Below are 57,671 nucleotides of genomic sequence, written 5' to 3'. Positions count from 1 at the left end.
AAACTAGCTTTATTATCTATAAAAATATATGAATTATTTTCTAAAGTTGATTTAAATGATAAATTATTTCCAGATATAAGCCCATCAGTATCATTTAAAACATCTCCATTAAAAGTATTGTTATCTCCAAAAATCCAGCCTTCTTGAAAGTTAATAAAATCATAAAAAATATTATCATCTCCATAAATTAAGCCATAATTTTGCATATTAAAAAAATTATTGTGATTAGCTTCTATCATTCCATCATATAGATTAAAAAACTCTTGATTTGTAGTAGTATTGGTGCTTAAGAAATATCCATTATTAACAAACATTTGAATATTATGAAATGAGCCTTCAAAAAATCCACCATTATACACCTCGTTAAAAGTAGAAAAATTACCACTTAAAGTAGCACCAAAATTATTATTAAAAACACCAGAAAATTGATTTTTATCACTATTTATGACGCCTTCATTATCTATATCTTCATTTGTAATTATCTGATTTGAAATCACTTCATTTTCATTGATAATTAAAGCATTTAAAAAAGTTAAACTAAATAAAAATAACAAATATTTTTTAAACAATATAAACCTTTATATAAAAATAATTTTTAATTATATTTAAAAATTAGCTAATATTAAAATATCAAAATAATATTTTAAATTCTAATTTAATTTTTTATATAATATTTATAATTATTTTCAATTATTCTTAAGAAATGATTTTTATAATTAATATTTTTTAAGGAGAATGTATGAAAAAATTATTATTTGTGTCAATTTTATCAAGTTTAGCTTTTGCTGATGTAAGTTATTTATTAAATGTAAAAAATATGGGTTGCAATGGTTGTGCTAAAAAAATAATAGAAGCGTCTAAAAGTATTGCTGAAGTTAAAGATTATAAGGCTGATTTTAATTCTAAAGATTTAGTTATTACTTTTGCTAAAGATGTAGATATTAAAGCAATAGTAGAAAAAATCAACGAAATCGGCTATAAAGCAGTGCAACAATGAAAGCATTTTTTATAATGCTTTTAGCACTTAATCTTAATGCAAATGTTTATTTTATAAAAGATATGGCTTGTGAAGTTTGTGTTGATTTTATTAGTTTTTGTGCTAGTAAAGTTAGCAAAAATTATAAAGTAGATTTAAATTCTAAAACTCTAAAAATAAGTGATAAAACTTATGATGAAAAATCACTTTTAAAATGTTTAGCAAAAGATGGCTATGAAGCAATTTTGCAAAAATAAAATTAGGCTAAGCATATTTTTAGCTACATATATTTATGCAAATACCTTAGATGAAATCAATATTAATGCAGTGCAAAATATTGATTATTTAGAATTTTCTAACACTATTTACAATAAAGCCTATCTTAATACTCAAATAAAACAAAATCACACTTTAGATGAACTTATCAAAAATCATACAAATATAAGAATTACTACTAAAGATAGCGATAATTCAAATTCTTTAAAGCCAGATGATTTTTCAATCAATGGTGCTAAAACCTATCAAAATCAAATGTTTATAGATGGAATAAACATAACAAGCACCATTCAACCAGCTATGTCAAAAACGCTATATAAAAATGTCTGGTATAACCCATCTCTTGGTTCATATTCGCTTAATATAGATAGCGAAATTATAGATAATTTAAGCATTTATGATAGTTTTGTAAGTGCTAGTTATGGTGGATTTTTAGGTGGAGTAATTGATGCAAAAATCAAAAGCCCATCAAAAAATCCAAGTGGTGGATTTAGTCTTGGATATAGCTTTCAAGATAATATTTTTATAGATGATAAAATAAGGCAAAAATATTCTAGTGGATATGGTTATCAAGATTTTAGTAATTATTATAAAAGATATTTCAGTGCTAATTTTAGCTCATATTTAAATGATACTTTTGGAATTTTATTTTTTGTAAGTAGTAATTATTCAAATACAAAAATAAAGCAAAAAGATATATACACAATAAATAAAATCAGCGATACAAATAACTTAATTTTGCTAAAAACTCAAAAAGATTATGATAACCATATTCTTAGCTCAACTTTTATTTATAATCCTTATTTAATAAATCAATTTCAAGAAGGCGTAATTGATTCTAATATGAAAGTAAATTATGGTGGATTTAGCCTAGCTTTTAATCTTGAAAGTGAATTAAAAAATATAAATCTTAATCAGCATTTATCATTTTTAAAATCAAATTCTTCAAGAATTTATGATAAAAAAGTTCAGTATCAATTCATCTTACCTTCAGGTATAAAGCAAAGTTATGGTGGGCTAGGAGATACCTTACAAACTGAAAAATCATATCAATATAAATTAGATGCTAAAACTAATGAATTTAAAAATAATGATTTAGAATATAGCTTTAATTTTGGTTTTGAACTTAGTAAAAATCAAGGCAAAATAAATAGAATTAATCCTTATACAAGATATGAAAAACCAATTGATATTCTAGCTTGTAAAGAAAATGATATTAGTTGCATAAATAATCAATATTTTTCATATTATGAAACACATTTTGCAAAAGCTAAAAAATCAATAAATAACTACGCTCAATTTATACAAAGCGATATTAAATATCATAATTTTAGATTTAGATTAGGTCTTAGAAATGATTATGTTAGCCTTAGCAAAAGATTTAATATAGCCCCTAGAACAGGACTTGAGTATTATTTAAATGATAATCAATTTTTAGGATTTGGATTTAATAAATATTATGATAAAGGGCTTTTAGCTTATATTTTATATGATGATTATTTTAGTGGATATGAAGAGTATTCAAGAATTGATTATAATAGCCCTTGGATACAAGATACAAAATGGCAAAAAGATAGAGTTTTTATGGGATTAAAAAGCCCTTATGCTAATGAGTTTAGCCTATATTACAACGCAGAATTTAAATATTTTAAAATGTTATTAAAATACATTAAACGCAAAACTTATAATGAAATTTATTCAGCAAATCAAGAAGAATTAGGCTTAGAAAGTATAAACGATACTGATAATAATTATAAAGTTTATTATAATGGCAAAAAAACAGCTAATGATATTGTAAGTCTTAATTTATCTAGCAATGAAATTAGTATATTTAATACTAAAAATTATTTTGATTTAAATCTTAGCTATCTACATAAAAAAGGTAGTGCGACTAATTATTTAAGCACAACTGGTAAAAACATAATCTATAATGGTAAAACTATAAAATCAAGCGAATTGCCATTTGTTTATGAGCCTTTTATAGCTAATTTTACTCATAATTTATTTTATGATAATTTTAACTTGATTAATGAAATCACTTATCATTCAGCGAAAAATGATTTATACTCACAATACGATAAGAATTTAAATATGCAAATATTTAGCGATACTAAACTTAAGTCATATTTGAATTGGAATTTAGGATTTGGCTATACTAAAAATATTAAAAATACTAAATTAAAAATAAGTTTTAATATCTTAAATATTTTAAATAGCAAAAATAAAATCAACGTATTTAATTGTAATAACGAATTATGTTATAAATACGCTAATTCAAGGCTATATACTTTTAATCTAAATTATAATTTTTAAATTAGTGCAATTAAGCACTAATTTTTAATGTAAGCTAAACTTAAGCGGCACACTAATATCTAAAACTCTTTCATAACGCTTAAATTTCGCTATCTCAACGCTTTTAATCCCTGCTTTATTTAGATTTTCATATTTTGATGGCTTAAGTATTTTTATATTTTTTGCCTTACCATAATCATAGGTAAATCCTACAACCACTACTCCTTGCTCACGCCTTTTTCTTGAACTCATAGGATAATTGCTCTTAGCAGTTTTATTTAAAACTGATTGAATATGAGAGATTAATTCATCTTGATTATTCCCACCTGCAGGAGTATTATTACTAATTGTAGTAGTTGGTTTAGCTTCATTTATCTTGCTTGCTAAAGGTTCGTTTTTAGGTGTGATTGGCTCATCTTGAGTTTTTTTAATTTCTTTTACTTCTTGCTTTGGTTTTGGTTTTTTATGGTGCTTTTTTTTAGGTTTTAAAGCAAATTTTTCTTCTTTTATCTCTTCTTTGATTATTTCTTCTTTTATTTCTTTGATTTCTTCAATTATTTCTTCTTTAACAGCATTTTGAGGTATGCTAGGAGCATAAAAAAGCACCGCTAAAGCTTTATCATTTTTAATCTCACTTGTCTTTACATCAATTCTAAAAAAACACGCCAACAAAACCGCATGAACTAAAAAGGAGATGAAAAATGCGATTTTATTTTTCTGTTGCAATAGCAAAATTTTCATGCTTTAACTCTTTTAAAATATCCACTATTTTTACAAAATGTTTATAACTAGCGTTCTCATCAGAGCGTAAAATTACAATTTCATCTTTACTAATGCTTGATAATTTTGTCTTTAATTCATCTACGCTAAGCAAACTTTCATTATAAAATATCTCGCCAGTTTCATTAATACTTATAAATACTTTTTGCTTATCATCAATGCTTACGCTATTTTCTGATTTTGGTAAGTTTATAGCGATTTTTTCTTCTGCTATAAAGGTGCTAACACTTAAAACAATGCAAAGTAAAACTAGCATAATATCAATAAATGGAACTAGATTTAAGCCTTCTTTATTTACTCTCATTATTTTCCTTAAATCTTGATAATACAATATCAACTTTTCTAATAAATGCGTTGTATATCATAAGAGTTGGGATTGCCACAACAAGTCCAAGTGCTGTTGCTTTAAGAGCAAGTGATAGCCCTAGCATAATACTTTTTGCGTCCATAGTAGCTGCATTTGCCATATCATAAAATGTAATCATTATGCCTATTACCGTGCCAAGCAAACCTATATAAGGAGCGTTTTGATAAACGATGTAAAGACAGGTGAGATTTTTACTAAGTGCTATTTCTAATTCATCTTTACATTTATAATTTTTAATATCAATATTTTTAAAAAATATTAGCCTTTCAATACTAAATGCCAAAACTAAAAAGCTCATAAAAAATAATATCGCAAACACAAAATAATCTAAATATTCTTTTAAAAATTCCACATTTTCTCCTAATAATTGATATTCTAAAAAAGGCTAAAAAGCCTTTTTTAGTTTAGAATTTGTAACTAAAGCCTAGTTTTATATTTCTTCCTGCTTCATAGTCGTTTGCAGTTTCAACACCAAATCTTCTTTGAGAATGTGAAACATAAGTTTTATCAAATAGATTGCCAACGCTTAAGTTTATTTCAAGATTTTGAGTAGGCATATAACTTGCATATATTTCACTTACACCATAACCTGCTTTTTTAGTTCCATCTTCTAAAGTCTTACCAGCAAAAGCTATTAGGTTATAACCAAATAATGTATCAATTGGACTAGCAAAATATTCAGCATTAAATGTATATTTATCCCCACTATCACTATATGCCATTACGCCACCAACTTTACTTTTGTCTTTATGTTTTGTTGTTTGATGAGTATAACTTGCACTAAATTTTAAATTCTCATAAGCATAAGAAGCATATAATTCAACCCCACGAACATTAGATTTACCCATATTCATACGATTGTAATTATTCTTAATTGTTTGTCCGTTTTGAGTAGTTGTTACGCTTACATTTTCTTTAATTAAATTCTTATAATCAGTATAAAAATACTTAGCCACAAAATTAACATTATGTTCATTAAAGTTATTTTTATACCCAAATCCAGCTTCATAAGCATCACCTGTTTCAGGCTCTAAATTCTCATCAATATAATTTGTATTAAATGTATTTTCGCTAAGTCTTAAAGCTTCAATCGGATCAGGTCCTCTAAATACTTTTGAATACCCAGCAAATAAATTAATGCCGTTTTCTGCCTTATAATCAAGTGCTAATGCAGGGCTAAAATTATTAAATCCTTGAGTTTTCTTGCCAAAATTATCTATAGTAAATCTATCAAATCTAACTCCAGGAATTATGCTAAATCCACCAATTTGAATAGTATCTTGTAAAAATACTGATAGGTTGTTTGCTACTTCTTTAGGATGATTGTTTGTAGGAGTTACAGAAATTGCTCCATTTGTTGCATCTTTTAAACTTGAATGATTTTTTCTAAAGCTTGTAGTTTGATACCACTCAAGTCCATAAAATACTTCTTGATTAAAGCTAGTATTTTCAAATCTTGATTTATTGTTTAAATAAGCACCTGTGGTTTTTACCCCATCATTTGATAAAAATGCTTTACCACCTGATTTTTTAAACTCTGCATAATTTGGAACTTCATCTTTTATAAGCCTATGCTCTGTATGATAAACTCTAAATTCGCTATCAATTAATTCATTTGGATTGTAATTGTAATTAAATGTATAGGTATCTCTTTGCATTTTTTGAGGCAAAATAGGTTGAGCTCTTTCTCCTGCTTTTAGTGTGCCTGTATCAAATGCCACCGAGCCACCAAACTCACCTCTAAATGGAAAATCACCATCATATTCAGTATGCTCATAGCTAAGACCTGCTTTATGCTCATCTTTTTCATAATTTACTTTAAATAAATAGCTTAAATCATGACCCTTACCACCAATATCATTGCCATTTCCATCTTTTCCGAAGCCATAATTTTTATGATTAATATATGCTAAAAGACCAAAATTATTATCAGTTTTACCATAAGCCATTATGCTTTTTTGCCATTCTTTATTATTAGTTGAATAGCCTGTCTTAAACTTACCACCAAAACTCTCATCACCTTCTAATAAATCAAATGCACTTGCAGTCTTAAACGCAACCGAACCACCTAAAGCACCTGAGTTATTAGCAACACTTAAAACACCCACGCCAACATCAATAGCTTTTAATAAATCAACATCTAAAACTAAATCAGCCGAGTGATGAAAAATATTTCCACGTTGTCTTGCACCATCAATAGTAATATTAATACCCCTATCATTTACGCCACGCATATAAAGTTTTTGATTAAACTGATTTGTCCCTGCCACATAAACACCTGGAATATCACGCATAACATCTCTTATTGCACCTGCGTTTTTGTTTGAGATTTTTAGCGAATCAACATTAGAATATCCAATTGAACTAGCATTTACTTCAATAGTATCAAGATTAGCATTCTCATTAGCCAATAAGCCAACACCACCAAATAAGCATAAAGCCAAAGAAAGTTTTAAAGATTTTCTCAAAATATCTCCTTAATTGATAATAAAAATGATATTCTATAATATTTTTAGTTAATAACAAAAATAATTATCATAATATTTATAAGTTTTAAATAAATGATAGTTATATTGATAATAAATTTTATTTAAAATTCAAATTCATTGTAATATTGTTTAAGATTTTTAAAATAAAGAATTTAATTTAGCTTTTGTAGTTTTATAATTTTTTAGAAAATACTTCGTATAATAAATCTATTTCACTATCTTCAAATATAGCTGAATTTTTATTTTTTAGATAATCTTTCATCTTAATTTTATTGATACTTACACTCACTTTACAACTCCTACAATACATTAAAAATCCTTCTCCTAAAGAAAAAAAATCATTTAATTCTTTATTGCATTCCGTGCAAGTTTCACTAAAATAAAGCCTACCTTCATACTCAATCATCAAAGCATAAGCATCTAAAAATACTCTTTTATAATGTTGAGTTTTTAATCTATTAATTATTCTTAAACTTAAATCATAATAAAAACTTCCACACTCTTGATTATCTTTTAAATGCTCATATAAAAGCACACAAAAACTCTGCCAAGCCTTAATAATCTCATAATCATTCCAAGGTAAGGCTAATTGCATTGTTGAATGTAATTTTGGCAAAAATAAAGGCTGAATACTTAGCTCATAATCAATAATATTTCCGACTATTAAATGCGAGTGTCTAACTCCGTAAAATCTATAGCATTTTACTAATTCTTCGCTGCTTAGGATAAAGACTATTAAATCTTTATCCCTAACGCTAAAGGTATTTAAGATTATTCCTTGCAATAATTAGCACCTTCGTTTGCAAAAAAAGTATCGTAATGAATGTTAAAAAAGGCATTTTCAAGGCTTTTAAATAATTTTGGATTTTGTGCTTCAAGACTTGCTAAAAGCTCTTTTGTTTCTGCTCTTGCGTGTGGCATTTTTACATCAAATCTCATAGCAGGACAAGCTTCATCACCTATTGTTTTAAGACCATTTTTAATAGCATTTTCTCTTAACATTCTTTCACGAACAAATATCAAAGGACGAATTACGGTAATTCCTTGTGCTGAAGTGAATTTTGCAGCAAGTGTTCTTAAAGCTCCATTATAAGTAAAGTTCATAAAAAAGCTCTCAATAGCATCATCTAAATGATGTCCTAAAGCTAATTTATTAAAGCCATTTTCCTTAGCATAAGTATATAAATATCCCCTTCTCATACGAGAGAAAAACGAGCAAAAGCTTGAATTTTGACGGATTTTTTCACTAGAAATCTCATAAATGTTACTTTCAATTATTGTATGCTTTATGCCTAAAATCTTGCAATAATTACTTAGATATTTATAATCTTCACCCATTCCATAACTAAGCGTTACTGCTTCAAATTCAAACTTAAACGGGACTGCTCTTTGCATATGTTTAAGTAGCATTAGTAAGCTTAAGCTATCTTTTCCACCGCTAAGTCCTACTAAAACCTTATCGCCTTCTTCAATCAAATTAAACTTATCACAAGCTCTTGCCACTTCTTTAATAAGTCTTTTACTAAGCTCATTTTTAAACAAATGTTCGCACATTTTTAAGACAAATCTAGCACTATTTTTAGCAGCTAGTTCTAAAAACTCATCAAAACTAACATCAGCATTTCCTCCTGCATCATCGCTAATTGCTCTTAGTATAAAACAAGGCACATTAAGACTTTCGCAAACTAAAGCAACGCTTGCTCCTTCCATCTCAACCGCATCAGCATTAAAAGTATCTTTAATCCAATTTTTCTTAGTTTCATCGCAAATAAATTGATCAGATGTCGCAATAATGCCGCTAACTACATTTAAATCAAGCTCTTTTGCTACTTTTTTAGCAATATTATTTAATTTTTCACTTGTTTTTATAAAAACGCTAGTTTCAGGGACATAGCCAGGTTTGTGTCCGAATGCTGTTATATCTATATCATGCTGCACTAATTCTTCTGCAATTAATAAATCCCCTATTTTTAAATTAGGATTAAGCGACCCTGCAACGCCTGTAAAAAGCAAACAATCAGCCTTATATTTTTCTATCATTACACTTGCACTTAGAGCTGAATTTACTTTGCCTATTTTTGAATAAGCAATAATTAGTTCATGACCTGCGTAATCAATGAAATAATAAGTATTATTTGCATATTTACTTTCTTTATAAGAATACTCATTTAAAATTGGCTCAATTTCTTCACGCATAGCACCTAAAATTGCTATTTTCATAGGTTTTCCTTAAATATTTTTATAAAATTTTCAATATCTTCTAGGCTTTTTATACTAATACTTGGTTTGTTTGTTATTTTTTTATTAAGTCCGCATAAAACACTGCTTCCAAATTCTATAAAACCATCAACGCTATTTTCTATACTTTTTATGCTTTGTTTATATAAAACAGGCTTAATAAGTTGCTCTTTTATAGCTAAAATGGCTTCATTTTTAGTGCTATAAGGCTTTGTAAAAGCATTTGAGATTACTGGTATGAAATCATCATTAAACAACAATTCTTTTTCTAATTTATTAGCTGCACTTTGCATTAAAGGACAATGACTTGCTACGCTCATATTAAGTAGCATTGCTCTTTTTGCTCCAGCATTTTTAAAATCATCTATGCTATTTTCTAAATCTTTTTTAAGCCCAGCTACAACTATTTGACCATCGCAATTGTAATTTGCTGCATAGATTTGCTTATTTTCCTTATTTGCTTTAGCACAAATTTCTTCTACTAAATTATCATCTAAACCTAAAATAACCATCATAGAAGCAGGATTTTCGCTACTTGCACATTCTTGCATATATTTTCCACGCATATTTACTAGCTTTAAAGCATTTTTTAATTCAAGTGCATTATTTGCACATAAAGCCGAAAATTCTCCTAAAGAATGTCCTAAAGATGGAGTGTCTTCATAACTAATAAAAGGCTTTATATCATCTTTTTTTCTTAAAGAAATTCCATTTTCTTCTAGTAATTTTTCAAATACTTTATAATACATAATGCTATTTAGTAATATTGCAGGTTGGGTAAATTCACTTATATCTAATCTATCATTTTTACTAAAAATTAATTCTTGAAAATCAATACCACAAAAACTACTAACTTCATCATAAGTTTTTCTTACAAACTCAAAATTATCAAATAATTCTTGACCCATAAAAGCACTTTGAGAACCTTGACCTGGGTATAAAAATGCGTAATTCATATTTTTCCTTTTTAATTTATTTTATTATCAAATCTTATAATACAAGTATTAAAATCTTTTAATTACAGCTATTATAAATCTTTTTTACATTTTGTATAATATTATAAAAATATAAATTCCATTATTAAAATAATAAACGAAGTTTAACTTGTAATACTAATACAATCTATATTTTTAATATCATAATTTTAGCACTTTTTTATGATTAAATTAAAAATCAAGTTAAAAATAATAAGTTTTGTATATTTATAACTTACGATTATATATTAAAGATTGCTTGTAATTTATGAATTTGATAGCAATAAATGTATTTTAAAGATTTGACATAAAAAATAAAATTATAAAAATGATTAATTTTAAAAAACTGAATACTCTGAGTATATAATAAATATTAGTATAAGGCGAAATAAATCGCCTTAACAATTTTAGCTAAACCTTAGCTCTTAACCTCTGCAACAACCGCCGCCGTGGTGATGATGGTGATGATCATCTTCATCATCATGATGATGACCGCAACTTCCATCGCCTTTGCAACCACTATGTCCGTGATTTCCACATCCACATCCACCAGCTTGTGCTACTGCACCACTTTCTAATTCTTCAGGAGTAGCATCTCTTACTTCTTTAATATTTACGGTAAATAATAAATCTCTTCCTGCATAAGGATGATTATAATCAATTACTACGCTACTATCTTTGATTTCTTTAACAACAACTCTAACTGTTGAGCCATCTTCGTTTTCTCCGAATAATTCTAAGCCAACATTTAAATCAATGCCTGCGAATTGTTCTTTTGGTAATTCTTGAACCAAATTCTCATCATATTCTTGCCAAGCTTTATCTTTAGTGATTAAAATATCACTTTCATCACCCTCATTTAGTTTAGCAATTTCATCTTCTAAAGCCTCTAATACTTGATTTCTACCTAATAAAAATGAAATAGGATGAAAATCAGTATTATTTTCTAACACTTCATTAGTTTTTGCATCACGCAATATAAAATTAAGTGATACTACGCTGTCTTTTTTTATAGCCATTTTTAATCCTTTCTATTAATTTATACTTTTAGCTTCACTTGAATCTGGAAATTGTTTTTTAAGTGCTGCATAAAAATTATTTGCTTTTTCTGTTTCATTAATTGCCTTCAACGAATTTGCGGTATTTAATAAAATTAAAGGCATATTAGGAGCTTTTACCCCTTGATTATTATATAAATCTGAACTTGTTTTGTAATAATATATAGCATTTTTATAGTCTTTTTGTGCGTATGCAATTTGTCCTAAATAAAAATTACATTGTGCAGGTTTATGTTTTGCATTTACTAATTCTTCAAAAATTTTTGCGGAATTTTCATAATCTTTACTATTATATAAACTTATAGCATTTGCCATTTTTTGAGCTGGAGTTTCATTTTTAGCTGCAACCTCATTTGCTACTACTTGCTGAGTTGTAGATTTTACAGCTTTATTCTCGCCCAAGCTACTAACTAAATTTGTTAATTCACTTAAAGCCTTTTTTAACTGATTAATGCTGTTTTTTTGATTTTTTAATTCTTGTTTTATTTCAGAAATATCTTTATCATAAATATCAAGTTTTTCTTTTGAAAACTTTTCTACTTCTAATAATTTACCTTCAAAATTATAAGTTTTGTTATTCAAATCATCAACTACACTTTGAATACCTTCAATTCTTTCTAAAGCCTTATTTGTTTTAAAATCAACACCAGTATAATCTTTACTAAGAGTTTCAACCTTTTTTTTGTTCTCTAATAAAACTTTTTCATTTTCTGTTAGCCCATAAGGCTCTTTAATATTTATATTACCTGCATTAAAGGCTGAAGTTTCTGCGTAAATAATAGGGGCTAAAGCCCCTATAAAAAGTATTTGTTTTAGCATAAATTAAAACTGAACTTTTGTTTCTGCTCTACGATTTTGAGCATCGCATTCTTTTGTTTTATCATTACATACTGGGTTGTTTTCGCCATAGCTTTTAATTGTAATTCTTGAGCTGCTAACTCCTTGAGATTCTAAACCATCTTTAACAGCTTTAGCTCTTTTTAAACCTAAAGCTTGATTATATTCTTCACTACCCCACTCGTCGCAGTTACCTTCAACAACAATATTTAAATCTTTACCATCTTGATTTAATAAACTTGCGTTATTTGATACTACGCCATACATATCTGAACGAATATCATATTTGTCAAAGTCAAAATATACTTTACCTAAAGAATTATTAATTCTTTCTAGTTTAGTATTAATATCTTCCTTAACATCTACATTCATATCTGGAGCAACCTCCACTTTTTTTGGAGCCTCAACTGTAGCCTTTTGACTACAACCAACAACTAAAGCTGCTAAAGCAACTGCATAAGCTAATTTTTTCATTTTTTTCCTTTCATAAAAAGTAATTGAAATTATAATTTCCAAAACTAAAAATTTATTTAATTACCAATCCAAAGTTGAAATTTTACCAACTTTTAGTGGGAAATGATACACTTTATTCTCATCAAGTCTTAAAATTCCTAAAGAACTTTGCATTCCTAATAATTTTATAAACATAATTGTCTTACCATCGCTACTAAAATTAGGGAAAATATTTCTACCATTTAATGTTAATTGTCTTACATATTGCGAATCAGTTGCCATAACATATAAGTTAAAATCTCCTGATTTTTCACGACTTGAATAAACTATATAATTATTATAAACACTAAAGGCAGAATTGTTTTTACCATGATAAACTAATTGAGTTGCGTTAGTTTTATCAAGACCTTGTAAATATAAATTAGGATAAGAACTTCTATCGCTAACAAAAGCAAAACTATCACTACCTACAAATCTTGCACTAACATCTATTCCTTTATACATAGTAAGTCTTTTTGTATTTTTAGTATTTAAATCTAATAAAAATATTTCTGGTTGATCTTCTGTTGTTTTAGTAATTAATGCTTTAGTTCCATCTTTGCTAATATCACTAAGTGCTAACATACCAGAACCTTGAGTAATTAAAGTTTTTTGATTATTCAATAAATTATATTTATATATACTCAAAATATCTTTATTATAATCTGTATAATAAAATTCATTTTGATTGCTATTTGCCCATTTTGCAAATAAATTTAATCCACCTTGCATAATAATTTTTTGATAATTTAAAGTGTAATCTGCAATAAGAATTTGACTTTGCTTAGCAGCTATTTTTCTAGTAATTAAAATCTTTTTATTCATCCAGTCTAAATCTGCTAATTTTAAGTCCTTAAACATTTGTGAAATTGCTTTGTGAGATAAAAACACATAAGCACTTTTTGGATAAGTAAAAGTATTGTTATACTTAATTTCATTATTCATACCCTTAAGAGTTATGCTTAACTCATAATTATTTCCTACAGGATTTAAATTATAATTTAATTCATAATTTGCATTATTTTCATTAGTAATTTCAAATTTAGAACTTACTAAAACATCATTTTTAATTACCTTATCAAAATCAAAATTAACCAAACTACTTGTAGTTATTCTAATCTTAGGCAACACCTCTTGCTCGCTAACCACATCCATAATAATATCAGCAGTTAAGCATACTAAACTAAAACATAATAAAAATATCTTTTTCATTTTATCTCCTTGATACTTAATATAACCGAAAGCCTTAAACTACCACTATAATCTTGTTGATTTGGTGGAATTCCTAAATTTTTGTTTTGTTGATTAATAGTTTGTATAAAAATTCTTGCCTTTTGTCTTAAAGCAGAACTTTCATTAAAACCATTATCTTTGATTTTTATTATACCATTTTTTGATATTGTAAAAGCTACTTCAAAAATTTCCTTATCATTAATATCTGAACTATTAGCAGTTACTAAACTCCAAACATTTTTCAAATACGCATTCACTCTACCAAAATATTCATCATAAATTCCAGAAACCTTAGCAGATGTTTGTGTAGTCTCTGAATTATTATTTGACTTAATTGTTGTATTAGCTAATTGTGATTGTATTTTTTTTAAAGCATCTAATTGTGATTGATTTAATTTATTTTCTTCTTGCTTAGTTTCCTTTTTTGGATTTTTTCTTTCACTTTTGCTAACTTTTAAATCCCCAAACAAATTACTTAAATCACTATCACTATCTTTACTATCAGTTTGTTGTTCTACTTTTTCATTTTGTTCAATTACTTTATTTTGATTATCTTTTGTAGCATTATCATTGCTTGTATTTTCTGTACTTTTATTTATTTTTTTTGCTACTTCTTTAGTATAGTCTTGTTTAACCTCGGCTGGAGTTTCAACATTATCTTCTACGAACAATATATCCACTTCACTATTACCATATTTAATAACTTCTTCATTTTTAGCAAAAATATTTATTAGCAAAATAAATATTAATATAGTAAGCACATATATTAAACAAGATAATAAAAAAGCTTTTGATTTACTCATTTTGTTTGAAGTGAAATTTTTACAAATCCTGCTTTTGAAAAAGTTGATAATACTTGCATTAGCTTATCGTAACTTATATCTTTATCTCCAGATATATAAACTATTTTATCTTTATCAAATTGATTTTTAATTAAACTAAAATTATCAAAAAAAGCAATATAAGGATATTTTTTCTTATTTAAAACTACTTCATCTTTTGTAATGCTTACGAAAATATCATCTTTTTTTGCTTTGCTAACACTTGATTTTGAGCCATTTGGTAAATTAATATTTTCATCATATTTTAAATTAGGAATTACTAGCATTAAAATTACCAATAACACTAACATAACATCAACTAAAGGAGTTATGTTTAACTCTGGGTCTTCGTGTAAAAAATCATTTTTCATCGCTAATAATCTTTATTTGACTCTCTAAAATATTTAAACATTCAAATACTTTTCGTTTCACAATTAAATGAAATGTATAAGCTAAAATAGCAGAAATAATCCCACTAGCAGTAGCTATTAAAGCATGACCAATTGGAGAAGCGATTTGAGTAATATCACCATTTCCATTTAAAGATATTAAAGTAAAGTATATTGAAACAACGGTTCCAAACAATCCTATAAAAGGCGAAGTAGTAGCAATAATACTAAGCCAAGTAAGGCCTTCACTAAGATTTTTAGAAGCCTCATTATAATAAATCTCTAATTTTTTCATAGAACCTTCACAAGGTTTAAAATAAGCCTCAAAAGATAAATCTTGATTTTTTAATAACCTATCTAAAGTTCTTAACTCTTCTTGATAAAATTTAGAAATATTGCTTAAGCGATATAAAAAAATCGCTAAAGCAATAATAGAATAAAAACCTAAAATCCCAACTGCTAATAAAGTAGCTAAGTCAAAATCTGAAATCAAATTCATTTAGAATCCAGTCTTCCTAAAGTTGCGGCAAGGGTTGCTGAATTTGCACCTGCTGATTTTAATAATTCTTTAGCTTCTTCTAACTTTTTTTTGCTTATTGAATTATCATTACCACCTAGATAAACAGCACCTTGAGCCAAAATAACAACACTATTTTCATCAACTTTTACATGGCCTGAATCAATAGCTATAAGCTCCTTTGAACCATCATAATTTTCCACACTAATTACACCAGCTTGAAGCAAAGAAATTACAGAAGCGTGGTTTGGCAAAACACCAAACTCACCTTCACTTCCTGGCACCAACACTGATTTAACTTCTGAATTAAAGATTTCTCCGTGTGGAGTAACTATTTCTAAAGTTAATTTATCCATATTAAGCCTTTAATTTTTCTGCTTTCTTAATAGCCTCTTCAATATTTCCTACCATATAAAATGCGTTTTCAGGTAAGTCATCATATTTACCTTCTAATATACCTTTAAATCCAGCTATGGTTTCTTCAAGGCTTATATATTTTCCAGGACTACCTGTGAAAACTTCAGCTACGAAGAATGGTTGTGATAGGAATTTCTCAATTTTTCTAGCTCTTTCAACAACTAATTTATCTTCTTCGCTAAGTTCATCCATACCTAAAATAGCTATGATATCTTGTAAATCTTTATATTTTTGAAGCACACTTTGAACTCCACGAGCTACCTTATAATGCTCTTCACCAATAATTTGTGGGTCAAGCATTCTTGAAGTTGAATCAAGTGGATCAACCGCAGGATAAATTCCTTTTTCAGCAATACTTCTATTTAAAACCGTTGTAGCATCTAGGTGAGCAAAAACAGTTGCAGGCGCTGGGTCTGTTAAGTCATCAGCAGGAACATAAACAGCTTGAACTGAAGTAATTGAACCTTTTTTAGTTGATGTAATTCTTTCTTGGAATTTACCCATTTCACTTGCTAAAGTTGGCTGATAACCAACAGCTGAAGGAATACGACCAAGTAAAGCCGACATTTCTGAACCTGATTGAGAAAATCTAAAGATATTATCAATAAACATTAAAACATCAAGTCCCATTTCATCTCTAAAATATTCAGCCATTGTAAGACCTGTTAAAGCAATACGATTTCTTGCCCCTGGTGGTTCATTCATTTGACCATAGCATAAAGCAACTTTATCTAAAACATTACTTTCTTTCATTTCATTATAAAGGTCATTTCCTTCACGAGTTCTCTCACCAACACCAGCAAATACTGAATAACCACTATGTTTAAATGCAACATTGTGAATTAATTCCATAATAATAACTGTTTTACCAACACCAGCACCACCAAATAATCCTACTTTACCACCTTTTGCATAAGGAGCAAGTAAATCAACTACTTTAATACCAGTTTCAAATATTTCACTTTTTGTGCTTTGGTCTTCAAATTTAGGTGGTTCTCTATGAATAGCCCATTTTGTTTCATAATTTTCTGGAGCACCTTCATCAATTAAATCTCCAACCACATTGAAAATTCTTCCTAAAACTTTTTCCCCAACAGGAACACTAATTGGAGCACCTAAGCTAACAGCTTTAGTTCCTCTTACTAAACCATCAGTCATATCCATAGCAATAGTTCTTACACGGCCATCACCTAAATGTGCTGCTACTTCTAATATTAAACGAATTTGCTTACCTTCAACCTCATAATTTACTTCAATAGCTTCATTGATTTGTGGTAAATAATCGCTAAATTCAACATCTACAACAGGTCCTAATACCTGAGATATAAATCCTTGCATATATTCTCCTATTCTTTCATTGATTCAACACCACTGATAATTTCAATTAATTCAGTAGTTATGCTTTCTTGTCTTGCTTTATTATAAGCTAAATTAAGTTCTTTAACCCTTGCTTTAGCATTATTAGTTGCGTTATCCATTGCTTGCATTCTAGCACTATGTTCAGCTGCTAAACTATCTATCAATGAATAAAACATACTATATTCTATATATCTTTTTAATAATTCTTCTAAAACTTCCTTTTCTTCAGGTTCAATTTCTAATAAAGAATTTGAATTAGTAATTTCAGAATTACTTGAATCTACAGGTAATAAATTACACACTGATAATTCTTGAGAAATCATATTTTTATAGCCATTATGAACTAATATTATCTTATCAGTTAATGCTTTTTCATAATCACTAATAGCTAAATTAATAATTTCTCTAGCTTTTTCATAATCAGGTGAAGAACTAACGCCTGTATATTTATCTAGTATTTCAATTTTTTGAAAATTAAAAAACTCAATACCAACTTTTCCTATAGCTCTTAATCTAGTTTTAATACCTTTTTCTTTATTTTCTTTAATAATTTTACTAACTTCTTTTAAAGTTTTGATATTAAAACCACCGCACAAACCTTTGTCCGAAGTAATAAATACAACATCCACAATCTTAATCTCATGCTTACCAAAAAATCTACTATCTTTAGCCATATCAAATTGATTTAGCTTAAATGAAATTTCTTGCATAACCTCTTGCAATTTACTTGCATATACTTTAGACTTCTTAGCAAGCTCTTCTGCTTTTTTTAATTTAGCAGTAGAAACTAATTTCATAGCATTAGTAGTCTTTTGAGTATTATGAACGCTCTTTATTTTTCTTTTTATCTCTTTTAAATTCGCCATTACAAAACCTACGCTTGTGTTGCTTTAAACTCATTTAATAAATTTTTAATTTTATCTTCTAAATCACTATCTAAAGCTTTTTTAACTCTAATTTGCTCAAAAATCTCAGGAGACTTTGTTTCAATATAAGCATATAAATCATTTTCAAATTTAGTAATCTTATCTACAGCAATATCATCTAAAAATCCTCTAGTACCTGCATAAATTAGAACTATTTGCTTTTCAATAGCTAATGGGCTATATGGAGGTTGTTTTAATACTTCAACCATTCTTTGACCACGCTCTAATTGTTTTCTTGAACTCTCATCTAAATCACTTGCAAATTGTGCAAATGCTTGTAATTCACGATATTGCGCAAGGTCTAATCTTAATGTTCCTGATACTTGTTTTGTAGCTTTAATTTGAGCAGAACCACCTACCCTAGATACTGATAAACCTACGTTAATAGCAGGACGAATACCTGAGTTAAATAAATCTGTTTCTAAGAATATTTGTCCATCTGTAATTGAAATAACATTAGTTGGAATATATGCTGAAACATCTCCTGCTTGAGTTTCAATAATAGGTAAAGCTGTTAACGAACCTGCACCTAAAGCATCACTTAATTTTGAAGCTCTTTCTAATAATCTTGAATGTAGATAGAATACATCGCCTGGATAAGCTTCACGACCTGGAGGACGGCGTAAAATCAAGCTCATTTCACGATAAGCTACTGCGTGCTTACTTAAATCATCATATACTATTAAAGCATGTTTGCTATTGTCTCTAAAATACTCACCCATTGTAACGCCTGTATAAGGAGCAAGGTATTGAAGAGCCGCTGAATCACTCGCAGTTGCACTTACTACTATTGTATAATCCATAGCCCCATGTTCTTCAAGTTTTTTAACAACTTGCGCAACAGTGCTTTGTTTTTGTCCAATAGCTACATAAATACATACAACATTTTGACCTTTTTGATTAATTATAGTATCTACTGCTACGGTTGTTTTACCTGTTTGTCTATCTCCAATAATCAACTCTCTTTGACCGCGACCAATTGGAACAAGGGCATCAATTGCTTTAATACCTGTTTGTAATGGTTCATGAACGCTTTTTCTAGCCATAATACCTTTAGCTTTTTCTTCAACAAATGCAGTTTTTGTAGTATTTATAACACCTTTTGCGTCGATTGGCTCTCCTAAAGCATTAACAACACGACCAATTAATTCTTCACCAACTGGAACTTTTAATAATTGTTTTAATCTTTTAACAGAGCTACCTTCTTTAATATTTGAAAAACTTCCTAAAACTACAACACCAACACTATTTTCTTCAAGGTTTAATGCCATACCTTTTTCGCCATTTTCAAATTCAACCATTTCTCCTGCCATAACATTTTTTAATCCAAAAACATTAGCAACACCATCAGCTATTGAAATAACTTTACCAGTTTCTTCAATTTCTAAATTTAAATTAAAATTCTCAATTCTTTCTTTAATAATTGAGCTAATTTCATTTGCGTTAAAACTCACTGTTACTCCTCTTAAATTGCTTTCATTATATGCTGTTTGATTTTATCTTTTAATGAAGTTTCTGATACTATTATTTCATATCCTAAGTCTTCAATATAAATCTTTATTTCATTTTTATCATGAATTATATTTTTTAGTTTTATTTCTTTTTTAAAATAATTTGATAATTCTTTTTCGTGCTTTAATATATCATTATCACTAATTTTTTCTTTAGAATAAATATCAGCATAATAAATATTATTTTCTAAAGCTAATTTTTTAACTAATCCATCATAAACAACTGGAACTTTATCAAGTTTATTATTTACTCCTAATACCTTTAAAAAATTAATAATTTCTTTTTTGTTTGTATTAGATAAACTCACTAAAAACTCTATCTTTTTATCTAAGCTAATGCCAACTGCATTTATTATCACTAATGTTTTTTTATCTTTAAAGGCTTCTTTTAAAATCTCAAAACAAGATATAAATTCTTCCCTATCTTTTCTTTGCATTATTATATTTACATACTTTTCCATTAGCTAACTTTCCTTGAAACAATATCTAACAAATCAGATTGTTTTAAATTAACATTAGTATTTAAAAGCTCTTCTATAAGTTCATTGACAACTTCTTCTTTAGCCTTTTTCTCTTCAAATATTTTTTGCTCTTCATAAGATTTTTTCATATTTTCTATCTCATTATTAGCATCTTTTAAAATATTTTCATTTAATTTTATAGCTTGTTCTTTAGCTAATTCTATTAGCTTATCAGCCTCGTTATTAGCTATCTCTATTTTTTTAATTGCTTCTTCTTTATTTTTTTTAGCCTCATCTAAGCTTTTTTCTATTGATACTAATCTATTTTTAATATTATCAATTCTATCACAATATATCTTTTTAATTGTTTTAGCAAGTAATAAATACATCATAACAGCAAAAATTACAAAATTTATAGTTCTATAGAAAATATCTGTATCACTAGCTAACAAATAAGTAGGTAATAAAATCCATATTAATCTGTTCATAAAGCAACCTTAAATTTTTTCTATACTTGCTCTTAAAGCATTTTCACACTGAAACAAATCAGCTTTCAACTCATTTTTAAACTGAATTTTTTTTGCTTCAAGTTCAGTTAAAAATTTCTGATAGTCTAAATCAAGACTAGCCTTTTTTTCTGCTATAGCTTTGCTTGCTTGCTCTTTTGCTACGGCAACTTGCTCGCTTTTGATGGCTTGAGCTTTAGCTCTTGCATCAGCATAAATCTTAGCAATTAATGTTTCATTATTACTAGCGTCTGTGTTATTTTGCTGAATTCTAGCTTCATCTTCTTTTATACCATCATCTCTATTTTTCATAAAGGTTAGCAATGGTTTGTATAAGATGTAATCTAAAATCCAAAGCAATATTAAAAACAACATAGCTGTTAATAACATCATTTTAAGATCTAAGTCATCAAACATACATTCTCCTTATTTTGATAAAACTTTATATTAACATAAAAAAATCAAATAATATTTAAATTATAAGTTTTTTATAGCATTTTCAACAAAATTTTTAGTATTTTCTTGATTTAAATTAAATATAAGTTTGCCATTTTGTATTTTAAAATCTATTTTAAATTCTTTTAATTTTTTTAACAAACTATCATCAATTATGTTATTTGTATTTTTACCCTTGAGTTTATTTGCTAGTTTTTCACAATCTCTAACATTTAATTTTTGACCAATAATTGTATTTACTAAAATCTTTTCATCTTCTTTTTGACCTGCTATTACTTTAGCATGACCTGCACTTAATTTGCCATCAATAATTAATTTTTGAGTATCTTCACTAAGAGTAAGTAATCTTAAAGTATTTGCTATATTTGCTCTACTTTTTTGAATACTATGCGCTAATTCTTCTTGAGTAATTTTTCTAACTCTCATTAACTCTTTATAAGCTAAAGCAAGTTCAATAGGATTTAAATCTTCTCTTTGAATATTTTCAAGTAAAGCTAATTCTCTTGTTTTACTTGAATCTATATTTGCAATAATTGCTTTAATTTTTGTTTCACCTAAAGCTTTAATAGCCCTTAATCTTCTCTCGCCAGCAATTAAAAAATATTTAGTTACTTTTTCTAAATTTTCTCCATTTTCCATTGCCTTTTCACAAAGCTCATCAGCATCTATTACAACAATTGGTTGTAATAATCCGTGATTTTTAATGGAATTAGCAAGTTCATTTATACTATCTTCATTAAAACTTTTTCTTGGCTGATATGGATTTGGAGTTATATCATCTATACTAATATCTCTTATAGTATCTAAATCACTTCTAAAAACTCCACTTAACTCATCATCATAAGCTAAAGATATATCATCTAAAATACTACTAAAATCTGAACCTAAAGATTTTTTTGCCATTTTCTATCCTATTAAAGAATGTGCTAAGCTTTGATAAGCAACACAACCTGGAGATTTTATATCATACAATATTATAGGTTTTCCAAAACTTGGACTTTCTGCTAGTTTTACATTTCTTGGAATTATTACTATCTCTCCATCTTTTCTAAATAACTTACCACTTAAATGCTTTTTAAGTTCGGCAACCGTATCCTTTGAAAGATTATTCTGTGGGCTATACATAGTAGGTAAAATTCCCCTTATTCTTAACTTCGGATTTATTGCTTCTCTTATATTATGAATTGTCCTTAAAATATGTGCCAAACCTTCTAATGCTAAATATTCACATTGAATCGGGATTATTACATCAGTGCTTGCTGCAAGTGCATTAATTGTGATATTTCCTAATGCAGGTGGCGAATCTATTATTATATAATCATATCTATTTACAACATCTTTTAAAGCTTTTCTTAAAATTTGTTTATTATTTACACCTGTTCCTAATTCTTGCTCAAAATTAGTAAGAACAATATTTGATGGAGCAAGGTCTAGTTTATTCAAACTTGTCTTTAAAATAATCTCATCTAATGTTTTTTTACCACTTAATACATGATATATATTAAATTCAAAATCACTTCTTTTAAATCCGTAACCTGTGGTAGCATTACCTTGTGGATCCATATCTATTAGTAAAACACTTTTTTCAGCTACCGCAAGAGAAGCTGCTAAATTCACTGCCGTTGTTGTTTTACCTACCCCACCCTTTTGATTAGCTATTGTTATAATTTCACTCATCTTAAACTATATATCCTTTTGTTATCTACTAAAATAGAACCATCTTCATATAATTTTACATCATTTAATGAATAAGTATTATCATCATTTTTAAAATAAAACGATCTACTTAATTCAAAATCACTCTTATAATAATCAAAAATTTCTTTCCAAGAAATATTAAGATTTATTCTATCAAAAAAAGTTTTAAGTAATGTTGAATATGAAATATCTATATCTAAAATATTAGCATCTACTGGTGCTGTAGTTATGTTTACACCAATACCGCAAACTAATTTATTTTTTATTTTTGCAGTAATTAGCCCTCCAATTTTTTTATTATCTAAATAAAAATCATTAGGCCATTTGATAAAAACTTTTGAACCAAATTCTTTTAAGACTATTTTCATTATCATAGAATAATATATACTAGCTGATTGAATAGGTAAATCATCTGGTAAATTATCATTAAAAAAAGATAAATATAAATTATTTTTTATATCTAAATTAAATTTATTATATTCATCAAAAAATATAAAATCTATATCTTTAAAATACTGATTATGAATCTTAGAATTTATATTGCCAAGTGAATCGGTATTATCGCTAATCCAATTTCTATTACAAGAGCCAATTCCGTTAGTTTGTTTAAGCGTAGCCAATGCAAATGCGTGTTCTTTAAAACCATTTCTAATAGCATTTATAAGCTCAACTTGAGTTGAACTTATACAATTACAAAAAGCTAGATTATACAATGCTATCTCCTTGCTTTAACCTTTTACCATTTAAATATACATTAGCATCTAAAGACTTTTTACCTGCATCTTGCAATTTATAAACTTTTAAGCTGCCTTTTTTACAAGTTAAAATTAAATAATTTTTACCTATTTCTTTTATAAGCCCTTCTTTATTATCACTTTCACATTCATTCAATTCAAGTTCATTTAGCTTTAAACCATTTTCTAAAAATATATTAGGCCAATCATAAAATGCTAAATATTTTTGGTAGATTTCTTTAGCATTATTTAGCTCAATTAAACCATCTTGTTTTTTGATAATTTTTGTATGAGTTACCTTTGAATCATCTTGCTTAACAGGTTGAAAATAATTTGGATTTTCTAAAAATTCCAAAAGCATTTTTGCTGATAATTTAGACATTTTGTCAAATACTTGTGGAGAATTTAAATCCTTAATATTTAATTCTTGTTGATATAAAATATCTCCAGTATCAAGACCTATATCCATATTCATAAGTGTAACTCCACTTATAATATCACCATTTAAAATAGCACTTTGTATAGGTGAAGCTCCTCTATAATAAGGAAGTAAACTAGCATGAGTATTAATACAAGGTGCTATGTCTAAAATCTCTTTTGGCAGTATTTTTCCATAAGCTGCAACTATTATAAAATCTGGTTTTTTATTGTTAATTAAATTTCTAATCTCTTCATTATTTCTTAAGCTTTTTGGTTGTGCTAATTCTAAGTTTAGTTTTAACGCAATCTCTTTTACCGGACTTGGAGTTAATATTTTTTTTCTTCCAACTTCTTTATCTATTTGGGTTAAAACTAGACTTACATTATGAAATTTACTAAGCTCTTCTAAAATAAATGCCGAAAATTCGGGCGTGCCCATAAATACTATATTTTTTTTCATGATATACCTAAAAATTAAGATATGTTATTCAAATAACATTTTTGATAAAGATAATTTTAACTCTTTAATACCATCATTAGTAACTGAAGATATTTTTGTAACAAAAACTAAATTATCATATCTTTTTAAATACTCATTTAAAAGTTCTAATTCTTGAATTAAATTCTCTTTAGCCACATCACATCTTGTGATTGCAACTGCAAATTTAAAATCATTCAAGCCATAAGCTTCAAGTTCTTTATATAAGTTGATAAATTGTTCTTTAACGCTCATTTCTTTAAAACTATCTAGCATAAATAATAAGCATTTTGATCTTGATATGTGTTTTAAGAACTCATATCCTAAACCTTTTCCTTCGCTAGCACCTTCTATAATTCCTGGTATATCAGCCATTACAAACGAGTAATCATTAATATCTACAACACCTAATTTTGGAGTAAGAGTTGTAAATTCATAATCAGCAATTTCTGGCTTAGCATTACTTACTATACTAATTAAAGTAGATTTTCCAACATTAGGATATCCAACTAATCCAACATCAGCAATTAATTTTAATTCAAGTCTTACTTCTAGACTTTCTCCTTTTTTGCCAGGTTGAGCGTATGTAGGTCTTTGATTAACAGAACTTTTAAAGTGTCTATTTCCAAGGCCACCTAAACCACCATTTAGTAAGACTATTTGCTCTCCTAAACTCGTAAAGTCATGTAAGATTTCATTGGTATTAATATCAATAATTTGAGTACCTATTGGAACCTTTATTTCTAAATTCTCACCTTTTTTACCACTTTTATTTCTAGGTAATCCACAATCACCATTACTAGCCTTTAAATGTGTTTTGCCTTTAAAATGTGCTAAAGTATGAAGATTATTATCACAAATAACCACTACATCGCCACCACGACCGCCATCGCCGCCATCAGGACCACCTAGTGGTACATGTTTTTCACGGCGAAATGAGCTAGCACCCGCTCCGCCGTTACCAGAGCTCAGCCTAATTTTTATACTATCAACAAACATTACCTAAGCTCCTTTTAATTTAAATTATACTGCAGGATATACAGAAACTTTTTTGCGGTTTTTGTCTTTTCTTTCAAATTTAACAAAACCATCAACTAAAGCAAAAATAGTATGATCTCTTCCCATACCAACATTTGCTCCTGCGTGAGTTGCTGTTCCTCTTTGGCGAATAATAATATTTCCAGCTCTTACAAATTCTCCACCAAATTTTTTAACACCTAAACGTCTACCTATAGAATCTCTATTATTTTGAGTTGAACCTTGACCTTTCTTGTGTGCCATTGTATTTCTCCTTACGCTTTAATTTCTTTTACTACTACGCGAGTAAATTGTCTTCTAAAACCTCTTTTTAATTTAGAGTCTTTTCTTCTTCTTTTCTTAAAAATTACAACTTTTTTATCTTTTCCTTCGTTGATAACTTCAAGAACAACTTTCGCTCCACTAACAAAAGGGGTACCGATTTTTAATTCTTTATCGTTAACAGCTAAAACATCTGTAACTTCTACGATAGACTTTTTCTCTGCTTCAAAGCGATCTAACTTTAATTCGTCGCCAACACTTACTTTGTACTGCTTACCGCTATGTTTAAAAATAGCATACATAATTCATCCTTTGTAATTTAGTAAGTCCCATCAAGCACTTTAAATATTAGAAATTTAAAGATTTAAATAAGCTTAAATGAGTTGTAAAAAGCGAATACTATCAAAAAATCATTAATTTTTATTTAAAAATTTATTTTTTTTGCTACACTAATGCTATTTTTAGTTTAAAAGGAAACAAAAACATGAGTTTTGAAGGAAGAGACGAACTAGTTAATTCTAGTATTAATTATTTTGAAAAATATACACACAAATTTATTAATAACATACAAGCTTATTATAGAAGCGAAGGCAAAATTTTATCAAAAAATTGTGAAGATGCTTACGAAGAATTATTTTCTATGTTACTAACAAAAGATTTTAGTATAGAAAGAGGTAAGGAATTAGCCAAGACAAAAGACTTTGACAGAGCTTGCTTTTTTGAATTTTTATTAAAAACTTATATAGATTTTTCTAAGCATATTATGAATAATGGATTAAACAATAAATTAGTTGTTAATCTCGCCTTTGCATTAGAAAGATATGGTTCAATTTTTTGCACAATTTGTCACGATTCTACGACTGCACAAAGTTCAATTAATGTATTTTCGGCAAGTAGTTCTGGTGGATTTTTTATACACGAGAATTTTATAGATACATTTAAAAAAATGTATTCTGTAGGAGAAAAATTAGAATTTTTAAATCTTTATAATGGTGTTCCTGTTAGAACTTACGGAGAAATTTTACAAGTTGAAGATGCGAGTATAGTTGTAAAAGTTGATTTAATGCAAATTTTAGCTATGAAAGAAGAAGATTGTGCTTATATAGTTCAAAATCAATATTTGCAAAAAAATATTAAAGCAAATATTTTATCTGTTAATATTGTAAATTGCACGGTAACTTTAAATAATTTTGAAAGCCAACCATATATGCACGCATTAAAAAGAGCATATCCTAGAGTGCATCCTAATGAATTTACTAAAATAGCACTAACTCATGAAGATGGAAGGGTTGCTAATGGAAAATTATTTGATATTTCAGAAGGTGGAATTGGTGTTGTTTCTAATGAAGATGTAGGATTTAAAAGAGGTGATATTTTATCATCTTATATTTGTTTACATATGCCTCATTCAAATGAAGCAGTTGAGTTTAATTTAAAATTTAAATTAGTTGTTTTAATTGTGTATCAAAATGCTTACAGATATTGTTTAGAGATTTTACCAGACCAAGAAGATGCTAAAAAAATCCAAGAATTTGCAAGCAGAAGAGTAGAAGAAACTTTAGTAGAGCTTAAAAATCAATTAAGCCTATACAAAAGAGATTAAGATATGAATTTTATTACATTCATAATTGACTTGTTTACAAATAATAATTTAATTTGTATGCTAATAGCCTATTTAATAGGCTCAATTCCTTTTGGATTAATATATGCTAAAAAATTTGCGAATGTTGATATTAAATCTCAAGGTTCAAAAAGCATAGGAGCTACAAATGTATTAAGAGTTGTAAAACAAGTTAATCCAAAATTGGCTAAAAAATTAGCAATAGCTACTATGTTAAGTGATTTTTTAAAAGCTATGCTTCCAATTTGTATTGCTATGTTTTTAGATATAAATGAAGCAACAATTTGGGCTATGGCAGTTCTTAGTGTTATAGGACATTGCTATAGCATATTTTTAAGCTTTAATGGCGGTAAAGGCGTAGCTAGTGGGGCTGGAGCTTTAATACTATTAGTTCCTTATTCTGTAATTATAGGTCTTATTTTTTGGCTAATAATCGGAAAAGTATTTAAAATATCTAGCTTAGCATCATTAATAGGATTTAGTATTGGAGTAATTAGTGCAGAATTTTTATACCCTAATATTAGTATTAATTCTCACGCACCAATATATTTAATATTATTTTTTGTGTTCTATAAACATATACCAAATATTATTAGATTGATTTTTAAAGACGAATGCAAAGTCATATAAAAATAAAAACAAAATTTAAATGTATAATAGGCTTATTGGAATTTGAAAGATTAGAAAAGCAAACAATAAGCCTAAAAATAAATGCAAAAGCTGATAGTTTTTTAGACTATGCTAAAGTAACTAAATTATCAAAAAAATATTTAAAATCAAAAAAATTCTTTACCTTAGAAAAAGCTAATAAAAAACTAGCAAAAAAAATAAAAATCAAATTTCCACAACTAAAAAAAATAAAAATTGAGATTATTAAATTAGAGATTATGAAAAATACAAAACTTAGTGCTAAATACAAAAAAAAATATTAAAATAACTTTAAAAAAACTTGAATATTTGCTTAAATTGTGTTAGCATAACCTTAATTTTACTTTAAGGAAAAAAAATGCGTATTTTAGTAGTGGAAGATGAAATATCTTTAAACAAGACACTAGCCGAAGGTTTAACTGAATATGGCTATCAAATAGATGCGTGCGAAAATTGTAAAGATGCTGAATATTATATCGGTATTAGAAACTACGATTTAGTATTGACAGATTGGATGCTTCCTGATGGTGATGGCACTGACTTAATACATGTTGTAAAACATAAATCTTCAAGAACTTCAATCATAATTTTATCTGCAAAAGATGATAAAGAAAGTGAAATAAGCGCTTTAAAAGCAGGTGCTGATGATTACATTAAAAAACCTTTTGATTTTAATGTATTATTAGCTAGAATTGAAGCAAGACTTAGATTTGGTGGGTCAAATACAATTAAAATTGATAATTTAGAAATAGACCCAGATGAAGAAAAAATTACTTATAAAGGTAAAGAAATTGAATTAAAAGGTAAACCTTTTGAAGTATTAACCCATCTTGCAAGACACTCTGATCAAATAGTATCAAAAGAACAATTATTAGATGCAATTTGGGAAGAACCTGAACTTGTAACTCCTAATGTAATTGAAGTTGCAATCAATCAAATTAGGCAAAAAATGGATAAGCCTTTAGGTATCTCAACTATTGAAACAATAAGAAGAAGAGGCTATAGATTTTGCTTTCCCAAAAAAGCATAAGAAATAAATTTTTCTTGCAACTAGCATCTACTATTACGGTGCTAGTTGTTATTTTTTCAGTTCTGTCGTATCAAATTCTAAAAATTAATATAATGCAAAATGAATTTGATAATTTAATCAAAAATGCTATTAGTATTATTGAAGTGAATAATAGTTCAAACTTTATTATTTTTAAAGACTATAAAATAATTCATTTAGATAAAAAAACTATGAAACCAAACTTTCAAATAATCAATGAAAATGATAAAAAAGTCTTGATTTTAACATATCCTTACAATGAATTTGGGGATTATATAATATTGAAAAAAGATATAAGTCAATCAATTAAAATTCTTGATACTATTTTTATATCTTTATTTTTAATAATTATCATTGCTATTAGTTTGATTATTTTTTATTCATTATTCTTATCAAGAATATTATCAATGCACCTAAAAGAATTAAGCGTTAAAGTTAGCAGGTTTGATGATAACTTTACAAATAGATTAGATTATAAAAACTATCCATTAGAGTTTAAAGAAATCATAAGTAGTATTAATCACTTAATTACTAGAATTCAAAACTATAATATGTCTCAAAAAGAACTATTTATAGGAATTGCTCACGAATTAAAAACTCCTTTAGCAGTTATAAAAGCTAAAAACGATGTAACGCTAATTAAATCAAGAGATAGTGAATATTATATTCAAACCATTAAAAACTCTAATGATAGCATAGATAATATCAATAAAATTATAAATGAAATTCTTAAAATTGGCAGATTAGAAGGTGCGCAATTTGAAGAACCAAATGAAATAGACCTAATTGATTTTATTAGACAAGAAAGCAAAAATTTCAGCCTATTAGGCTCAAAAACAGGACAAAAAATAGAACTTAATCTAAATCCAAATGAATTAAAGATAAAAATACAAAAAACCTTATTCTCACAAATTTTACAAAATTTTATTCAAAACGCATTTAAATTTTCTCAACCAAATACAACAATAACAATTACAACTTTCATCAATAATATGACTTTTTATCTATATGTAGATGATATGGGTTGTGGAATTAGTGAAGATAAAGATTATTTTGCACCATTTAAAAGATTTGGAGATAAAGAAGGCGTTGGATTAGGACTTTATTTATCAAAATCAGCTGCAACCGCACTAAAAGCTGAAGTATCATTAGAAAATAGAAAAGATATGCAAGGAACAAGGGCTATTTTTTCTATGAAAATCAAAAAAAATTAAGAGAAGAAATATGGCAAAAAAAACTGCAATTATTGATTTAGGTTCAAACGGAATTAGAATGGCAATATATGAAAAAACTTCAAGATATGGTTTTTATATATTAAACGAACAAAAAGTTAAATTTCGTTTGGCACAAGGTGCTTATGAACAAGATAATGTATTGGTAGAAAAACAAATCAAAAAAGCTTACGAAATAATAAAATATTTTAAAACTCAAGCGCTTAATTTTAAGTGTAATAAAATATTTTGCATAGGAACATCAGCTCTAAGAGATGCAAAAAATAAAGCTGATTTAATTAACCTATTAAAAAAAGATTTAAAACTCAATATCAAAACTTTAAGTGGAATGGAAGAAGCATATTTAAGTGGTTTTGGAGCTATTAATTTACTACCTAAATTAGATGAAAAATCAATTTGTTTAGATATTGGTGGTGGTAGTGCTGAATTGTGTTTGTGTGAAAATACAAAAGTAGTTAAAACTTTCTCGCTTGACCTTGGGACGGTGAGATTAAAAGACTTATTTAAAGACAAATTTAATAAATTAGAAAAATATATAGATAATTATTTAGAGCAAATCCCTGATGATTTTAAAGCTTCTATCTTAATTACAATAGGTGGCTCATTAAGAGCTATTAGTAATGCTATTATGGAAAAAAATAATTATCCTTTAAGTCAGGTTCATGCTTTTTCTTATCAAGTAGATGAAGAAAGTGAATTTATAGAAAAAATTATAAATTGCAAAAATTCAGAACTTAGCTCGCTAGGAATTAAAAAAGAAAGACACGATACCATTAAAATGGGTGCTTTAGTCTTTTATAAAATAATTAAAAAATTAAAAATCAAGCAAATAATTACAAGTGGTGCTGGAGTTAGAGAAGGAATATTTTTAAAAGACTTATTTAAACACCACAAAGGATTTCCAGCCAATTTTAATCCGAGCTTAAAAAGTCTTGAAGATAGACTAATTAAATACAAATCAGGCTCACTGGTTAGTAATGTTACAAGATTATTTAATACTTTAAATGAAATTCATTATGTTGATAAAAAATATCTAAAACACTTAACATATGCAGCAAAACTCATTGAAACAGGTTTATTGCTTAGTTATTATTCAAACCATAAACATAGTGCTTATTGTGTTTTAAGTGGTCTAAATTTTTGTATAAAACACGAAGATAAAGCACTAATAGCAACTATAATAGAACAACACGGCAAAAAAATAAATTATGAGAATTTAAAATTAAAAAAATTATTGCCAGATGAAAATACTATATCTTGGCTTAATTTTATTCTAGCATTTTGTAATGCTTTAAATAAGGCTAAAGAAAACGAAATTTGTGATTTTTCTTATAAAAATAAAACTTTATATATAACAAAAAATACAAATAATTTCATTATGCAAGAAGCTATTAAAAAGATTAGCAAGCCAAAAAGTTTTAATGTATATATAAACAATGAAGAGATTTAACTCTTCACTAATTATTTAATAGAATTAATAGTCTTTAAAATATAATTTTTTGAGATTTCAAGTTTTTCTTTTTCATCTTTATTTAAGTCTAATTCAAGAACTTTTTTAATACCACCCTTACCTACTACAACCAATCTTGAATAAGCTAAATTATCTTGAGTAAAACTAATAGGTGTGATTAAATTCTCATCATCTTTAATAGCTTTAATAATTCTTGCAATTACACTTCCTATTCCAAATTCTGTTTTACCTTTTACTTTAAAAATCTCTCCACCCTTAAAGCGAACTCTGTTTTCAATCTCATCTAAATTAAGGTTAAACTCATTAATATTTTTACCGCCCACAAAGGCATTGCTCTTATAAAAAAACTGCGTATCTCCATGTTCTGCTAGCATAAAAGCATTTATATTTTTATAAGAAATTCCTAATTTATTAGCAATTTCAATCTTAAGCCTTGCACTATCAAGCGTTGTGCCTGTGCCAATTACTTTAAAAGCATCTAAGCCGCTTAATTTTTGAGCGTAATAAACAATGCTATCATTTGGATTTGTGGCTATTAAATATATACCATTAAAGCCCTTTAAGGCATTAATAATTTCTTTTAAAGGTTCATAATTAGCCTTAAGTTCAAGCGTTCTATCAGGCTCGATACAAGTTGTATATGCTAAGACAATAAGATCACATTTTACTAATTCTTCTACCTTGCTAACAGCAAAAATCTTAGAATTTGAATTGGTATTTTCAAGACTATCTTCTAAATCAATCTTACTTGCATTTGCTAAGCCATCTTTAATATCGTATAAATAAAGCTCGTTTGCTATATTTTGACTACTTAGCATAAAACTTGCAGCCGAACCAACGGCTCCAAGTCCAATAATTCCTATTTTCATTTTAATAAACTCTTAAATAATTCAACGCTATCAAGCTGCTCCCAAGGATAACTTGCAACTCCAACTTGCCCATAAGTTGCAACATCAGCATAAGAAAATCCAGCTTTACTAGGCTCATCTAATCTAAATTTTTCTTTAATCCATCTAGGAGTTAATGCGAAATTTCTTTCAACAAATGCACTTAAAATATTATCATCAACACTTGCATTTGTCCCCATACAATCAACATTTACGCTAATTGGTTTTGCAATTCCTATTGCATAGCTAATTTGCACTATACATTTTTTAGCTAAGCCACTTGCAACTATATTTTTTGCTACATATCTAGCTGCATAAAGCCCACTTCTATCAACTTTTGTGTAATCTTTTGAGCTTTGTGCCCCACCACCTATTGGGCTATATCCACCAAAACTATCCACTATTAATTTTCTTCCCGTTAAGCCACTATCGTGAAGGCTTGAGTGATTTACATACCTTCCTGTTGGATTAATATAAATAATGCAATCATCTTTATTAAATAGCTCTTTTGGTAAGCCTGAATTACAAATTAAATTCATAATTTTTGAGCGAACTTCATCAAGACTTAGGCTACTTACGCTAGGAGCTGAAACTACTATTGTATGGATTTTTTTAGGCTTACAATTTTCATAATTTTCCTTGCTCTCATAATCAATTGTAACTTGAGTTTTAATATCTACTCCAAATTCGTGTGGATTATTTAGAGCATATTCATATACTTTATTACAAATCATTCTCGCATAAAAAATCGCAGCAGGCATAAATTCAGGTGCTTCGCTACTTGCAAAGCCAAACATCATACCTTGATCACCCGCTCCCATTTCTCCATCACTTTTATCAACGCCTTGATTAATATCATTACTTTGCTCGTTTAATAACACTTGCACTTTAACATCACTTGGGTGTAAGCATTCAGCCTTGCTAAAATGAGAATTTTCTTTATAACCTATTTTAATTAAAGCGTTTTTAACTACTTCTTCATATTCACTTTCACTAACCTTTAAATTAGATTTAATCTCTCCACCAATTATTACATTCTTTCCAGCGACAAAAACCTCACTAGCAACGCGAGCATTTTTATCATAATTTATATGCAAATCAACAATGCTATCAGCAATGATATCAGCACATTTATCAGGGTGTCCTGCACTTACTACTTCACTTGTAAATAAATACATTTATTATCCTTTAATAATTAAATTTTGCCTAATTTTAGCCTTTATAGTTAATGTTTTGTAAGAGAGATTTGCTATATTTTTGCCTTTTTAAGGAGATATTATGAGCGTCTTAAGTTCAATGATTAAAAGATATAAAAGTACTAATTTAATTATAAAAATTATGATTGGTATTGTTGTAGGTGTTTTTGTTGGAATTTGTATTCCTAGTTTTACTGATTATACTTCTTTATTAGGAGATTTTTTTATAGGTGCTCTAAAAGCAATTGCTCCGATATTAGTATTTATTTTAGTTCTTAGTGCAATCTCTACTAGAGAATATGGAAATGGAACTAAAAAAATAAAACAAGTAATAATTTTATATTTAATAGGAACTTTCCTAGCTTCTGTTTGTGGTGTTGTTGCTAGCTTTTTATTTCCTACAAAACTTATATTAGAAATACCAAATAATATTGATTTAACCCCGCCAAGTAGTGTTGCTATGGTATTTAAAGATTTATTATTTAAAATGATAGAAAATCCAGTAAGTGCATTAGCTAATGGAAATTATATTGGAATTTTAACTTGGGCTATAGCTGCTGGAATTGCACTTAAAACTTGCTCAAAAGAAGTAAAAAAAGTATTTATAGATATTAATGAAGGTACTATTAAAATTGTTGCTTTCATAGTTCGTCTAGCTCCTATTGGTATTTTTGGTCTAGTAAGCACAAGTGTTGCTAAAACTGGTGTAGAAACTTTAGCTGATTATGTTTTATTACTATTAGTATTAGTTGGGACTATGCTATTTGTAACATTTATAATCAATCCATTAATAGTATTTGTAGTTACTAAGAAAAATCCTTATCCATTAGTTTGGGTTTGTATAAAACACTCTGCAATTTATGCGTTTTTTACAAGAAGTTCAGCTGCAAATATTCCTGTAAATATGGCACTATGTTCAAAAATTAATGTTGATAAAGAATTATATGGAGTATCAATTCCACTAGGTGCTACAATTAATATGGCTGGAGCTGCTGTTACTATTTCTGTTTTAGCACTTGCTGCAGTTCATACATTAGGACTTAATATTACTTTTACAAACGCTATACTACTTAGCTTTTTAGCTGCATTTGCTGCTTGTGGAGCTAGTGGGGTTGCTGGTGGCTCACTTTTACTTGTTCCTTTAGCGTGTTCATTATTTGGGATAAATGATGATATTGCTATGCAAGTAGTTGGGGTTGGCTTTATAATTGGAGTTATTCAAGATAGTGTTGAAACAGCTTTAAATAGCTCTACTGATGTGCTATTTTCTGCAATTTGTTCTGATACTAAAATAGATTTAAGTAGGGTATAAAATGGAATGGGATTTAAGCATAATTTATAAAAACAAAGAAGAATTATATAAAATTTTAAAAGATTTAGAAAATCAAGCAAACGATTTTGCTTTAAAATACGAAAATAATTTAAAAAATGAAAAAGAATTTGAAAATATAATTTCAAAATTAGAAAACATTTATAATGAGTTAAGCCGTGCTGGAGCTTATGCGTATTTACATTTTGCAAAAGATAGTGCAAATGGAGCATTTTTACAAGAAATAAGCACAATTTGCACTAATATTGAAAGTAAATTGGTGTTTTTTGAAATTGAGTTTTGCGAATTAGAAAACGCACAAGAAATTGCAAATAATTGTAAAAAATATTCATATATGCTAAATAATTGGCTAAAAGCTAAAAAATATCAATTAAGCAAAAGCAACGAGCAAGTATTTATGAAAATGAATATAAATGGTAAAGAAGCATTTTCAAGATTATTTGATGAATACTTAAGTAATATTACCTTTAAACTTGATTTAAAAAAAATCAGCGAAGAAGAACTATTAAGCAAGCTTTATAGCCCTGATAGAGCTTTAAGAAAAAGAGCAGCCGATGCACTTACAAAAGGACTTAAGAAAAATATAAAAACTCTATGCTTTATTTTTAATATGATTAAAAATAATCACTTAAGTGAATGTGAGCTAAGGGGCTATGAAAATCCTATGCAAGCAAGGAATTTGAGCAATCAAATTGAAGATGAAAGTGTAAAAAGCCTAATAAAAGCAGCCGAAAATAATTATCATTTAGTAGAAAATTATTACAATAAAAAGCGTGAAATTCTAGGTCTTAAAGAATTAAAAGACTATGATAGATACGCTCCACTTTATGATGATATTAGCAATGATTGGGATTTTGAGAAATCTTGTAAAGTTGTAAAAGATACTTTTAATAAATTTAGCCCAAAATTTGCTGAACTTATGCAAAAAGCACTTGATAATAAAGCTCTTGATGTATATCCTGCTAAAAATAAGCGTAGTGGAGCATTTAGCTATGGCATAAATCCTCAACCATTTGTAATGCTAAATCATACAAATAATAGAAGAGATTTATTCACTTTAGCACACGAATTAGGGCATTTAATCCATCAAAGTCTAGCAGGAGAAAATCTAGGGTATTTTAATGCAAATACTCCGCTAACTACAGCTGAAACTGCTAGTGTTTTTGCTGAAATGCTAGTTTATGACGCTATTAAAGATACGCTTAGCCCTAAGGATAAAAAAGCACTTTTAGCAAGTAAAATTGAAGATATATTCGCAACATTTTTTAGACAAATTAATTTTACAAATTACGAAATCGCTCTACATAATCACGAAGGTGAATTAAGTGTTGATGAGTTTTGCGACTTATGGCTAGCTGAAGGGCAAAAAATGTTTGGTAGTAGCGTAAAATTACGCAAAAAATACAAATATTGGTTTAGCTATATCCCACATTTTATCCATTCGCCGTTTTACTGCTACGCGTATTCTTACGCACAATTATTAGTTTTAGCATTATTTGGACTTTATAAGAGTGGAAAATGTGCTAATTTCGTAGAGCTTTATACAGAATTTTTAGCAAGTGGTGGAAGTCGCTCTCCGGCTGAATTGGTAGGACTTTTTGGACTTGATTTAAATAGTGATGAGTTTTGGCAATTAGGAATTAATGAAATTGCTAAAATGGTTAAGGAATTTTGCGAATGAATTATTTAGATAGACTAAATCCTGCTCAAAAACAAGCCGCTACATTTGTAGATGGAAGTTTATTAATCTTAGCTGGTGCTGGAACTGGCAAAACTCAAACAATGATTAGCAGATTAGTCTATTTAATAAGTGAAGTTGGAATTAGCCCTGAATCAATTTTAAGTCTTACATTTACAAATAAAGCCGCAGCTTCAATGAAAGAAAGAGCTATAAAAATGCTAAATGAAATAGGCTATAGTAATAATTTACCAATTTTAAGCACATTTCATAGCTTTGGAATGGAGTTTTTAAGCGAATATATAGAATTATTAGATGGAAGAAGAAGAAAAAATTATAGACTAATTGATACTGATGATAAAAAGGCTATGATTAAAGAATTTGTTTTAGAAAAAATTAGAAAAACTGATATAAATTTTTTAAGTAAGGATAAAAAAGATAAAGAAATCTTAAAAGATGAAAAAGAGTTTTTAAGAAATAAAACCAACGAAGCTATGGCTTATATAGATAGGGTTAAAAATACCTTAGAATTTGAATTAGAAAATGAAAATCACGAAATATATTTAGATTATGAAAAAGCTTTAGAATACAATAATTTAATAGATTTTGATGATTTAATAATTCTGCCACACGATATTTTAAAAAACAATCCAACAACAGCTACAAAAATTAGCAATCAATATTCATACATAATGGTAGATGAGTATCAAGATACTAATTTAGCTCAATTAAAATTATTAAAATTATTATGTAAAGCTCATCAAAATATCGTTGTAGTTGGAGATGATGATCAAAGTATTTACTCATTTCGCCACGCAAGAATACAAAATATATTAGGATTTTCTGATGATTTTCAAGACGCAAAAATCATTAAATTAGAAGAAAATTATAGAAGCACAAAAACCATATTAAATCACGCAAATAGCTTAATAGCAAACAATAAAACAAGATATGGAAAAGAGCTATTTACAAATAATGAATTTGATATAGATATTACTAAATTAGAAAATTATTATGAAGTAATTTACGAGATTAAAAGTCTTATAGAAAAAGGCGTAAAGCACAATGAAATCTGTGTTTTATATAGAATGAATATGAGCGGAAATTTCATTGAGCCTAGATTAATTAGCGAGAATATACCTTATAAAGTTATTGGTTCTGTTCCGTTTTTTGAAAGAGCGGAAATTAAATTACTTATAAATTATTTAAGACTTTATGTGGATTTTAATGATAACTTGGCCTTTAAAAAAATCATCAATATGCCTAAAAGAAAATTTGGTGAAAAAGCCTTAGAAAAATTAGAGAATTTATCTAAAAAACCATCTTTATTTGAAAGTTTAAAAGATAATTTAGATAGTTTTAAAAATATTGAAATTAAAGAATTTATAGAGCTTTATACTACAACTCAAGATAAATTCGCTTTATTTTTAAATAAATTAGCTTCTCTTGAAGTTCATAATTTATTTGATAATCCAAAATCAAGAGCTGAAAACTGCTCGGTATTTTTTGATATTATCAAAAGAGAATGCGGCTTTAATGCCGATATTGCTAAGCTTACTAATTTTTTAAATAAAATCATCTTACAAGAACAAATAATAAAAGAAAATAATAACGCAATTAATCTTATGACCATTCACGCTAGTAAAGGATTAGAATTTGAATATGTATTTTTAATTGATTGTGATGGTGGCAAAATGCCTTGCACTTTTATGGGTATTTTTGATATTGAAGAAGAGCGAAGATTAGCTTATGTGGCGATGACAAGGGCAAAACATAAATTCTATTTACAATATGATTATACAAATCCAAGTATTTTTGTAAATGAAATTATGTATAAAAATACTAGCAATGCTACTATAAATAATTCTACTAATGAATTTAAAGTAGGAAATGCAGTAAATCATAAATTATTTGGTAGTGGAAAAATACTTGCCATTGAAGGCAATTTAATTAGCGTAAATTTTCAAGGAAAAATTAGAAAGCTCAATAAAGACTTTCTAAGTTTAGCTTAAATAATATTAGTATTTAAACTAATATTATTTATAAATCTCTTTAAAATTCTTATAAAAATTAGCAAAAGTTTTATTAGCTATATTTTCTCTAATCTCACTCATTAAATTTAAATAATAATGCAAATTATGAAGACTTGCTAAGCGAAAAAATGTAATCTCTCCAGCTTTAAACAAATGATGAACATAAGCACGGCTGTAATTTCTACAAGTATAACAAGAGCAGTTTTTATCAATTGGCTCATTATCATCTTTCATAAAACTAGCCTTTATATTTATTTTGCCAAAACTTGTAAATAATGTGCCATTTCTAGCATTTCTAGTAGGCATAACACAATCAAACATATCAACCCCACGAGCGACATTTTCTACCAAATCAAGCGGAGTTCCAACCCCCATTAAATATCTTGGGCGATTTTGTGGCATTTGTGGGGCTAGTTTTTCTACCGTTTCATACATTAATTCATTTGGCTCTCCAACGCTTAACCCACCAATTGCAAGTCCATCAAAATAATATTCATTTTCAGCATCTAAAATACCTTTTAAACACTCACTTCTTAGCGTATGATTAGTCCCACCTTGAACGATAGCAAAGATATTTTGCTCTCTTTTTAATTCATTTGTATAAAGCTTTTTAAACTCGCTTTTATAAAGCTCTTTTGAATATTTTTGAAGCAAGGTAATTTCATCTGTATTTTGAAATTCTTTTTTCATCTCAAGCGAGAGTTTAGCCCAATAAATAGTGCGTTTAAGACTTGCTTTAATCCTTTCTTCACTAGCAGGTAAAGCACATAAATCATCTAAAACCATACAAATATCACTATTTAATAAATACTCCGTTTTTAAAACACTTGCAGGTGTAAAATGATGTAAGCTCCCATCAATGTGGCTTTTAAAAGTAATTCCATCATCACTATGTTTTGTATTTTTACTTAGTGAAAAAGCTTGAAATCCACCACTATCAGTTAGAAAGCTTCCATTAAATTTAGTAAAATTATGTAGCCCGCCGTGTCTAGCTATCAAATCAGCACCTGGTCTTAAATAAGTATGATAAGTATTTGCTAGGATTATTTTTGCTCCTAGACTTTGCATATCAGTTGCATCTAGGGCTTTTACGCAGCCTTGAGTTCCTACTGGCATAAAACAAGGAGTATTAAATTCCCCGTGAGCTGTGCTTACTTTACCAAGCCTAGCATTATTATCTGTTGAATATAAATCAAATTTCATTATAATTTTCCTTTATAAAATGGAGTTGTTATGAAAAAAATATTAGTTTTAGCTAAGGTTTGTGTTGCAAATCACTTCTTAAAAGAACTTGCAAAGTTTAAGGATAGCACAAAAGAATATATAATCGTTTGCCAAGATGATATTAATTTTAAGCATAGTTTTACTCATATTAAAATTGACCCTACAAATGCTGCAAGACTTAAAAATTATGTAAATAATAATCTTGAACTTGTATATTTATTATTTGATAATGATTTAGATACAAGGCTTGCTTATGATGCTATAAGATTTATTGATAAAAGAGTAAGAATTGTAGTGTTATCAAACAATAAAGAATACGAAAATGATAGCTTTTGCACTCTTATTAATCAAGAAGAAATGACTACAAATCATTTGATAGATATTTTGCCAAATATGCCAATGATAGCAAGAGATATTGGGCTTGGAATTGGCGAGATTATGCAAGTATTTGTTCCTGTTGGCTCAATTTATGCAAACAAACATATAAATGCAATTGCGCAAGAATTTTATAAAATCGCATTAATTTATAGAGATAATGAAATAATTTTACCAAAACCCGATACTCAAATTCTAGCAAATGATGAGCTAGTTTTAGTAGGTGATCCAAATATTTTAAATCTAATGTTTTCAAGGATTAAAGGTCAGGTAGGACAATTTCCTAGCCCTTATGGAGATAGTATTTGCGTTGTAATTGATATGAAAATTGATGAAAATATAGATAATTTAATAAATACAGCACTTTTATTACACGCTAAATCTAATAGTTCAAGACTAATTTTTTATGTAGTAAATCCTACAATAAATAAAGACCTAGAAAAATTAAAGAAACTTAAAAGAAAGACAATAATAGTCCATATTAAATATGAAGATATATCGGTAAATAATGTAGTTTTAGAGTTTTGTAATATGTATTCTGGACTATTTATTACAAGTAAAGAAATTTTTAAAAAAAATATAGCAACTTTTTATGATAGTTCTATGCCTGTTTTAAAAATAGGAACAATAGATTTTGCAAAGCTAAATACTATAGCTTGCATAGGTTCAGGCTCTCTTAGAGTGGAGAATTTGACATCTACTTTATTAGATATTTCTTTAATACTTAATTTAAATGCAAAAATGATGTATTTTGATAATGCAAATCCTGTAAGTGATGATTTAATAGAGCATATAAATATGCAATCACAATTTTTTAATAAGAATTTAGAATTAGTAGAATACAAAAGCAAAAACCCATTATTAGAGCTAAAATTTAATCCATACATAATACATTGTTTAGGATTTGAAAAGCATATAATCAAAACGAATACTTTAAAATATTTATCTAATGATTTTTCAAAACTTTACGAAATACTAGATGATAATTATCAATTATTCATACCAATAGTTTAAAACTTTTAGGAATTTAAATCATTTTAAATTCCTAAAAATTAATCACAAATTTTTATTATTTTTTTTCATACATTTTTCTTCAAAAATTTTTATCATAAATTTAATTTTTTTTGTATAATATTTTTTTTATTTTTAAAGGAGAAAAAATGAGTGCAAAATCTTATGTAAATGAAACACTTGAATTAATCAAAACTTATTCATCTAGACAACCTATATTCTTACAATGTGCAACTGAAGTTTTAAAATCAGTTACACCATTACTAGAAAGCAACAAGCAATACGAACAACACGCAGTATTACAAAGACTAGTAATGCCAGAAAGAACAATTATTTTTAGAGTTGTATATATTGATGATAGCGGTAAAGCTCAAACACATTTTGGCTACAGAGTTCAATTTTCTAGTGCTCTTGGACCTTATAAAGGTGGTTTAAGATTTCACCCTACGGTAAATCTTGACATTTTAAAATTCTTAGCATTTGAGCAAATCTTTAAAAACTCTTTAACAGGACTTTATATAGGCGGCGGTAAAGGTGGGGCTAATTTTGACCCTAAAGGCAAAAGCGATGCTGAAATAATGAGATTTTGCCAAGCATTTATGAGCGAACTTAGCAAACACATAGGCTATTCAACCGATGTTCCTGCTGGAGATATTGGCGTTGGTGCTAGAGAGCTTGGATATATGTTTGGAGCTTATAAAAAAATTACTTCTAAATTTGATGGAACTTTAACAGGTAAAAAAATTAGCTGGGGCGGTTCATTAGTTAGAAAAGAAGCTACAGGATATGGAACGGTTTATTTCTCAAAAGAATTGCTAAAAGAAAAAGGTGAAGGCTTTGAAGGAAAAACTTGCGTAGTTTCAGGTAGTGGAAATGTGGCTATTTATACTATTGAAAAACTTTATGAATACGGAGCAAAAGTTGTTGCAGTAAGCGATAGCGATGGCTATGTTTATGATAAAGATGGAATTGACTTAGACCTTTTAAAAGAAATTAAAGAAAACTTAAGACTTCGTGTAAGTGATTATGCTAACCGCAAAAAAGGTGCAGTTTTTGTATCTAAAGTAAATTATGAAAAAGGAACAAACGGAATTTGGAGTATTCCTTGTGATTATGCTTTCCCTTGTGCAACACAAAACGAACTTAGCTTAATAGATGCGAAAAACTTATATAAAAATGGCTGTAAATTAATCGCTGAAGGTGCTAATATGCCTTGCACACTTGATGCACAAAAATTTATTTTAGAAAACAAAATATATTATGCACCAGCAAAAGCAGCAAATGCTGGTGGTGTAGCTACAAGTGCGCTTGAAATGCAACAAAATGCAAATATGACTTCTTGGACATTTAACGAAGTTGATGAAAAATTACATAAGATTATGAAAGATATTTACGCTAGAACTGCAAATACTGCTAAAGAATTTGGATTTGAACACAATTTATTAGCAGGAGCAAATATTGCAGGCTTTAAAAAAGTTGCAGATGCTATGATAGACCAAGGCTATATTTAAGCCGAAAAGCCCTATTTTTAGGGCTTTTTTTACAAACTTAATATTAACTTTCTTTTATTATTATTCTTTCTTCAAAATCAAAAAATCAGGTTAAATATGAAAAAAATTATATATGTAAGTGCTATTAGTTCTTTGATTTATGCAAATACAATAAGTGATATTGAATTTAAAGGCTTATATCACTTGTCAAAAGAACAAGCCTTAAAGGCTGTGGATTTAAAAATTAATGATGAAGTTAATATATATAAGATAAATGATGCGGTTAAAAACCTTTTTTCTTATGGATATTTTGATGATATTTATGTTGATGAAAATAATGGAAAGCTAATATTTAATGTTGTAGAAAAACAATTCATTGCAAAAGTAAATATCAAAGGAACTTCAAGTAATGATAAAAAGCAAATAGAATCGTTTTTAAGTATTAAAAAAGGCGAAGCTTATAATGATAGAAAAATAGAAGAAGCAAAAGAAAAAATAATTCTATACTACCAATCTCGTGGATTTTATGATAGTGTAGTTGAAGTTGATACTCAAGAGCTTGAAAATAATGCTGTTGTATTAAATTTCAACATAAATAGAGGCGAAATCATAACAATTAAAAAAGTTAATTTAATAGGTGCTAAAAAATTAGACTATAGTGATTTTGACCCTGTAATAGCAAATAAAGAAAAAGAACTATTAGGTTGGTTTTGGGGATTTAATGATGGTAAATTATACTCAACCGAACTACCAAACGACCCTGCTAGAATTAAAGATGAATATATGAAAAAAGGCTATCTTGATGCTAATGTATCAAATCCTTATTTAGAAGCTAATATGCAAACTTACAAAGCAGAATTAACCTATTATATAAGCGAAGGCAAACGCTATAAAATAGAAGAAATCACAATAGAAAACCCACTAGAAAATGAAGTGAAATTTAACTTAAGTGATTTAAGAAGTAAAAAAGGAAAATATATTAATTCAGAAAAAATTCGTTCTGATATAGAATTAATTAAAACCAAATTCCAAGATAAAGGATATGCTTTAGCAGAGGTTTATCCTGATATTGCTAAAAATGATGCTGATGGAGTTGTAAGAATTTATTTTAGAGTTAATCTAGGAAATAAATACAATATTGGTAAAGTAATAATTAAAGGCAATGATAAATCTTTAGATAAAGTAGTAAGAAGAGAATTATTCTTAACCGAAGGAATGCAATTTAACAAAACAGATTTAAATGATAGCATTATAGCACTTAGAAAAACCGGTTATTTTGAAGAAGTAAATATCACTCCAAAACCAAGCTTTACGGGAGATATTGATTTATTAGTAGATGTAAAAGAAAAATCAACAGGCTCAATTACTGGTGGTGTTGGTTATAGCACATCTGATGGATTCTTAATTAACGCGTCTGTTAGCGATAGGAATATCTTAGGTAGCGGAATGTATGGTGGGATTAATTTAGAAAAATCAGATAAAGATGTAACTGGCAAAATCTTTTTAAACAATCCTAGGATATTTGATTCTAAATACTCAACAGGCTTTGATATATATAGCTACAAAAGAGATTGGGATACTTACGAAGAATACAATAATGGTTTAGAACTTAGCATTGGTAGAGAATTAGCTAGATTTTGGGGAATTGGAGCTATTTATAATTACGAGCAAAGTGATTTAAGAAAAGCAACTATTGAAATGATTGCAAGTGGTGAAAAATTAGGCAAATCAAGAAAATCAGCTATAACTCCATATTTATATTTTGATAATACTGATGATTTTTACTTACCAAGAAGTGGTATTTATAGTAGAGCAGCATTTACTTATGCAGGGCTTGGTGGAGACCAAAAATATAAAAAATTTGCCTTTGATTTTAAATATTATAAAGGTTTAAAAGAAGATTTTGACACCGATTTAATTTTTAGATTTAGAACATCATTTAATAAATTATTTAATTATAAAGATACACCAATTAACTCAAGATTATATCTTGGTGGTTTAAGAAGTGTTAGAGGATATGAAAGTGATAGCATAACTCCAAGGGGTATTGGATATTATGATACAAACACTCACACTAAAGTAGATAAATTAGGAAACGGAGTAATTGCTTATCCTTATGATAAAGGTGGAGCGATTTCACTTAATTCTAGTGTAGAAATCAATTTCCCATTAATTAATAAATTAAAACTTCGTGGTTCAATTTTTTATGATTATGGTATGATAGGCGAAAAAAAATTAAATGAGATTAAAAGACAAAGTGCAGGAATTAGTCTTGATTGGAGCACACCAATGGGACCATTAGTGTTTGTATTCTCAAAACCTATTGATAAAAAATCAGGGGATAAAACAAATACATTTGAATTTAGCATAGGAAGTCAATTTTAGGAGATAAGAATGAGTTTTGCAGATATTTTTAAAATTAGAAGAACACAATCAAAGCCAAATGAAGCACCAAATCACTGGGTAAAATGTGATAATTGTCATGCTTTAATGTATTATAAAGAAGTTGCAAGTTGCTTTAATGTATGCCCTAAGTGTGGCTTACATATGAAAATAAGCCCTAATGAAAGAATAGAAATGCTAGTTGATGAAGGAAGTTTTATTGAATATGATAAAACTTTAAGAGCTAATGACCCATTAAAATTCGTAGATTCAAAAAGCTATAAAAAACGCTTAAACGAAAGCGAAGAAAAAACAGGCAGAACAAGTGCGGTAATTTCAGGAGAATGCAAAATCGGTGGAATTGGCGTTCAATTATGTGTATTTGATTTTTCTTTTATGGGTGGTTCGCTAGGAAGTGTTGAAGGCGAAAAAATCGTTCGTGCAGTTCAACGCGCTATGCAAAAAAAAGAAGGACTTATAATAATTAGCGCAAGTGGTGGTGCTAGAATGCAAGAGAGCACATATTCACTTATGCAAATGGCTAAAACATCAGCTGCATTAAAATTACTTGCTAGAGAAAGACTTCCTTACATATCAATTTTAACTAACCCTACTTTTGGTGGAGTATCAGCGTCTTTTGCTTGGCTTGGAGATATTGTAATTGCTGAACCTATGGCACAAATTGGCTTTGCTGGTGCTAGAGTTATTAAGCAAACTATAGGAGCTGATTTACCTGAAGGATTTCAAAGTGCTGAGTTTTTATTAGAGCATGGACTTATTGATTCTATTGTTCCAAGAGCTAATCAGCGTGAATTTTTAAGTGATTTTTTACGATATTTTAAATGAATATAAATATTTATTTTATTCAAAAAAAATTAGAAAAATTAAGCGAATTTGAAAATAGATTTATAAAATTAATAAATCAATTTTCAAAACTTAATCTAAATAATGTATTTTCAAAACAAATCGCAAAAGCACAAGATTTGGGCTCAAATGAAGCTAGAATAGAATATGCAAAAGCTTATATGCCTTATAAAAAAACTTTTAGCATAGCTTTAAGTGAAAGGGGCAAGAGCATTGATAGTATTGAATTTGCTAAGTTATTGCAAGATAAAAATGAGATTAATTTTTTTGTAGGTGGAGCTTTTGGATTTAATGATGAGTTTTTAAATGAATGTGATTATGTATTGAGTTTTTCAAAACTTACATTTTCACATGAAATTGCAAGGATTGTATTGTTAGAACAAATTTATAGGGGTTTTTGTATAAATTCAAATCACCCTTATCATAAGTAAAGGATTGTTATGAAAATTAGAAATTTTTTAATTTATTCTATTTTATATTTAATGTTAATTGGACTTATTATTGTTGTATTTTTTAATGATTTATTTAACTCTACAAGAGTAATTAATTTAGGAATTTTCAATTTTCAAAAAACATTTGAATTTGATAGCTTTACTTGGGTTTGTATGCCACTTGTTATATATGTTATATTTGCATTACTTTATTTTTATTTTTCATTTATTTCTTTTCATTTTTCAACAAAAAGACTTATTAAAGATGGTAAAAAATTTGAAATGTTTTTAGAAGATTTAGTTCTAGATAGAAAAAATATTTACAAATTTAAAACAAAAGAAATTCAAGACGCTAGTGAATTAGTAAAATCACTTTATTACAATCAAGCAGGAACAAGTGCTGATAAATTAAATAATGCAATAGCTATAAAAGCAATGGTTGAAAATGGAGAAATCTGTGATTTAAAACCATTTAAACTATCTAAAGACAATACAATTTATTTAAAAAACGAAGCAAATAAAGCTAAAAATGATTTAAATTACGCTTATAACTTACTAAAAAATCAAGAAGAAATTCAAGATGAAATCAGCCTAAGTGCTTACAATAATCTAATTTTAAACGGCATTTATGCAAATATTAAAACACTAAAAATTCAAAAAAGCAAAGAAGATATTAAAATCCTTTTAAATAGATTTGCTAATGATGATTTAAGTCTTAGCAATGCTGAATTAGAAGTTTTAATTTTTAATGATAATTTTGAAGAAAGCGAATATTTAGATTTTGCAAAAGAATTATTTGCAAAAATTGAGCCAAATAGCCTAAAAGCAATATTTTTAAAACTAAAAAATGAAAAAGATAACGCATTTAGAGCGTATTTATATATACTTGCAAAACTTGCGCTATTTGATGAATTAATAGAAGAAATTTATGGTAGCGAAGCTGATTTAGAAGATTTTAAATTAATTGTATTTTTAAAAGAACAAGGTAAAACTTACGATGTTGATAAACTTATTTGCTAATTCTAAGCCCTTATTTCTAGCACCGATGGCAGGTCTTAGTGATCTTGCCTTTAGAAGACTTGTTAAAAGATTTGATTGTGATGTAACAATTAGCGAAATGATTAGTTCAAACGCTCTTGTTTATGAGAGTGAAAAATCTTTAACTATGTTAGAAAAAGATAAAAGCGAAAGACCTTTCATAGCTCAAATCGCAGGCTCAAATAAAGAAATTATAAAAAAAGCAGTTGAGATTATAAATAAAGAAGAAAACATTCACGGGATTGATTTTAATTGTGGCTGTCCTGTAAATAAAGTTATTAAGCAAAATGCAGGTTCAGCACTACTTAAAGACTTAGATAATCTAAAATCACTCCTAGATATTATAAAAACCAATAATAAAGTAGGCACAACAAGTGTTAAAATAAGACTTGGTTTTAATGAGTGCGAAATAGAAAAAATAATAAATGCTTTAAACGAATTAGAACTAGATTTTATAAGTATTCACGGAAGAACTAGAGCAGGAATGTATAGTGCTAAGGTAGATTATAATGCTATAAAACTAGCAAAATCTTTAGCAAAAACCAAAATAATTGCAAACGGCGATATATCTTATGAAAATCATCAAATGGTATTAGAACAAACCAATGCTGATGGGCTTATGATAGGAAGAAATGCTGTTGGAAATCCTTGGATTTTTTCTCAAATTAAGGGTAAATTTAATGAAATTAATAAAAGCGAAATCATACTTACGCATTTTGAATTTATGTGTGATTTATACAAAGATTATGCTTGTTCATTGTTTAGAAAACACTTGCACGAATATTCAAAAGGCTTAGCAAATGCGAGTGAATTTAGAAATGAAGTAAATAAAATTAATGAACCTAAAATTATGCTAAATACGATAAAAGAGTTTTTTGATGCTACAAATTATTAAAAACCTTGATTTAGTTGAATATTTAGATGAATTATTTGCTTTATTTGCTAGAAATAAACCTTTATTTATTGAAGGGGATACTAATTTACACCTAGCAAGAATTAATGAATTATGCGAATATGAATTAAAAGAATTAAAAAGCGTAAAAGATTTAAGCAAAGCACTAAATCATCTTAGCAAAAAAGGCATTTTACACCTTGATGAGATAGAAGAATTTGTAAAGATTTTAAATTATTTTAAATACTTATTTCAAATTCCGTTTTCAAATTCTTTTAAAAAATACCTTGAAAAAATCATAATTCCTAATGAAATTGAAAATATATTAAAATATTTTAAAGATGATGTATTTGATGAAGAAAAAGATGAGCTTTTACAAAGTATAAAAATCAAAATCAAAGAATTAAACCAAAGCATAAATCAAAATCTAAGAAGCCTATTAAACTCAAAATCACTTGAAAGCTATTTAATAGATACTCAAATACATTTTATATCAAATACTGAATGCTTATTAGTTAGGGGCGGATTTGCTAAAGTGCTTGATGCTAGTATTGTTGCAAGAAGTAGTGGTGGTGGATTTTATGTAGAACCTAGCAGTATTTTAAACTACAAACAAGGCATAAAAAGATTAGAAAATGAAGCCGATGCTAAAAGATTTGAATACGCAAAACAATTTAGTGAAATTTTATCTAAGCATTTATTATTTTTAAAGTTCATAAATAAAGAATTTGATTTAATAGATAGCTATATTGCAAGGGTTAATTTTGCTAAAAAGAAGGATTTAAACTTCATAACTCCAAGTAATGATGATAAAATTATCTTAAGTGAGTTTTGCCACCCCGCTTTAAATAATCCAAAACCTGTTAGCGTAGAGTTTAAAGAGCAAGTTTTATTAATAACAGGTGTAAATGCGGGTGGAAAATCAATGCTACTTAAAAGCATTTTAGCTGCTAGTTTTATGACAAAATACCTAGTTCCTATGAGAATTAATGCAAACAAATCTCACATAAGCACTTTTAAAGAATATATAAGCATTATTGAAGACCCGCAAATGGCTAAAAATGATATTTCTACTTTTGCAGGAAGAATGTTAGCATTTGCTAAAATGAATGGTAAGAAAAATTTCTTATTAGGGGTTGATGAGATTGAGCTAGGAACTGATTTTGAAGAAGCGAGTTCATTATTTTTTACCCTAATTTGTGAGCTGAAAAAACACGGAAAACTAATAATCACAACCCATCACAAACGCTTAGCAATGCTACTTGCTAAAGAAGATAAAGTAGAATTATTAGCAGCTTTATATGATATTAAAAATGAACGTCCTAAATATGAGTTTTTAGCGGGAATTGTAGGCAAATCATACGCATACGAAACAGCTTTAAGATATGGAATAAGTGCTAGTTTGGTTGAACTTGCTAGAAAAAGCTCTAGCGAAGCTGAGCAAAATATAAATGAAATGCTAAATAAAAACCTAGAACTTGATGCAAAACTTAAAATGCTAATTGCAAACAACGAAAAAAAAGAAAATAAATTAAACAATCTCCTAGAAAGCCTAAAAGATAAAGAAAATAAATTAATTGAAGAATACAAAAAACGCAAAAATGAACTAGAAAATGAATATTTTAAAGCAATAAATGCGGCTAAAAAAACTCTTGATTTTTCTGATTTAAAAGACAAACAAAGACAAATTAATGCAGCAAATGTATTAAAGCAGCAAATAAAACCAGAAAGCGTTAAAAGAGAAGAATTTAAAATAGGAGATTTTGTAAAATACGAAAAAATTAAAGGCAAAATCATAGCTTTAAATAAAAATATAGCAACCGTGCAAACTGATATGCTACAATTAAAACTTGATATTTCAATGTTAAAAAGAAGTGGCGAAACTCCTAAATCAAATTCTAGCAAAGTAACTTATGAAAAAAGTGTAAGTAATGCTAGCACTAAATTAGATTTGCATGGATTAAGAAGCGAAGAAGCTATTGAATTATTAGATAAATTTATTTCAGACGCACTAATAATTGGATTTGATGAGATTATCGTATATCACGGCATTGGAACAGGTCGCTTAGCTTATGCTGTGAAAGAATATTTAAAAACTAATAGGAGTATAAAAAGCTTTTGTGATGCACCTGCAAATGCTGGTGGATTTGGGGCTAAAATTATAAGATTGTAGGTTGAAAAATGGAAAACAAGGATTTTAAAAAAATAAAAAATATTTTATATTTATTAATTGGTGTTTTTGTTCTACTTAATTTTTATCTTTTTATGGATTCTAGAAATTATGTTAGATTATTTACAGAAAGCTACTTACATTCATTAGTAAATAAAGAAGAATTTAAATCTTCTAAAATATTAAGCGAATTTATCGTTCAAGACAATAAAATTATCTCAAAAAATGATAATAGTCCTAAATTAAGTGAATTAGAAATTAAAGAATTAGTAAAAAATAATAGTTTTTACGAAGCTATAAAAGTAGATAAAAATCAATTTGACATAAGATATTATGAATTAATTAATGGGGCTTATTATGGCTTTAATAACCAATTTTACCTTACAAATTCTAGATTTTACCAATTTTACATACCTGTGCTTTTAAATATTTGTTTTTTTATTTTAATTTATAACTTATATAAACAAAAAAATCATATCTCAGCACAATATCAAAGAAGTATTAGCACATACACTAAAAGAATAGAAAAACTTGAAATTGAAGCAAGTATAGACCCACTAACTCAACTAAAAAATAAAAGAAGTTTAGAAAAATCAATCGTTCTTATGAAAAATCCAAAATTATTATTAGTTGATATTGATGAGTTTAAAAAAATTAATGATTATTTTGACGCTAATACTGCTGATGATTTATTAAAACATATTGCTTTAATTATGAGCGATTTTGCTGATGAAAACCACTTAGAAGTCTATAAGCTTGATGGAGATTTGTTTGCGCTTTTAGAAGATAATATTGAAGATGAACAAAGGTATGAAGAATTAGTAACGGAGCTTATGCAAGAGCTTAAAAATAAAGATTTAACAATAGAATATAATCACCAAATAGCTAGCATAGTTCTAACACTTACAATGGGACTTTGTTTAGAAAATGAAAATACACTTAAAAAAGCATTTATTGCACTAAAAAGAGCAAAAAGAGATAATAAGAATTTCGTTTGTTATTCTAAATTTATAGATGAAGAAAAAGAATATTTCCATCAACTAAGCACAGCAAAATCAATTCAAAGTGCAATAGCAAAAGATGAAATCTTACCTTTTTTCCAACCTATTTTTGATAAAGATAAAAACATTACTAAATTTGAATCTTTAGTAAGAATTGTCAAAAAAACTCCTGAAGGAACCGATGTAATCACTCCAGGTGCTTTTTTAGCAGTTTCAATTAAAATGAAGCAATACGAAATCATTGAAAATTTCATAATAGAAAAAGTTGTTCAAACTTTAGTTGAAAACCAAGACATTGTTTTATGCGTAAATCTTGGCGGAAGGGATATGATTGATAGTGCTAAAAATAATAAATTCATAAATCTTTTAAGAAGAACAGGGGTTGCTAATCGCTTAATTATTGAAGTATTAGAAGATGAAAATATTTCACAAAATGAAAAAATAAAAGACTTTTTAAAAAGAATAAAAGAATTAGGCTGCAAAATAGCAATAGATGATTTTGGTAGTGGATTTAGTAATTTTTCATATTTATTAGAATTAATGCCTGATTATATTAAAATAGATGGAAGTATTATAGAAAAAATTACAAAAGATGAAAAAAGTGAAAAAATAGTCAAAACTATAGTTTTATTCTCAAAATCTCTAGGTATTAAGACCGTTGCAGAATTTGTAAGTACAGAAGAAATATTTAAAAAATGTATCGAAGTTGGTGTAGATGAGTTTCAAGGATTTTATTTAGGAAAACCAAGTCCAACTTTTACTCAAGAAGAAATTGATTTAGACTTTTATCATTTAAAGGAAAAAAATGCTTAAAAAATTATTTATAGACCTTTTAAAAGAAGCTAGTGTTACTCCTGATGCTAAGAATTGTTATAAAATTACAAGTGAGTTTTTATCTAATTTTGATAATGAAATCCTAGCTATAAATAATACTACAAATCAAATCTTAAGCAAGGAATTTAACAAAGTTGGTTTGCATATTTGTTTTTGCGGACATATTGATGTAGTTCCTAGTGGAAATGGCTGGGAAAGTGAGCCATTTTTACCAACTATAAAAGATGATTTAATAATAGCGCGTGGCACTCAAGATATGAAAAGTGGCGTTGCAGCATTTTTATATGCAATTAAAGAATTTAGCAAAAACAATATTAAAAATATAAGAAAAATCAGCATTGTTTTAACAAGTGATGAAGAAGGCGATGGTAAAGATGGAGTTATCAAGGTTTTAGAAGAATTAGGCAAAAGAAATGATTTGCCTAATATGTGCATAGTTGCCGAGCCAACTTGCGAAAAAAACTTCGGTGATAGCATAAAAGTTGGTCGTAGGGGTAGCATTCACGCAAACATAAGAATATTAGGAACTCAAGGTCATGCAGCCTATCCATCAAAATGCAAAAATCCCGTTCATTTAGGGGCTTCATTTTTAGCTAAAATTTCAGGATTTGATTTAGATAAAGGCAATGAGTTTTTTGAGCCAAGTAAAATAGTAATTACTAATTTAAGTGCAGGAATTGGTGCATCAAATGTAACTCCTAGTGAGTTTAAAATTATGCTAAATGTTAGAAATTCTCCACTTACAAGTAAGCAAGATTTAGAAGATTTTTTAAGAGAAAATTTAAAGAATTTAGATTATGAATTAGAAATCAAACAAAGTTCAGAGCCATTTTATACAGACGCTAATTCAATACTTGTAAAAACTCTTAAAAAAGCCTTAGAAAATCAAGGTATTTTCAATACTAGCTTAAACGCAAAAGGCGGCACTAGTGATGCTAGATTATTTGCAAAATACGGCGTTTTAGTCTGTGAATTAGGCGTGGTAAATGATAAAATCCACGCAGCAAATGAAAGTGTGCCTTTTAGTGAAGTTGTAGCTTTAAGCAATACATTTTTAGAGTTTTTAAACTTAATGGAGGCAAATAATGTTAATTAATAGCGAAATTGAACTTATTAAAAAAGAATTAAATGATGATTTAGGTAGGGGAGATTTATTCTCACAACTTGAAAATAATGAAATAATAAAAGCAAATCTTAAGGCTAAAAGTGATGGAGTTTTTGCGGGAGAGCCTTATTTTAAAGAGATTTGTAAAATGCAAAATATTGAATATGAATTATTTATAAAAGATGGACAGAGCTTTAAAAAAGGCGATATTTTAGCAAAATTTAAAACCTTAAAAACTACTTTATTAATGAGTGAGCGAACCATACTTAATTTTATTCAACACGCATCAGGGATTGCTACAAAAGTTGCTTCAATGAAAGCTTTAATAAAAGATTATAATGTAGCTTTGCTTGATACTAGAAAGACAAGACCTGGATTAAGAGTGTTTGAAAAATACGCAATTCGTTGTGGTGGTGGGCAAAATCATCGTTTAGGCTTAGATGATTGTATAATGCTAAAAGATACTCATTTGCTTGGAGTAAAGGATTTAAAATCTTTTATAAAAGAGCTAAAAAGCAAAATCCCATATTACACTCCAATTGAAATTGAGTGCGATACAATTGAACAAGTAAAGGCTGCTTTAGAAGCTAATGTAAATGCGATTTTACTTGATAATATGAGCCCTAGTGAGTGTGCTAATATAGTAAAATTAAGAGATAGTTTAGGCATTAAAGTTATCTTAGAAGCTAGTGGGGATATTAACGAAAACACCATAGTTGAATATGCTAAAAGCGGAGTTGATGTAGTAAGTTCAGGCTCAAATATTTATAAGGCTACTTGGGTTGATTTTTCTATAAGACTTGGTGAATAATTATGGCTGATGATGCAGAAAAGACAGAAGAACCCACAGATAAAAAGATAGAAGACGCCAGAAAAGAAGGAAATGTCGCTAAAAGTCAAGACGTAGCAGCACTTATAACTCTTTGCGTTGGTTTTGGCTTTGCTTTATTTTGGGTTTATTTTCTGCACGAAAGAATTACGGCTTTATACATTTATTATCAGAGTTTAATAGGTAGCGAAATTGATAATAAATTGCTTTATAAAATAGGTATTAAAACCCTTTTAGAGCTTACATTAATGGTATTACCACTTGCTATTGCAATTGCTATTGCTGGAATTATTGCAAATGTTATGCAAATAGGCTTTAATTTTACACTCAAACCCATAATGCCTAATTTTGGCAAAATCAATCCAATCAAGGGCATTAAAAATATAATTTCAATGAAAAAGCTAATAGAATTAGTAAAAATCATTCTAAAAGTTAGCGTTATTTTCGGCATTGTTGGGTATTTTATATATAGCTTTTTGCCAGGACTTAGCCATTTAGCAATTTTGCCACTCATTAAACAAATGGAGTGGTTAAGAGATAAAATCATAATCCTTTTTGCAGCTGTTATATGCTCATTTTTAGTATTTGGAATACTTGATATTTTTATAGTTCGTTTTCAGTATTTTAAAGGACTTAGAATGAGTAAGCAAGAGATTAAAGATGAATACAAGCAAATGGAAGGAGACCCGCAAGTAAAGGCAAAAATCAGACAAATTCAAATGCAAGCAGCAAGAAATCGTATGATGCAAGATGTCCCTAATGCTGATGTGGTAATTACCAACCCAACTCATTACTCAATCGCAATTGCTTATGATAGGACAAAGCATAAAGCCCCTGTGGTATTAGCAAAAGGAGTTGATAATATCGCTTTTAAAATCCGTGAAATAGCACAAAAACACGATATTCCAATATATGAACAAAGAGAATTAGCAAGATCTCTTTATAAGATTTGTGAAGTAGGAGATGAAATCCCTGTAGAATTATATAAAGCAACGGCTGAAGTCTTAGGCGTAATTGCTAGAATGAGTAGAAGATAATTTAAATTCTTTTTAAACACAATACAAAATATAAGCACCAAAAATCTTTATAAAATCAAAAAAACAATATCGCCAAATATAATTTTGAAAAATACTTTTAAATAGTTTTAGTAGCTATTTAATAGTCATTTCAACGCTCCAATAAAAATTATCTACTCCAATAGCTTCAACAATACCACTTCTTTTCATAATTTCTTTAATATCAGGTGAAACTCCTGCAATAAATACGGGAATTTTTCGCTTTTTAATGGCTTCTATTACTTCAAGAAAGGCACTTGCTCCTGAAATATCCATATAAGTTGTCCCTCGCATAGAAAATATAATCGCTGTTTTATAATTTATTCTGCTAGTTAATTCTAAAATTTTATCCGTATTAGAAAATATAATAGCTCCCATTATATAAATTACTTCAGCTTGTTTTATATGTTGTGGTAAAGGAGAATTTAAATCAGTAAATTTCTCACTATCAAAATAATCAAATTTAATTTTTAAGTTTGAAATCTGAACCATTAAAAGCATTAAAGATAAAATCACGCCTATTAAAATTGCAATTGTTAAATCAAAAATAATAGTTGCTAACATAGTTGCAAAAAACTGAACTAAAGCACCTTTAAATCTATTTTTAAAAAAATATTTAATAGTATGCCACTCATTCATTCTAAATGCAGTTACAAATAAAATTCCAGCTAACGCACTAAGTGGAATTAAACTCATAATCGGTGCTAAAACAAGCATAGATACTAATAAAATTATAGAATGAAATATACCAGTAAGCCTAGTAACAGCACCAGACTTAATAGCTACGCTAGTTCTAGCAATAGCAGCAGTCGCAGGAACTCCACCGCAAAAAGGAACTAAAATATTGCCTAAGCCTTGAGCTATTAATTCTCTATCGCATTTAAGTCTAACACCAACCATTCTACCACCACTTGCACCACATAACAAGCTCTCTATCATACCCAATAAAGCAATACTTATTGCAGGAGTTATCAATTCTTTTAAGTGCAAAATATCAAAATCACTAAAAGCAAACCTATCATCTAAGATTATGTTAGTAGGAATTACCCCTATTCTTTGAATATCTAATGAAAAAATTATACTTATTAATGTAGCGACTATCAATGCAATTAATGAAGCAGGAGCGTATTTTTGGTATTTTTTAGGATAAGCCAACATAAAAACTACTACGAAAATACATATAAAAACTGAAATATAATTAATATCTAAATCCATTTTAAAATAGTTTATTGTTTTTTCTAAAGTTGTAATTCCACTAGCTTTAACACCTAATAAATTATCAATTTGACCTAAAGCAATAATAACAGCAATTCCTGAAGTAAAACCTGTAATTACAGGCATAGGAATAAATGCAATCACTCTACCAAAATGAAATAATCCTGCAAAAATTAATAATAATCCAGCCATCAAAGTAGCCACAAAAACACCTGTTAGTCCATATTGAGTAGTTATGGCAATTAAAATAGCAGCCATTGCACCGGTTGGACCTGATATTTGATAATAAGCTCCACCAAATAACGATATTACAAACCCAGCTAAAATAGCAGTAATAAGTCCTGAAGCTGCACTTGCCCCACTACTAACACCAAATGCAAGCGCTAAAGGCAGAGCAACAGCAGCAACCGTAGCACCAGCCATTAAATCTTGTAATAATTTCATCTTGTTATATTCGGTAAATTCCAGTCTTAAATCTTGAAAATAGCTTTTCATCAAAACATTCCTTAGGTATATTTTGTTAATCATATCAATGATTGTTTTAAAACTAGCTTTTAATACTAAATCGTAATTTCTAATTATTCTATTAATACTATGTATAATACTA

Annotated in this window: 57 protein-coding genes and 1 pseudogene (1 of these 58 running past the window's edge); 24 read left to right on the top strand and 34 right to left on the bottom strand. The window is 27.9% G+C overall.

What is annotated here, in order from left to right; genetic code table 11:
* Positions 1-569: the start of a hypothetical protein gene (locus AVBRAN9333_RS04530; RefSeq protein ID WP_336608395.1), read on the bottom strand. 1,855 nt of this gene lie to the left of the window's left edge; the window shows 569 of its 2,424 coding nt (coding positions 1-569); it begins with the start codon at positions 567-569; its stop codon lies off the left edge, out of view.
* Between the two features lie 170 nt (positions 570-739).
* Between AVBRAN9333_RS04530 and AVBRAN9333_RS04525 the strand changes: the two genes are divergently transcribed.
* Genes AVBRAN9333_RS04525 through AVBRAN9333_RS04515 form a run of 3 tightly spaced genes read left to right on the top strand, consistent with a single transcriptional unit; the run spans position 740 to position 3,565 of the window.
* Positions 740-997 (top strand): heavy-metal-associated domain-containing protein, encoded by a 258-nt coding sequence (locus AVBRAN9333_RS04525; protein ID WP_214117354.1) that lies wholly within the window; start codon positions 740-742, stop codon positions 995-997.
* The gene (locus AVBRAN9333_RS04520; protein WP_214117355.1) at positions 994-1,233 is read left to right on the top strand and encodes a hypothetical protein; all 240 of its coding nucleotides are present in this window, start codon (positions 994-996) and stop codon (positions 1,231-1,233) included. Before AVBRAN9333_RS04525 ends, AVBRAN9333_RS04520 begins: the two co-directional genes overlap by 4 nt.
* Positions 1,211-3,565 carry a TonB-dependent receptor plug domain-containing protein gene (locus AVBRAN9333_RS04515; RefSeq protein ID WP_336609507.1) on the top strand — a complete coding sequence of 785 codons (2,355 nt, stop codon included), beginning with the start codon at positions 1,211-1,213 and terminating at the stop codon, positions 3,563-3,565. Before AVBRAN9333_RS04520 ends, AVBRAN9333_RS04515 begins: the two co-directional genes overlap by 23 nt.
* 24 nt (positions 3,566-3,589) lie before the next feature.
* On the opposite strand, the gene AVBRAN9333_RS04510 is transcribed toward AVBRAN9333_RS04515, so the two are convergent.
* The 29 genes and pseudogenes from AVBRAN9333_RS04510 to rplU form a co-directional block, all read right to left on the bottom strand.
* Positions 3,590-4,285 carry a TonB family protein gene (locus tag AVBRAN9333_RS04510; RefSeq protein WP_267524604.1) on the bottom strand — a complete coding sequence of 232 codons (696 nt, stop codon included), beginning with the start codon at positions 4,283-4,285 and terminating at the stop codon, positions 3,590-3,592.
* A complete protein-coding gene (exbD, locus tag AVBRAN9333_RS04505) occupies positions 4,254-4,628 on the bottom strand; it encodes a TonB system transport protein ExbD (RefSeq protein ID WP_214117358.1) in 375 nt (124 codons plus the stop codon). Before exbD ends, AVBRAN9333_RS04510 begins: the two co-directional genes overlap by 32 nt.
* Entirely contained in the window at positions 4,615-5,043 is a 429-nt protein-coding gene (exbB, locus tag AVBRAN9333_RS04500; protein WP_336609506.1) for a TonB-system energizer ExbB, read from the bottom strand. Before exbB ends, exbD begins: the two co-directional genes overlap by 14 nt.
* Before the next feature lie 52 nt (positions 5,044-5,095).
* A complete protein-coding gene (locus AVBRAN9333_RS04495) occupies positions 5,096-7,159 on the bottom strand; it encodes a TonB-dependent receptor domain-containing protein (RefSeq protein WP_336609505.1) in 2,064 nt (687 codons plus the stop codon).
* Positions 7,160-7,352: 193 nt separating this feature from the next.
* Positions 7,353-7,964: a recombination protein RecO gene (recO, locus tag AVBRAN9333_RS04490; protein ID WP_336609504.1), complete on the bottom strand. Its 612-nt coding sequence runs from the start codon at positions 7,962-7,964 to the stop codon at positions 7,353-7,355.
* The gene (locus AVBRAN9333_RS04485) at positions 7,952-8,734 is read right to left on the bottom strand and encodes an ATP-binding protein (RefSeq protein ID WP_214117410.1); all 783 of its coding nucleotides are present in this window, start codon (positions 8,732-8,734) and stop codon (positions 7,952-7,954) included. Before AVBRAN9333_RS04485 ends, recO begins: the two co-directional genes overlap by 13 nt.
* Positions 8,720-9,400: pseudogene (locus AVBRAN9333_RS04480) on the bottom strand (5'-methylthioadenosine/adenosylhomocysteine nucleosidase); the annotation flags it as partial. The gene AVBRAN9333_RS04485 and the pseudogene AVBRAN9333_RS04480, both read right to left, overlap by 15 nt.
* Positions 9,397-10,374, bottom strand: a complete 978-nt coding sequence (locus AVBRAN9333_RS04475) for an ACP S-malonyltransferase (protein WP_336609503.1) — start codon at positions 10,372-10,374, stop codon at positions 9,397-9,399. The pseudogene AVBRAN9333_RS04480 and the gene AVBRAN9333_RS04475, both read right to left, overlap by 4 nt.
* A 443-nt stretch (positions 10,375-10,817) precedes the next feature.
* Positions 10,818-11,411 carry an FKBP-type peptidyl-prolyl cis-trans isomerase gene (locus AVBRAN9333_RS04470; protein WP_214117363.1) on the bottom strand — a complete coding sequence of 198 codons (594 nt, stop codon included), beginning with the start codon at positions 11,409-11,411 and terminating at the stop codon, positions 10,818-10,820.
* 15 nt (positions 11,412-11,426) lie between these two features.
* A complete protein-coding gene (locus AVBRAN9333_RS04465) occupies positions 11,427-12,269 on the bottom strand; it encodes a tetratricopeptide repeat protein (protein WP_336609502.1) in 843 nt (280 codons plus the stop codon).
* A 3-nt stretch (positions 12,270-12,272) separates the two neighbouring features.
* Positions 12,273-12,761, bottom strand: a complete 489-nt coding sequence (locus AVBRAN9333_RS04460; RefSeq protein WP_214117365.1) for an OmpA family protein — start codon at positions 12,759-12,761, stop codon at positions 12,273-12,275.
* 60 nt (positions 12,762-12,821) lie between these two features.
* Positions 12,822-13,991, bottom strand: a complete 1,170-nt coding sequence (locus tag AVBRAN9333_RS04455) for a PD40 domain-containing protein (protein ID WP_214117366.1) — start codon at positions 13,989-13,991, stop codon at positions 12,822-12,824.
* Positions 13,988-14,815, bottom strand: a complete 828-nt coding sequence (locus tag AVBRAN9333_RS04450) for a hypothetical protein (protein WP_336609501.1) — start codon at positions 14,813-14,815, stop codon at positions 13,988-13,990. The genes AVBRAN9333_RS04455 and AVBRAN9333_RS04450 overlap by 4 nt, the downstream gene beginning before the upstream one ends.
* On the bottom strand, positions 14,812-15,204 hold the full coding sequence (locus tag AVBRAN9333_RS04445) for a biopolymer transporter ExbD (protein ID WP_214117368.1): 393 nt from the start codon (positions 15,202-15,204) through the stop codon (positions 14,812-14,814). The genes AVBRAN9333_RS04450 and AVBRAN9333_RS04445 overlap by 4 nt, the downstream gene beginning before the upstream one ends.
* Positions 15,194-15,721, bottom strand: coding sequence for a MotA/TolQ/ExbB proton channel family protein (locus AVBRAN9333_RS04440; RefSeq protein WP_214117369.1), 528 nt, complete (start codon positions 15,719-15,721; stop codon positions 15,194-15,196). Before AVBRAN9333_RS04440 ends, AVBRAN9333_RS04445 begins: the two co-directional genes overlap by 11 nt.
* Positions 15,718-16,095 carry an ATP synthase F1 subunit epsilon gene (gene atpC / locus AVBRAN9333_RS04435; protein ID WP_214117370.1) on the bottom strand — a complete coding sequence of 126 codons (378 nt, stop codon included), beginning with the start codon at positions 16,093-16,095 and terminating at the stop codon, positions 15,718-15,720. Before atpC ends, AVBRAN9333_RS04440 begins: the two co-directional genes overlap by 4 nt.
* 1 nt (position 16,096) lies before the next feature.
* The gene (atpD, locus tag AVBRAN9333_RS04430; RefSeq protein WP_214117371.1) at positions 16,097-17,494 is read right to left on the bottom strand and encodes a F0F1 ATP synthase subunit beta; all 1,398 of its coding nucleotides are present in this window, start codon (positions 17,492-17,494) and stop codon (positions 16,097-16,099) included.
* An 8-nt stretch (positions 17,495-17,502) separates the two neighbouring features.
* Positions 17,503-18,381: an ATP synthase F1 subunit gamma gene (gene atpG, locus AVBRAN9333_RS04425; protein WP_214117372.1), complete on the bottom strand. Its 879-nt coding sequence runs from the start codon at positions 18,379-18,381 to the stop codon at positions 17,503-17,505.
* A gap of 8 nt (positions 18,382-18,389) precedes the next feature.
* Positions 18,390-19,895 carry a F0F1 ATP synthase subunit alpha gene (gene atpA / locus AVBRAN9333_RS04420; RefSeq protein WP_214117373.1) on the bottom strand — a complete coding sequence of 502 codons (1,506 nt, stop codon included), beginning with the start codon at positions 19,893-19,895 and terminating at the stop codon, positions 18,390-18,392.
* 11 nt (positions 19,896-19,906) lie between these two features.
* Positions 19,907-20,413, bottom strand: coding sequence for a F0F1 ATP synthase subunit delta (locus tag AVBRAN9333_RS04415; RefSeq protein ID WP_214117374.1), 507 nt, complete (start codon positions 20,411-20,413; stop codon positions 19,907-19,909).
* On the bottom strand, positions 20,413-20,901 hold the full coding sequence (locus tag AVBRAN9333_RS04410; RefSeq protein ID WP_214117375.1) for a F0F1 ATP synthase subunit B family protein: 489 nt from the start codon (positions 20,899-20,901) through the stop codon (positions 20,413-20,415). The genes AVBRAN9333_RS04415 and AVBRAN9333_RS04410 overlap by 1 nt, the downstream gene beginning before the upstream one ends.
* A gap of 9 nt (positions 20,902-20,910) precedes the next feature.
* Positions 20,911-21,336, bottom strand: a complete 426-nt coding sequence (locus tag AVBRAN9333_RS04405) for a F0F1 ATP synthase subunit B family protein (protein ID WP_214117376.1) — start codon at positions 21,334-21,336, stop codon at positions 20,911-20,913.
* A 60-nt stretch (positions 21,337-21,396) separates the two neighbouring features.
* Entirely contained in the window at positions 21,397-22,278 is an 882-nt protein-coding gene (locus AVBRAN9333_RS04400) for a ParB/RepB/Spo0J family partition protein (protein ID WP_214117377.1), read from the bottom strand.
* A gap of 3 nt (positions 22,279-22,281) precedes the next feature.
* Complete coding sequence (locus AVBRAN9333_RS04395; RefSeq protein ID WP_214117378.1) at positions 22,282-23,052, bottom strand: ParA family protein; 771 nt, start codon at positions 23,050-23,052, stop codon at positions 22,282-22,284.
* Positions 23,049-23,786 carry a biotin--[acetyl-CoA-carboxylase] ligase gene (locus AVBRAN9333_RS04390; RefSeq protein WP_336609500.1) on the bottom strand — a complete coding sequence of 246 codons (738 nt, stop codon included), beginning with the start codon at positions 23,784-23,786 and terminating at the stop codon, positions 23,049-23,051. The genes AVBRAN9333_RS04395 and AVBRAN9333_RS04390 overlap by 4 nt, the downstream gene beginning before the upstream one ends.
* Positions 23,779-24,687, bottom strand: a complete 909-nt coding sequence (gene fmt / locus AVBRAN9333_RS04385) for a methionyl-tRNA formyltransferase (protein WP_336609499.1) — start codon at positions 24,685-24,687, stop codon at positions 23,779-23,781. Before fmt ends, AVBRAN9333_RS04390 begins: the two co-directional genes overlap by 8 nt.
* 24 nt (positions 24,688-24,711) lie before the next feature.
* Entirely contained in the window at positions 24,712-25,704 is a 993-nt protein-coding gene (gene obgE / locus AVBRAN9333_RS04380) for a GTPase ObgE (protein ID WP_239802999.1), read from the bottom strand.
* Between the two features lie 24 nt (positions 25,705-25,728).
* On the bottom strand, positions 25,729-25,986 hold the full coding sequence (gene rpmA, locus AVBRAN9333_RS04375; RefSeq protein ID WP_214117382.1) for a 50S ribosomal protein L27: 258 nt from the start codon (positions 25,984-25,986) through the stop codon (positions 25,729-25,731).
* 11 nt (positions 25,987-25,997) lie between these two features.
* Complete coding sequence (gene rplU / locus AVBRAN9333_RS04370; RefSeq protein ID WP_214117383.1) at positions 25,998-26,306, bottom strand: 50S ribosomal protein L21; 309 nt, start codon at positions 26,304-26,306, stop codon at positions 25,998-26,000.
* 182 nt (positions 26,307-26,488) lie between these two features.
* On the opposite strand from rplU, the gene AVBRAN9333_RS04365 reads away from it, so the two are divergent.
* The 6 genes from AVBRAN9333_RS04365 to AVBRAN9333_RS04340 all read left to right on the top strand — a co-directional run bounded on the left by AVBRAN9333_RS04365 (position 26,489) and on the right by AVBRAN9333_RS04340 (position 32,003).
* Complete coding sequence (locus AVBRAN9333_RS04365) at positions 26,489-27,607, top strand: PilZ domain-containing protein (RefSeq protein WP_214120243.1); 1,119 nt, start codon at positions 26,489-26,491, stop codon at positions 27,605-27,607.
* Between the two features lie 3 nt (positions 27,608-27,610).
* Positions 27,611-28,255, top strand: a complete 645-nt coding sequence (gene plsY, locus AVBRAN9333_RS04360; protein ID WP_214117385.1) for a glycerol-3-phosphate 1-O-acyltransferase PlsY — start codon at positions 27,611-27,613, stop codon at positions 28,253-28,255.
* The gene (locus AVBRAN9333_RS04355) at positions 28,240-28,557 is read left to right on the top strand and encodes a dihydroneopterin aldolase (RefSeq protein ID WP_214117386.1); all 318 of its coding nucleotides are present in this window, start codon (positions 28,240-28,242) and stop codon (positions 28,555-28,557) included. The genes plsY and AVBRAN9333_RS04355 overlap by 16 nt, the downstream gene beginning before the upstream one ends.
* A gap of 74 nt (positions 28,558-28,631) precedes the next feature.
* The gene (gene hsrA, locus AVBRAN9333_RS04350; RefSeq protein ID WP_214117387.1) at positions 28,632-29,303 is read left to right on the top strand and encodes a response regulator transcription factor; all 672 of its coding nucleotides are present in this window, start codon (positions 28,632-28,634) and stop codon (positions 29,301-29,303) included.
* A gap of 14 nt (positions 29,304-29,317) precedes the next feature.
* Positions 29,318-30,535 (top strand): sensor histidine kinase, encoded by a 1,218-nt coding sequence (locus AVBRAN9333_RS04345; protein WP_336609498.1) that lies wholly within the window; start codon positions 29,318-29,320, stop codon positions 30,533-30,535.
* 10 nt (positions 30,536-30,545) lie between these two features.
* A complete protein-coding gene (locus AVBRAN9333_RS04340; RefSeq protein WP_214149695.1) occupies positions 30,546-32,003 on the top strand; it encodes a Ppx/GppA phosphatase family protein in 1,458 nt (485 codons plus the stop codon).
* Between the two features lie 11 nt (positions 32,004-32,014).
* On the opposite strand, the gene AVBRAN9333_RS04335 is transcribed toward AVBRAN9333_RS04340, so the two are convergent.
* Positions 32,015-32,893, bottom strand: coding sequence for a lactate/malate family dehydrogenase (locus tag AVBRAN9333_RS04335; RefSeq protein WP_214149694.1), 879 nt, complete (start codon positions 32,891-32,893; stop codon positions 32,015-32,017).
* Positions 32,890-34,089: a methionine adenosyltransferase gene (gene metK / locus AVBRAN9333_RS04330; RefSeq protein WP_214117391.1), complete on the bottom strand. Its 1,200-nt coding sequence runs from the start codon at positions 34,087-34,089 to the stop codon at positions 32,890-32,892. The genes AVBRAN9333_RS04335 and metK overlap by 4 nt, the downstream gene beginning before the upstream one ends.
* Before the next feature lie 100 nt (positions 34,090-34,189).
* Here metK and sstT point away from each other — a divergent pair, with 100 nt between their 5' ends.
* The 3 genes from sstT to AVBRAN9333_RS04315 are packed head-to-tail and all read left to right on the top strand — an operon-like array spanning position 34,190 to position 39,127.
* On the top strand, positions 34,190-35,419 hold the full coding sequence (sstT, locus tag AVBRAN9333_RS04325; RefSeq protein WP_214149693.1) for a serine/threonine transporter SstT: 1,230 nt from the start codon (positions 34,190-34,192) through the stop codon (positions 35,417-35,419).
* Between the two features lies 1 nt (position 35,420).
* Positions 35,421-37,118 (top strand): M3 family oligoendopeptidase, encoded by a 1,698-nt coding sequence (locus AVBRAN9333_RS04320; protein ID WP_336609497.1) that lies wholly within the window; start codon positions 35,421-35,423, stop codon positions 37,116-37,118.
* Complete coding sequence (locus tag AVBRAN9333_RS04315; protein ID WP_336609496.1) at positions 37,115-39,127, top strand: ATP-dependent helicase; 2,013 nt, start codon at positions 37,115-37,117, stop codon at positions 39,125-39,127. The genes AVBRAN9333_RS04320 and AVBRAN9333_RS04315 overlap by 4 nt, the downstream gene beginning before the upstream one ends.
* Before the next feature lie 24 nt (positions 39,128-39,151).
* Here AVBRAN9333_RS04315 and AVBRAN9333_RS04310 read toward each other — a convergent pair whose 3' ends face one another.
* Positions 39,152-40,351: a tRNA guanosine(34) transglycosylase Tgt gene (locus AVBRAN9333_RS04310; protein ID WP_214120062.1), complete on the bottom strand. Its 1,200-nt coding sequence runs from the start codon at positions 40,349-40,351 to the stop codon at positions 39,152-39,154.
* 30 nt (positions 40,352-40,381) lie between these two features.
* Between AVBRAN9333_RS04310 and AVBRAN9333_RS04305 the strand changes: the two genes are divergently transcribed.
* From AVBRAN9333_RS04305 to flhB, 12 genes are all read left to right on the top strand, one after another.
* Positions 40,382-41,761: a TrkA C-terminal domain-containing protein gene (locus AVBRAN9333_RS04305; protein WP_214117396.1), complete on the top strand. Its 1,380-nt coding sequence runs from the start codon at positions 40,382-40,384 to the stop codon at positions 41,759-41,761.
* A gap of 146 nt (positions 41,762-41,907) precedes the next feature.
* Positions 41,908-43,269: an NADP-specific glutamate dehydrogenase gene (gdhA, locus tag AVBRAN9333_RS04300; RefSeq protein ID WP_214117397.1), complete on the top strand. Its 1,362-nt coding sequence runs from the start codon at positions 41,908-41,910 to the stop codon at positions 43,267-43,269.
* A 96-nt stretch (positions 43,270-43,365) separates the two neighbouring features.
* Entirely contained in the window at positions 43,366-45,633 is a 2,268-nt protein-coding gene (gene bamA / locus AVBRAN9333_RS04295; RefSeq protein WP_336609495.1) for an outer membrane protein assembly factor BamA, read from the top strand.
* A gap of 9 nt (positions 45,634-45,642) precedes the next feature.
* A complete protein-coding gene (gene accD, locus AVBRAN9333_RS04290) occupies positions 45,643-46,476 on the top strand; it encodes an acetyl-CoA carboxylase, carboxyltransferase subunit beta (protein ID WP_214117399.1) in 834 nt (277 codons plus the stop codon).
* On the top strand, positions 46,473-46,925 hold the full coding sequence (locus tag AVBRAN9333_RS04285; RefSeq protein WP_214117400.1) for a 23S rRNA (pseudouridine(1915)-N(3))-methyltransferase RlmH: 453 nt from the start codon (positions 46,473-46,475) through the stop codon (positions 46,923-46,925). The genes accD and AVBRAN9333_RS04285 overlap by 4 nt, the downstream gene beginning before the upstream one ends.
* A 9-nt stretch (positions 46,926-46,934) precedes the next feature.
* Positions 46,935-47,945 carry a hypothetical protein gene (locus tag AVBRAN9333_RS04280; RefSeq protein ID WP_336609494.1) on the top strand — a complete coding sequence of 337 codons (1,011 nt, stop codon included), beginning with the start codon at positions 46,935-46,937 and terminating at the stop codon, positions 47,943-47,945.
* The gene (locus AVBRAN9333_RS04275; RefSeq protein ID WP_214117402.1) at positions 47,923-48,858 is read left to right on the top strand and encodes a tRNA dihydrouridine synthase; all 936 of its coding nucleotides are present in this window, start codon (positions 47,923-47,925) and stop codon (positions 48,856-48,858) included. The genes AVBRAN9333_RS04280 and AVBRAN9333_RS04275 overlap by 23 nt, the downstream gene beginning before the upstream one ends.
* Positions 48,842-51,028, top strand: coding sequence for an endonuclease MutS2 (locus AVBRAN9333_RS04270; protein ID WP_239803005.1), 2,187 nt, complete (start codon positions 48,842-48,844; stop codon positions 51,026-51,028). Before AVBRAN9333_RS04275 ends, AVBRAN9333_RS04270 begins: the two co-directional genes overlap by 17 nt.
* Before the next feature lie 92 nt (positions 51,029-51,120).
* On the top strand, positions 51,121-52,839 hold the full coding sequence (locus AVBRAN9333_RS04265; RefSeq protein WP_336609493.1) for an EAL domain-containing protein: 1,719 nt from the start codon (positions 51,121-51,123) through the stop codon (positions 52,837-52,839).
* Positions 52,832-53,956, top strand: a complete 1,125-nt coding sequence (gene dapE / locus AVBRAN9333_RS04260) for a succinyl-diaminopimelate desuccinylase (protein ID WP_239803007.1) — start codon at positions 52,832-52,834, stop codon at positions 53,954-53,956. Before AVBRAN9333_RS04265 ends, dapE begins: the two co-directional genes overlap by 8 nt.
* Entirely contained in the window at positions 53,946-54,776 is an 831-nt protein-coding gene (nadC, locus tag AVBRAN9333_RS04255; RefSeq protein WP_239803008.1) for a carboxylating nicotinate-nucleotide diphosphorylase, read from the top strand. Before dapE ends, nadC begins: the two co-directional genes overlap by 11 nt.
* Positions 54,776-55,831, top strand: a complete 1,056-nt coding sequence (gene flhB, locus AVBRAN9333_RS04250; RefSeq protein ID WP_214117411.1) for a flagellar biosynthesis protein FlhB — start codon at positions 54,776-54,778, stop codon at positions 55,829-55,831. Before nadC ends, flhB begins: the two co-directional genes overlap by 1 nt.
* 114 nt (positions 55,832-55,945) lie before the next feature.
* Here flhB and AVBRAN9333_RS04245 read toward each other — a convergent pair.
* The coding region (locus AVBRAN9333_RS04245; protein ID WP_336609492.1) for a SulP family inorganic anion transporter at positions 55,946-57,671 on the bottom strand (1,726 nt) is incomplete at its 5' end.

It is taken from the genome of Campylobacter sp. RM9333 (assembly GCF_020137705.1).
Classification (GTDB): Bacteria; Campylobacterota; Campylobacteria; order Campylobacterales; family Campylobacteraceae; genus Campylobacter_E.
Note: the sequence above shows the minus strand (reverse complement) of the source record. Positions and strands in the feature narration are given on the sequence as shown.

What these genes read in the sequence shown, in the direction of transcription:
- AVBRAN9333_RS04315 (WP_336609496.1), top strand. Translation starts at nt 37,115, where the DNA reads ATGAATTATTTAGATAGACTAAATCCTGCTCAAAAACAAGCCGCTACA.
- sstT (WP_214149693.1), top strand. Translation starts at nt 34,190, where the DNA reads ATGAGCGTCTTAAGTTCAATGATTAAAAGATATAAAAGTACTAATTTA.
- AVBRAN9333_RS04465 (WP_336609502.1), bottom strand. Translation starts at nt 12,269, where the DNA reads ATGCTAAAACAAATACTTTTTATAGGGGCTTTAGCCCCTATTATTTAC.
- hsrA (WP_214117387.1), top strand. Translation starts at nt 28,632, where the DNA reads ATGCGTATTTTAGTAGTGGAAGATGAAATATCTTTAAACAAGACACTA.
- AVBRAN9333_RS04310 (WP_214120062.1), bottom strand. Translation starts at nt 40,351, where the DNA reads ATGAAATTTGATTTATATTCAACAGATAATAATGCTAGGCTTGGTAAA.
- AVBRAN9333_RS04445 (WP_214117368.1), bottom strand. Translation starts at nt 15,204, where the DNA reads ATGAAAAATGATTTTTTACACGAAGACCCAGAGTTAAACATAACTCCT.
- AVBRAN9333_RS04475 (WP_336609503.1), bottom strand. Translation starts at nt 10,374, where the DNA reads ATGAATTACGCATTTTTATACCCAGGTCAAGGTTCTCAAAGTGCTTTT.
- AVBRAN9333_RS04265 (WP_336609493.1), top strand. Translation starts at nt 51,121, where the DNA reads ATGGATTCTAGAAATTATGTTAGATTATTTACAGAAAGCTACTTACAT.
- AVBRAN9333_RS04395 (WP_214117378.1), bottom strand. Translation starts at nt 23,052, where the DNA reads ATGAGTGAAATTATAACAATAGCTAATCAAAAGGGTGGGGTAGGTAAA.
- AVBRAN9333_RS04285 (WP_214117400.1), top strand. Translation starts at nt 46,473, where the DNA reads ATGAATATAAATATTTATTTTATTCAAAAAAAATTAGAAAAATTAAGC.
- AVBRAN9333_RS04515 (WP_336609507.1), top strand. Translation starts at nt 1,211, where the DNA reads ATGAAGCAATTTTGCAAAAATAAAATTAGGCTAAGCATATTTTTAGCT.
- metK (WP_214117391.1), bottom strand. Translation starts at nt 34,089, where the DNA reads ATGTATTTATTTACAAGTGAAGTAGTAAGTGCAGGACACCCTGATAAA.
- AVBRAN9333_RS04400 (WP_214117377.1), bottom strand. Translation starts at nt 22,278, where the DNA reads ATGGCAAAAAAATCTTTAGGTTCAGATTTTAGTAGTATTTTAGATGAT.
- atpG (WP_214117372.1), bottom strand. Translation starts at nt 18,381, where the DNA reads ATGGCGAATTTAAAAGAGATAAAAAGAAAAATAAAGAGCGTTCATAAT.
- AVBRAN9333_RS04460 (WP_214117365.1), bottom strand. Translation starts at nt 12,761, where the DNA reads ATGAAAAAATTAGCTTATGCAGTTGCTTTAGCAGCTTTAGTTGTTGGT.
- AVBRAN9333_RS04340 (WP_214149695.1), top strand. Translation starts at nt 30,546, where the DNA reads ATGGCAAAAAAAACTGCAATTATTGATTTAGGTTCAAACGGAATTAGA.
- AVBRAN9333_RS04405 (WP_214117376.1), bottom strand. Translation starts at nt 21,336, where the DNA reads ATGTTTGATGACTTAGATCTTAAAATGATGTTATTAACAGCTATGTTG.
- AVBRAN9333_RS04455 (WP_214117366.1), bottom strand. Translation starts at nt 13,991, where the DNA reads ATGAAAAAGATATTTTTATTATGTTTTAGTTTAGTATGCTTAACTGCT.
- AVBRAN9333_RS04270 (WP_239803005.1), top strand. Translation starts at nt 48,842, where the DNA reads ATGCTACAAATTATTAAAAACCTTGATTTAGTTGAATATTTAGATGAA.
- AVBRAN9333_RS04305 (WP_214117396.1), top strand. Translation starts at nt 40,382, where the DNA reads ATGAAAAAAATATTAGTTTTAGCTAAGGTTTGTGTTGCAAATCACTTC.
- AVBRAN9333_RS04275 (WP_214117402.1), top strand. Translation starts at nt 47,923, where the DNA reads ATGTTGATAAACTTATTTGCTAATTCTAAGCCCTTATTTCTAGCACCG.
- AVBRAN9333_RS04485 (WP_214117410.1), bottom strand. Translation starts at nt 8,734, where the DNA reads ATGTGCGAACATTTGTTTAAAAATGAGCTTAGTAAAAGACTTATTAAA.
- AVBRAN9333_RS04450 (WP_336609501.1), bottom strand. Translation starts at nt 14,815, where the DNA reads ATGAGTAAATCAAAAGCTTTTTTATTATCTTGTTTAATATATGTGCTT.
- atpC (WP_214117370.1), bottom strand. Translation starts at nt 16,095, where the DNA reads ATGGATAAATTAACTTTAGAAATAGTTACTCCACACGGAGAAATCTTT.
- nadC (WP_239803008.1), top strand. Translation starts at nt 53,946, where the DNA reads ATGTTAATTAATAGCGAAATTGAACTTATTAAAAAAGAATTAAATGAT.
- AVBRAN9333_RS04520 (WP_214117355.1), top strand. Translation starts at nt 994, where the DNA reads ATGAAAGCATTTTTTATAATGCTTTTAGCACTTAATCTTAATGCAAAT.
- AVBRAN9333_RS04355 (WP_214117386.1), top strand. Translation starts at nt 28,240, where the DNA reads ATGCAAAGTCATATAAAAATAAAAACAAAATTTAAATGTATAATAGGC.
- plsY (WP_214117385.1), top strand. Translation starts at nt 27,611, where the DNA reads ATGAATTTTATTACATTCATAATTGACTTGTTTACAAATAATAATTTA.
- exbD (WP_214117358.1), bottom strand. Translation starts at nt 4,628, where the DNA reads ATGAGAGTAAATAAAGAAGGCTTAAATCTAGTTCCATTTATTGATATT.
- AVBRAN9333_RS04410 (WP_214117375.1), bottom strand. Translation starts at nt 20,901, where the DNA reads ATGAACAGATTAATATGGATTTTATTACCTACTTATTTGTTAGCTAGT.
- AVBRAN9333_RS04320 (WP_336609497.1), top strand. Translation starts at nt 35,421, where the DNA reads ATGGAATGGGATTTAAGCATAATTTATAAAAACAAAGAAGAATTATAT.
- AVBRAN9333_RS04365 (WP_214120243.1), top strand. Translation starts at nt 26,489, where the DNA reads ATGAGTTTTGAAGGAAGAGACGAACTAGTTAATTCTAGTATTAATTAT.
- fmt (WP_336609499.1), bottom strand. Translation starts at nt 24,687, where the DNA reads ATGAAAAAAAATATAGTATTTATGGGCACGCCCGAATTTTCGGCATTT.
- AVBRAN9333_RS04415 (WP_214117374.1), bottom strand. Translation starts at nt 20,413, where the DNA reads ATGGAAAAGTATGTAAATATAATAATGCAAAGAAAAGATAGGGAAGAA.
- atpD (WP_214117371.1), bottom strand. Translation starts at nt 17,494, where the DNA reads ATGCAAGGATTTATATCTCAGGTATTAGGACCTGTTGTAGATGTTGAA.
- AVBRAN9333_RS04525 (WP_214117354.1), top strand. Translation starts at nt 740, where the DNA reads ATGAAAAAATTATTATTTGTGTCAATTTTATCAAGTTTAGCTTTTGCT.
- AVBRAN9333_RS04280 (WP_336609494.1), top strand. Translation starts at nt 46,935, where the DNA reads ATGAAAATTAGAAATTTTTTAATTTATTCTATTTTATATTTAATGTTA.
- dapE (WP_239803007.1), top strand. Translation starts at nt 52,832, where the DNA reads ATGCTTAAAAAATTATTTATAGACCTTTTAAAAGAAGCTAGTGTTACT.
- bamA (WP_336609495.1), top strand. Translation starts at nt 43,366, where the DNA reads ATGAAAAAAATTATATATGTAAGTGCTATTAGTTCTTTGATTTATGCA.
- AVBRAN9333_RS04510 (WP_267524604.1), bottom strand. Translation starts at nt 4,285, where the DNA reads ATGAAAATTTTGCTATTGCAACAGAAAAATAAAATCGCATTTTTCATC.
- obgE (WP_239802999.1), bottom strand. Translation starts at nt 25,704, where the DNA reads ATGTTTGTTGATAGTATAAAAATTAGGCTGAGCTCTGGTAACGGCGGA.
- rplU (WP_214117383.1), bottom strand. Translation starts at nt 26,306, where the DNA reads ATGTATGCTATTTTTAAACATAGCGGTAAGCAGTACAAAGTAAGTGTT.
- AVBRAN9333_RS04335 (WP_214149694.1), bottom strand. Translation starts at nt 32,893, where the DNA reads ATGAAAATAGGAATTATTGGACTTGGAGCCGTTGGTTCGGCTGCAAGT.
- accD (WP_214117399.1), top strand. Translation starts at nt 45,643, where the DNA reads ATGAGTTTTGCAGATATTTTTAAAATTAGAAGAACACAATCAAAGCCA.
- rpmA (WP_214117382.1), bottom strand. Translation starts at nt 25,986, where the DNA reads ATGGCACACAAGAAAGGTCAAGGTTCAACTCAAAATAATAGAGATTCT.
- gdhA (WP_214117397.1), top strand. Translation starts at nt 41,908, where the DNA reads ATGAGTGCAAAATCTTATGTAAATGAAACACTTGAATTAATCAAAACT.
- AVBRAN9333_RS04440 (WP_214117369.1), bottom strand. Translation starts at nt 15,721, where the DNA reads ATGAATTTGATTTCAGATTTTGACTTAGCTACTTTATTAGCAGTTGGG.
- AVBRAN9333_RS04470 (WP_214117363.1), bottom strand. Translation starts at nt 11,411, where the DNA reads ATGGCTATAAAAAAAGACAGCGTAGTATCACTTAATTTTATATTGCGT.